This is a genomic window from Collimonas sp. (genome assembly GCF_035566375.1).
In the GTDB taxonomy this organism is placed as follows: domain Bacteria; phylum Pseudomonadota; class Gammaproteobacteria; order Burkholderiales; family Burkholderiaceae_D; genus Collimonas.
Window position 1 is genome coordinate 1 of the sequence record NZ_DATMRK010000066.1, and the last position, 44,065, is coordinate 44,065.

Below are 44,065 nucleotides of genomic sequence, written 5' to 3' on the forward strand. Positions count from 1 at the left end.
GCTGACCATCTGGGAAGCCCAGTTCGGCGATTTCGCCAACGGCGCGCAAGTCGTGATCGACCAGTTCATCAGCTCCGGCGAAGTGAAGTGGGGCCGTGCTTCCGGCCTGGTCATGATGCTGCCGCACGGTTACGAAGGCCAAGGCCCGGAACACTCGTCGGCACGCCTGGAACGTTATCTGCAACTGTGCGCAGACAACAATATGCAAGTGGTGCAACCGACTACCGCAGCGCAGATTTTCCATCTGCTGCGGCGCCAGATGATCCGCTTGTTCCGTAAGCCGCTGGTCATCATGACGCCGAAATCGCTGTTGCGTAACAAGGATGCCGGTTCGCCATTGTCCGATTTCACCAAGGGCAGCTTCCAGACCGTGATCGGCGAAGTCGATGACAAGATCGATCCGAAGAAGGTCAAGCGTATCGTCGCTTGCTCGGGCAAGGTCTACTACGATCTGGTTAACGCACGTAAAGAACGCGGTCAGACTGACGTCGCAATTATCCGTCTGGAACAACTGTATCCATTCCCGCACAAGGCGTTTGCTGCTGAGTTGAAGCAGTTCCCGAACTTCAATGAGCTGGTATGGACGCAGGACGAGCCGCAGAATCAAGGCGCATGGCTGCAGATTCAGCACAATATTTTTGAGAACCTGGAAGATGGCCAGAAGCTTGCGTATGCAGGCCGTCCAGCCAGCGCATCGCCAGCAGTCGGTTACTACGACAAGCACTATGCGCAGCAAAAAGCATTGCTGGAGACAGCATTTTCCAAGCTCAAAGGCTTTGTTCTTACAAAATAATTGACGCCAGGGCAGGTCGCCACGACCTGCCCGACGCACACCCAATACGGAATACGGAGAAATAAATGGCACTTCTAGAAGTAAAAGTTCCGCAACTGTCGGAATCGGTCGCTGAAGCGACTTTGTTGACATGGCATAAAAAAGTCGGCGACGCTGTGAAGCGCGACGAAAACCTGATCGATATCGAGACAGATAAAGTTGTACTTGAGTTGCCGGCGCCAGCCGACGGCGTGATCGTCCAGCTGATCAAGGGCGACGGCAGCACCGTGGTTGCCGATGAAATCATCGCTGTGATCGATACCGATGCTTCGGCCAAGGTCAGCCCGATGGAAGTGGCTGCCGTGCCAGTGCCGCAAAGCGGCAATGCTCCGACGCCAATCGCAGCACCTGAATTGCAATCCAAATCGGCCGCTGGCATCGCCATGCCTGCCGCAGCGAAACTGCTGGCGGAAAATAAGCTGTCGGCTGAGCAAGTCGACGGCAGCGGCAAAGATGGCCGCGTTACCAAGGGCGACGTTCTGGGCGCACTGGCTAACAAGCCTGCCACGCCTGCACCTGCACCTTTGGCCGCAGTTGCAGCCAAGCCGGCATTGCAGCAAGTTGCAGCGCCAACCAAGGCCAATCTGGATGACCGTCCGGAAGAGCGCGTGCCTATGAGCCGTCTGCGCGCTCGTATCGCCGAGCGTCTGGTGCAATCGCAATCGACTAACGCCATCTTGACGACATTCAATGAAGTCAACATGCAGCCGGTGATGGACCTGCGTACCAAGTACAAAGACAAGTTCGAAAAAGAGCATGGCGTCAAGCTCGGTTTCATGTCGTTCTTCGTCAAGGCTGCGGTTGCCGCCTTGAAAAAATATCCGATCGTCAACGCTTCGGTTGACGGTAACGACATCGTGTATCACGGTTATTTCGATATCGGTATCGCAGTTGGTTCGCCGCGCGGCCTGGTAGTGCCGGTATTGCGCGACGCTGATCAGATGTCAATTGCCGACATCGAAAAGAAAATCGGCGAATTCGGCGCCAAGGCCAAAGACGGTAAGCTGACTCTGGACGACCTGACCGGCGGTACTTTCTCGATCTCGAACGGCGGCACCTTCGGTTCCATGTTGTCGACACCGATCATCAACCCGCCGCAATCGGCGATCCTGGGCGTGCACGCGACCAAGGACCGTGCAGTTGTCGAAAACGGCCAGATCGTGATTCGCCCGATGAACTATCTGGCAATGTCTTACGATCACCGTATCATCGACGGCCGTGAAGCCGTGCTGGCTCTGGTTGCAATGAAAGAAGCGCTGGAAGACCCGGCCCGTCTGTTGCTGGATCTGTAAGCTTTAAATCTCGCTAAGCGAGAGCGCCCTGACTCTTATTTTTCATGCAAGGAAAAATGGAGCAGGGCGCATCGTTTAGGTGGCTAAGTAAATGATGAGCGCCTTGTCGCCGCTACTTTCACCATTACTTGCCTGGAATGCTGCTTAGACCGCAGAAGATGCAGGCCGTTTAAGGTGGCAGAGCAGGGTACAGGGTAGGTTAAGGATTGTGAGTTGGCAGGGCAATAACTCGAAGGATAGAAATGAGCAAACAATTTGATGTAGTCGTGATCGGTGGCGGTCCCGGCGGTTATATTGCAGCAATTCGCGCCGCGCAACTGGGTTTCAATACTGCCTGTATTGATGAATGGAAAAACGCCAAGAACGGCCCGGCGCCGGGCGGTACTTGCACCAACGTTGGTTGCATTCCATCGAAAGCGTTATTGCAATCGTCCGAGCACTACGAACACGCCGGCCACTCGTTCGCCGAGCACGGCATCGACGTCAAGGGCCTGGAGCTGAACCTGGGGCAGATGCTGGCGCGCAAGGATAGTGTCGTCAAGCAAAACAACGAAGGCATCTTGTACCTGTTCAAAAAGAACAAAGTTACCTTTTTCCATGGCCGCGGCTCTTTCGTCAAAGGTGACGCCAGCGCTTACGAAATCAAGGTGACCGGTACTGCCGAAGAAACCATTACTGCCAAGCACATCATCCTGGCGACCGGTTCCAACCCGCGTCCCTTGCCAGGTACACCGTTTGACGAAAAACTGATTCTGTCGAATACCGGCGCACTGGCAATTGACGCGGTTCCGGCTAAACTGGGGGTAATCGGTGCTGGCGTGATCGGCCTCGAAATGGGCAGCGTCTGGCGCCGCCTGGGGTCAGATGTCAGCGTATTGGAAGCATTGCCGACTTTCCTCGGTGCAGTGGACGAACAGATCGCCAAGGAAGCCAGCAAGCTGTTCACCAAGCAAGGTTTGAAGGTTAGCCTGGGTGTCACGATTGGCGCCATTACGGCTGGCAAGAATGATGTTACGGTCGAATATGTGGATGCCGCCGGCGCCGCGCAAAAAGCCGTGTACGACAAACTGATCGTCTCGATCGGCCGGATTCCGAACACTATCGGCCTCAACGCCGAAGGCGTCGGCTTGCAGCTGGACGAGCGCGGTTTCATCGCCGTCGACGGCGATTGCAAGACCAATTTGCCGAACGTCTGGGCGGTGGGCGACGTGGTGCGCGGCCCGATGCTGGCGCACAAGGCAGAAGAAGAAGGCGTGGCGGTTGCCGAGCGTATTGCCGGACAGCATGGTCACGTTAACTTCAATACGATTCCTTGGGTGATCTATACCTCGCCGGAAATCGCATGGGTCGGCAAGACAGAACAACAACTGAAAGCAGATGGAGTAGCATACAAAGCGGGTACTTTCCCGTTCCTGGCCAACGGCCGGGCGCGCGCTTTGGGTGATACCTCAGGCATGGTCAAATTCCTGGCGGATGCCAAGACCGACGAAATCCTGGGCGTTCACATAGTTGGGCCAATGGCATCAGAATTGATTTCAGAAGCCGTGGTGGCGATGGAATTCCGTGCATCAGCGGAAGATATCGCCCGCATCTGCCACGCTCACCCATCCTTGTCGGAAGCGACCAAGGAAGCGGCGTTGGCAGTCGACAAACGGTCCCTGAATTTCTAAGGGAGAAGCAGCATGCGCAATCCGGCTACGTGGTTGATCTTGTCCTTGGGCGTGGTACTGTCCGGCTGCGCCACCACCGCGTCGGATAACGGCCACGTGCTGATCGAGGCTACCTCCGACAGCCAGCAGCTGGAGGGCGCACGCTGCGTAGTGAAAACCGATAGCAGCCGCTGGAATGTAGTCACCCCGGGCGATGTCTTGATTGTTGCTGCCGACGGCGACTTGCATGTGGTTTGCGACAAGCCCGGCTACCGCACTTCTGAAGTGGTGTACCGGGCGCCGCCCGGATTGAATTCGCCCAGCGTTGGCATCGGTGCTACCGGTGGCAGCGGCGGCATAGGAGCGGTCGGCCTCGGTTTGGGGGCCAACCTGCCGCTCAGTTTCGGCGCCAAGGAGAAGGCTTATCCTAGCCGGGTACTGGTAGAGATGGGGCGGTCATAGTTGTTTGGGTGGTTGCCGGATTGATGTGGGTGAGCGAAAGCTCGCCCATTTTTATTTTTAGCGGCTTATTTAGTGGCTTGTTTTAGTGACTTACTTAGCGGCTTACTTCATCAGCATGGTTGATTTTTTGTTAATCTATGCGGCGGGCAAACGGATTTTAGCTTTTCGTCAAGAATTGAAAACACAATGAATGTCTTAGAGTTTTACGAACAGGCACTGACACAACGGGGTTTCCAGGCAGATGACGCGCAACGGCGTGCGGTAGATCGTCTGCAGCAAGCTTATGATGAATGGGTCGAGTACAAGGCGCAGCGTTCCAATTCCTTCAAACGCCTGATCAACCGGCCCGACGTGCCGCGCGGCGTGTATATGTGGGGCGGGGTCGGACGCGGGAAATCGTTTTTGATGGACAGTTTTTATTCGGTGGTGCCGGTGGTGCGTAAAACGCGCCTGCATTTCCACGAATTCATGCGCGCGGTACATCGGCAACTGGATGAGCTCAAGGGCGTTGCCGATCCCTTGGATGAGGTGGCGAAGCGGGTCGCCAGGAAATATCGGCTGATCTGCTTTGATGAATTCCATGTGTCCGACATCGCCGACGCCATGATTCTCTACAATCTGCTGAAAGCCTTGTTCGATAATGGCGTGTCGTTTGTCATGACCTCGAATTACGAGCCGAGCACGCTTTATCCGGACGGCTTGCACCGGGATCGCATGCTGCCGACCATCAAGCTATTGCAAGACAACCTGGATGTGATGAATATCGACGCCGGCATCGATTACCGCAAACGCGCCCTGGAGCAGGTCGAGACTTACCACTCGCCGCTGAACGCCGACACCGACCGCGCCTTGCGGCATGCGTTTGCAGGGGTAGCTGACACCGCCGATGAAGATCCAATCGTTGATATCGAAGCGCGTAAAATCAAAGCTTTGCGCCGAGCCGGCGGCGTGATCTGGTTCGATTTCAATACCTTGTGCGGCGGCCCGCGTTCGCAAAACGATTATCTCGAAATTGCCAGCCGCTTCCATACGGTGATATTGTCCGGTATTCCGCAAATGTCGGCGGCGATGTCGTCCGAAGCACGCCGGTTTACCTGGCTGATCGATGTGTTCTATGATCACAAGATCAAATTGATCATGTCAGCTGCCGTGGCGCCGGACGAGCTGTACACCCAGGGCATGCTGGCCAACGAGTTTCACCGCACGGTGTCGCGTATCATGGAAATGCAATCGCGCGAATATATGGATAGCGAGCGGCGTTCCGAGGCCGACTCTATTGTGTGAGCTTGCGTCGTGACGGTGGTTTGAAAACGGTGTTTGAAATTAACGTATAGAAATGGATAGGTTTACGTGGAATTTGCCTCTTTGATTTTGGCTCCTTTGTCACCATCGCCGATGTGCGCATCACGCCAGCGCCCGACCTTGGTCGCGCTGGGTATTGCGGCGTTGCTGCTGACGCTGGCCGTCAATGTGCAAGCAGCAGACGCCCAGCTGAAGCCGGTAGCCGAACCGGCCGCCGAGCTGACGGCGCGCTACCCGCTTGAAACGCTCAATTCTGTGGAAACCGCGAATCGCGCTCTGGCCGATGTAGCCGACGCCAAGGCCGAAGTTGAAGCACGCGATCTGGAACAGCGGCGCGCCTGCTATCAGAAGTTCTTCGTCAACAATTGCCTGGACGCCGCCAAGGAGCAGCGGCGGCAGGCGATGAAAACGATTCGGCCGGTAGACATCACCGCCAACGCTTTCTTACGTAAAGACCGTGCCGACGAGCGTGACAAGGCGCTAGAGGTACACGCAGCCGAACAGCCGGCCGAAGCCGCGCAGAAAGCCCAGGATCAAAAAGCAAAAGAGCTGAGCAACGCCGACAAGGTGAAGCAGGGCGAGGCAAAAGAAAAGGAAGTTGCAGCCAATACCCGCAAGCATCTGGGCGAGGAAGACAAGCGCGTGGCGGAGCATAATGCCCGCCTGAAAAAGGCGCAGCAAGATGCGGCTGCGAAAGCCTCGCAGCGCGCAGCCAATGTAGCTGCTTTTGAGAAAAAAGCTCAGGATTCAGCAGCGCGTCAGCGTGAGGTAGCCGCAAACAAGGCCGCCAAAGCCAAGGATCTGGCAAACAAGAAAGCGGCTGAAGCGGGAGTGCCGGCAGCACCTGCAACACCTGTAGCGGTGCCGCCTGCCGCCAAAACACCGGCGTCAGCGCCGTAAAGCGAGCTGGCGCCGATCAAGCAAGAAACTACACCGCCCGGCGCATCTTCTTGACGGTGTAGTTCTGAGTTTCCTTGGGCAACGCCACCAGTTTGACGATCGCAAAAGTGCAATTATCCGCGGAGTGGCCCTCGGCCCGCTTGCGGGTTTTGTTGATCAGCATTTCAGCAGCGTCGCGCGGTTTGTTCATGGCGATGCACGCGCCCAATTCATCTTCGGTAAAGTAGTGCCACAGCCCGTCCGAGCACAGCAGGAAAGCGTCGCCAGCCTTGAGGCCGGTATGACGATTGATGCTCACCGTGGGTATGTCAGTGCTGGAGCCGAGCGCATTCAACAAGATGTTGGACAGGTTATGTGATTTCGCCTCGCTGCGCGACAGCTTGCCTTCGCTCACCAGTTTCTCGACATAGGAATGATCGATGGTGTGCTCGGCAAAATTGGGGCCGTCGAAGCGGTACAGGCGCGAATCGCCGACATGGCCCCAGGTTGCCGTGCCATCCGGCGACAACACCAGTACCACCATGGTGGTATGCGGATCCTTGTCGTTGGAAAAGCCGCTCAGCTTGATGACGGTGTGCGTCTCCAGCGCAATGTTGCGCACCATCGCCTCGACATTGTCGATCAAGGGTGAGAAGCTTTCGAAGATTTGTTTTGCGGTGCAAATCACTTGCTCGGCGGCCAGTGCGCCGCCGCTGCGGCCGCCCATGCCGTCGGCGAGTACTGCCATCATGTAGCCCGGTGCTTTTGGGGCGGTAAATAATGCGGCGCGGTCTTGTTGCTCCTGGCGGTCGCCGATGTGTTGGCCGGTGCCGGCTTCGATCTTGTATTGGCTCATTCGTCTGGGTAGATTAAACTGCATCTTGTTCTAGGTAATTCTGGATAGGCCGGATTTCGATCCGGCGCTGAATCCTTACTCATCGCCACTCACAGTAATACAGTAAGCAGTTGATGGGAAATATTATACGCAGGAATAATTTTTAAAGTGTTTCCGTATGTTAACATTTTCCAACGCAAGAATATGACCATGATCGATCGAGAAGAAATCCTGCGCCGCATCATAGAGCTTGAAGTAGAACATCGCGATCTGGATGCGGCGATTGATACCATGACGAATCAGGTCCTGCACGAAGAGTTACAATTGCGCCGCCTGAAAAAGCGGAAATTGCAGCTGAAAGACCAGATCACGCTATTAAGAATGCAATTAATTCCAGATATCCCTGCCTGATAATCCTACGCCAGGCTGATACGATATACCTGACTCAGCCATTTTAGAAGTTACCTTGACCGAAGATACATCCCCCCTCGCTGCCGAAGGCGCTTTTGCTGTTGTGGCTCCCGGCGCCCACGATGCCGACATTGATCGTCTGTTCGCCAGTTCCGGCCCGCTGGGACAGGCGGTTGGCGGCTTTCGTCCGCGCCAGGCGCAAACCGAAATGGCGAAAGCCATTGCTGACGCCATCGCTCAGCAAAGAACACTGATTGCCGAAGCCGGCACCGGCACCGGCAAGACCTTTGCCTATCTGGTGCCGGCCCTGCTATGGGGCGGCAAGGTGATCGTCTCGACCGGCACCAAGAATCTGCAAGACCAGCTGTTTTTGCGCGACATCCCGACCGTGCGCAAAGCGCTCAGCGCGCCGGTCTCGGTGGCGCTGCTGAAAGGGCGGGCCAACTACGTTTGCCATTTTCATCTGGAGCGTACGCTGCAGAACGGCCGCATGACTTCGCGCGAGGATGTCGGCTACCTGCGCGAAATTTCCCGTTTCATGAAAACCACTTCATCCGGCGACAAGGCCGAGTTGTCGAAGGTGCCCGAAACCGCACCGATCTGGAATCTGGTGACCTCGACCCGCGATACCTGCATGGGCGCCGAATGCCAGTACTACCAGGATTGCTTCGTGATGAAGGCGCGCAAGGAAGCGCAGCAGGCCGATGTGGTGGTAGTCAATCACCATCTGTTCTTTGCCGATGTGGCTTTGAAGGATACCGGCGTCGCCGAATTACTGCCGTCGGCCAACACCATCATCTTCGATGAAGCGCACCAGTTGCCCGAGGTCGCCACTTTGTTCTTTGGCAATACCGTCTCCACCTCGCAAATCCTGGAGTTGTGCCGGGATGTGCTGGCAGAGGGCTTGTCGCATGCCCGTGACGGCGCCGACTGGGCGCAAGTGGTGCTGCCGGTTGAAAAAGCAGCGCGTGATCTGCGGCTGGCGTTTCCGCAGGATGTGGTGCGGCTGGCGGTCAACCAGATAGCGGCATCGAGCGTATTCTTTCCGGCGCTGGACACCCTGCGCGCGCAGTTGCACGGCATGATCGCGGTGCTTGAAAAGCAGGCCGAACGGGCGGAAACCATCGAGCAGTGCCGCACCCGTGCGGTCGAGCTGGGTTACAAGCTGGACGGCTGGAATAGCGCGCCTGTGGCGGCAACCGGCAAGAGTCCCAAGAAGACCAATGCGGCCAATGCAGCCAAGGCTGAGGACGAAGAGGGCAGCGTGCTGTGGGTGGAAGCGTTTTCGTCCTCCTTGCAGTTGCACCAGACGCCGCTATCGATCGCGCCGATTTTCAACAAGCAACGCGAAGGCGTGGCGCGTTCCTGGATTTTTACCTCGGCGACGCTGGCGGTGAAGAACGATTTTCAGCATTACGCTTCGCAAATGGGCTTGTGGGACGAGCCGGCCCAATCCTGGCCTAGCCCCTTCGACTATGGCGAGCAAGGCCTGCTCTACGTGCCGCAGAACCTGCCGCAACCGAATTCGCCGGACTATACCGACGCCGTCATCGACGCTGCGCTGCCGGTGATCGAAGCCTCGGGCGGCCGTGCTTTCCTGCTATGCACGACAATCCGCGCCGTCAATCGCGCTGCCGAGCGGCTGCGCGCCGAATTCGAAGCGCGCAATCTGAATTTTCCTCTGATGGTACAAGGCGAGGCCGGGCGCACCGAGTTGCTGGATCGTTTTCGGGCTGCGGGCAATGCGGTGCTGATCGGCAGCCAGAGTTTCTGGGAAGGCGTCGATGTGCGCGGCGAAGCATTGTCATTGGTGATTATCGACAAGCTGCCGTTTTCGCCGCCGGACGATCCGGTGTTGGCGGCGCGCATTGATGCCCTGGAATCCAAGGGCATGAACGGTTTCATGCATCATCAATTGCCGGCGGCCATCATTAATCTGAAGCAGGGCGCCGGCCGCCTGATCCGCGACGAAACCGATCGCGGGGTCTTGATGATCTGCGATCCGCGCCTGATTTCCAAAGGCTACGGCCGTCGCATCTGGCAGAGTTTGCCGCCCTTCAAGCGGACTCGGGAACTGGATGCCGTGAAAGCGTTTTGGCACGGCGATCCGATTGATCGCGATTGAACATGAGATAGCGCTATCACTCTTGTAGGCGGCTGGGCGGTGCTGTACATTGATGCTGATGCGAGCAGTTGCAACTGGCTAAACTGGCGTCGATCATCTCTTCTTGAATTGTCATCAACTTGTAATAATCTGCCTCTATCGTCACTGCTTGCATGTTGAGTGGCGATAGCCGGTTTTTGTCGAACGTTCGTTTGGATAAAGGTAAGCAATGTTTGCAGCAGTGGATTTGGGGTCGAACAGTTTCCGATTGCATATCGGCAAATACAATGGTGATGCGATTCGCGTCATCAAGAGTGCGCGCGACCCGATCCGACTGGCTGCCGGCCTCGACAGCAAAGGTTATCTGACCGAGCAGGCGATGCAGGTTGCGCTGGATTCCCTGTCGCGCTTCCGCAATATCCTGGCCGACTATCAACTGGAAGCGGTGCGGGTGGTGGCCACCAACACCTTGCGGGTTGCCAAGAACGCGGCTGAATTCCTGCCGATCGCCGAACAGGTTATCGGCTACCCGATCGAAATCATCTCGGGCGAAGAAGAAGGCCGGCTGATCTATATGGGCGTCTCCAGCATGCTGCGCCTGCCGAACGAAAAGCGGCTGGTGCTGGATATCGGCGGCGGCTCCACTGAATTGATCCTGGGGCGCGGCCAGCAGATCGAACGGGTTGAATCGTTCGGCATCGGCACCGTCAATCAGAGCCTGGCTTTTTTCGCCGATGGCCAGATCACGGCGGCGGCCTACGATGCCGCGGTGCTTTCCGCCCGCAGTCATTTCGAAGACGCCGCGCCGCCGTATCGGCCGCAAAACTGGAGCCATGCCTACGGCTCTTCCGGCACGATCAGGGCGATTGCCGAGACTATCGAAAGAAACAGCCTGGGCGACCATCGCCTGTCATACACCAGCCTGGAAGCCCTACGCGCGCGCTTCATCGAGTTTGGCCATGTCAGCCGCATCGATCTGCTGGGCATGAAACCCGAGCGCGCTGCGGTCATGGTCGGCGGTCTGGCGGTATTGATCGGGCTGATGCAGGAACTCGGGATTGAGGTGCTGCAGCCGATCGAAGCCGGTTTGCGCATGGGCGTGATGTGGGACCTGCAGTTGCGTGGCACACGCCTGGATCGGCGTGACCAGTCGGTGCACGATTTCTCCCAGCGTTTTCACGTCGATCAATTGCGCGCCAGCCGGGTTGCCGAAACCGCGACCTCGCTGTTCGAGATGCTCAAGCCCAGCAGCGACGGCCTCAGCCAGTATCTGCACTGGAGCGCCTTACTGCATGAAGTCGGGCTGGTGGTGTCGCAAAGCGGTTATCACAAGCATGCCGCCTACCTGATCGAGAATGCCGATCTGTCCGGTTTTACCACCCGTGAGCAACGGGCGATGAGCATGTTGATCCTTGGGCAAAAAGGCAATCTGCGGAAAATCAGCGATGCGCTGCTCGACCCGGATTTTTCCAAGGCGGTGCTGGCTTTGCGCCTGGCGGTGATGTTCCTGCATTCGCGGATTGAAGTCGATCTGGATGAATTGCGCTTGAAGATGAAGAGCAAGATCGAACTCGATATCAAGCGCGACTGGATTGAAGATCATCCGACGGCGACTTACTGGATGACCAAGGAACAGGATTGGTGGCGTGAGATTGGCGTCGATTTTGCCATTCGCCGGACCTGACATCCCTCTCTTTTCCTCTAAGCTTTCCTCAATACATGCATGGCGCCGGTTTCGATGGAACCGGCGCCATGTCTCTTTCTGCTCTCCAGTCCATATGGAGGACTCAGTAGGTTAGCCCGCTAGCCTTGTTGAACAGCGCCATATCGACATAGTTGGAAAGGTGATTGCTGTTGACGACATCGCCCACCATATAACCGCCGATATCAAAGCCGCCGCCGGGGATGACATATTCCGCCTGGCCCGCAGCCCGTTTTCCGGCTGGCAGCAGGCGTAGCCATGATTTGGCTGCAGTGAAACCTTCCAGCGTCAATGCCGAGACCGGCTCATCGCGGTATTTACGCATCATGTTCAAATGTTCGAGCTGTATCGGAGAACTGCCAAGGCTAGGGTTGGGCACTACTTGCGAAAATACGGTCCACTCCACGGCTTTGCCGCCGGCCAGTTGCCGCAGCGTGGTCAGGTTGGTGAGGGATGAGCCGGCGACAAATGTTTGCGGCGCAAGTTGGCGAAACTCCTTCAGGAACACACCGGCGCTCACCGTGTCCGCAATCATGATCACAAAACCTGGTTTGGCGCTTGCCAGTTGTGCCGTTTCGCTGCGCATTTTGGCCTGATCGTTATTCAGGTGAACCGTGCCGCTGAGCTTGATGCCGCTTTCCCGCATCTGATCGGTGAGGCGGCGATAGGCGTCGGTATTGGCGGCCGACTCTTGATACACGATGCCGACATCTTTAACCCCAAGTTTGTCGAAATGGGAAAAGATATGCCGGATTTCCTGCTGATAGCTGGGGCGCCAGAACAGGACTTTGGCGTCTTTTTGATAGTCGGCGCCGGCCAGCGGCGCGTATAAAGTCAAGCCGCTACGCTTGAACTCGGCCGAATCCAGCACCGCGCGAGTGACATCGTCGCCGACGCCGCCAAATAAATATGAGACGTGAGCCTGGCTGATTAATTCCGTTACCGCCTTCACGGCCAGCTCGGCCTGGCCGCGATCGTCGCGCACCAGGTATTGGATGCGGTGGCCGTTGATTCCGCCTTTTGCGTTGAGGACGTCGAAATAAGTCTTGATGCCGGCGACATAGTCGCGCCCCAGATCGGCGTTCGGGCCGGACAGATCGATGGCCTGGCCGACCACGATAGTATCGGCAGCCGCATTTGCCGGCAATGGCAAAGACAGGAACAGGACTGCAGAGAGAGGGGCGCCGGTCAGATACTTGCGCAAAAAGCGTTTCAAGTTTAAGTTCATCGGAAAAGTTGAAATATGGCGATGGAGGAGTCGCGATTCTGGTCGTAAATTATTACGGCTTGATGAATTTATTATGTTTTTGAAGCTGTTCTTGCCGATGATGGAATAATTGTATATATTATTTATACGATTAATTTTTGGAGAGTTGAATGGTTACCAGTAAAATTGCAAGACCAAGTGTCAAACGTGTCGTCAAGAAGCCGGCTGCAGCGATCAAGAGTGTTGCTAAAGCCAAGCCTGCGGCGCGTCCTGCGGCCAAACCAGGTCCCAAGGCGGCAGTGAAGCCTGCCGCTAAGCCAACAGCTAAATCAGCTGTAAAGCCAGTCGCCAAGCCCGCTCCCAAGCCATTGCTCGTCACCAAGCCGATTGCCGTTAAATCGACACTGCTGCCCAGCAAATCGGCGCCGAATATCAAATCGCTGCCAGATGGAAAGGCCAAAGTAAAAAAAGCCAAGCTGGTGCGCGATAGCTTCACCATGCCTGCCGATGAGTATCAGGTCCTGGGCGATGTTAAGAAAACTTTCTTGAAAGCGGGCCTGGAAGTGAAGAAGAGCGAGCTATTGCGGGTCGGCGTTGCCTTGATCCGTGAGCTGGATCTGGCCGGCCTGAAACTGGCTGTGGCTAGCCTGCCGCCAGTGAAAGCCGGGCGCCCGAAGAAAGAGAAATAAGATCGGTCTGCGGCATTCTTCGGTGGGGGAAATAGGGTTCGAATTTGCACGGCGACGAAACTTGTCGTGCAAATCCGGACCCTTTTTATTTACTGCCGATTTATTGAAAGTCGCATAATTTTAAAGGTGAAGTTGCAATTTTGATACTGTTGTCATGTCACAGAACCGAAATAAACCTGTCATTTTCTTGAAGTAATCGGTGGTTAGGCTTGTCATCGTCACAATCAGAAAGGACGATGAATGCAACTGCTAACGAATCCTGGCGAAGCAAGTACTAGTGTTTCCAAGTTGACGGTTAGTCTTGCCAGTACGCCGGAAGAGGTGCGTGAAGTGCAGCGCCTGCGTTACAAGGTTTTTATAGAGACGATGGGCTTGTCGGCGCTGGCCAACGCAGATGGCCTGGACAGCGATGAATTCGATTCCTATTGCGATCACCTGATCGTACGCGACACCAACACCCTGCGCGTGGTTGGCACCTATCGGGTCATGAGTCCGCATGCGGCAAGACGCATGGGCCGCTATTATTCGGAGCAGGAATTCGATCTTGGCCGGCTCGACAATCTGCGCAGCAGCATTGCTGAAGCCGGGCGCGCCTGCATCGATCCTGAATACCGCAGCGGCAGCGTCATCATGCTGTTGTGGGCTGGCCTGGCGGCCTTCATGCGGCGTGAACGCTGCGATTACCTGATGGGCTGCGCCAGCGTCAGCCTGGCCGATGGCGGGCATAACGCCGCGGCTTTGTATCACGGCCTGGATCAAAGCAATTTTTCTCCGGCCGAATACCGCGTCACGCCGCATGTGCCGTTCCCGGTATATGAGCGCGAAGCCGGTCATGTGGCGCAAATGCCGCCGCTGTTAAAAGGCTATCTGCGCAGCGGCGCCTGGGTCTGCGGCGACCCGGCCTGGGATCCGGATTTTCACTCTGCCGATTTTTTTCTGCTGCTGCCTTTATCCAAGCTGGATCAGCGCTACGCCCGTCACTATCTTAAAGAAACGAGGGCGGCATGAAACCGGGCGAGCAGTTCCTGGATGCTGCGTTTTTTGGCGCTGCCAGCGGCGCCGGCGCCTCGTCAAAGCGCGATCCGATCCGCTTCCGCACTATCTGGATTTCCGACGTTCATCTGGGAACCACAGGCTGCCAGGCTGCTCGCCTGTTGGAATTTTTACGTGCGACCGAGTCGGATACCTTGTATCTGGTCGGCGATATCATCGACGGCTGGCAATTGAAGCGTCGCTGGTATTGGGATCAGGTCCACAACAACGTGGTGCAAACGGTGTTGAAAAAAGCGCGCAAGGGAACCGAGGTTATTTTTGTCCCCGGCAATCACGACGAGGCTGTGCGCCAATTCATCGATCTGGACTTCGGCGGCATCCGGATTCGCGATGAATTGGTGCATACCACCGCGCAAGGCAAACGCATGCTGGTGCTGCATGGCGATCGCTTCGATGGCGTGATCGCCTGTGCCAAGTGGCTGGCGTATGTGGGCGACGGTTTGTATACCGTGATCCTGAAATTCAACCAATGGTTCAACGGCTGGCGCGCGCGCGCCGGTTTGCCCTACTGGTCGCTATCGCAATATCTGAAACTCAAGGTGAAAAACGCGGTGAATTATATTTCTTCTTTCGAAGATGCATTGGCGGCGGAAGCGCAAAAGAAGGGCTTGGACGGTGTCATTTGCGGCCACATCCATAAGCCGGAAATCCGCGACATCAACGGCATCACTTATTGTAACGATGGCGACTGGGTGGAGAGTTTGTCGGCGCTGGTGGAAGACGCCAGCGGCGAATTGCGCCTGGTCACCTGGCAGGAAATCATGCAGCAGAAGAATAGCGTATCCGGCAAGCAGGCTCGTGAATTATGCGAATTGCCATCGTAACTGACGCCGGGCAATCGCAAATTAACGGGGTAGTCAACACTTTACGCGCCACCAGCGCTTGCTTGCGTCATAACGGCCATGAAGTATTGCTGCTCAGTCCTGACGACTTTCCAACCTTTGCCTGTCCCACTTACCCGGAAATTCGTCTGGCTCACAAACCTTACGCCAGGATCGCCGCCAGCCTGAAGACGTTTGCGCCGGACTGCATCCATATCTCGACCGAAGGGCCGATGGGTTTGGCCGCCCGCCGTTTCTGCCTGCGCCAGGGGATAGGTTTCACGACCGCCTACCATACCCGTTTTCCCGAGTATCTGAGCGCGCGTTCGATCCTGCCTAAGGCGCTGACTTACCGCTGGCTACGCTGGTTCCACGGCCCGTCGAAAGCCGTGATGGTGCCGACTCCGCATGTGCTAAAGGAGCTGGAGCAGCGTGGTTTTCGCCACCTGGTGCTGTGGGGCAGAGGGGTCGATACCGAGCGCTTCAAGCCGGTCGATGAGGACCATGCTTGCATAGAACGCCCTTTGTATTTGTATGTCGGCAGGGTCGCGGTGGAAAAGAATATCGAATCTTTCCTGCAGGTCGATCTGCCTGGCAGTAAATGGGTGATCGGCGACGGCCCGTTGCGGGAAGAGTTGCAGCTGCGCTACCCAACGGTGCAGTTTTTGGGCGCCAAGCCGCATCATGAACTCACTTCGTATTACAACTGCGCGGATGTGATGGTGTTTCCCAGTCATACCGACACCTTCGGCCTGGTCATGGTCGAGGCCATGGCGTGCGGAGTGCCGGTCGCCGCTTATCCGGTAGCCGGCCCGCTCGACGTCGTCGCGCACGGACGTTCCGGAATACTGGATGCGGACCTGACCTCGGCTTGCCTGCGGGCGCTTGCGCTGGATCGGCGCGAGGTACGGCAACATGCGCTGGAATATTCCTGGGAGCTGGCAACCCAGCAGTTTCAACAGCATTTGTTTCAGATCCATGATTTGAAAGCGCGCCCCAAGAATCTGCTGACGGGCAGATCTCGGCCAGCATCTGGTTTGTAATCGTGGAAAAGACGTAAAAAAGCCTCGCAGTGCGAGGCTTTTTGTTCATCCGGGATGCTTGTTTTCAGCTTATTTCCAAAATTTCCACCAAGGCGATTTCGCTACCTTGCCGCCATCGGTGCCGGTGCCGCCGACATACTTGCTGTTCGGGTAGGTCTTCTTCAGTACGCGCTCGGTGTCGTCGCGCAATTGCTGGAGACCCAAGGCGTCATAAGATTGCACCATGATATGCAGGGCATCTTCAACCGCAGGCGCATCGCGATATTCCTGGATCGCGCTTTGTGCGCGATTGGCTGCAGCAACATATGCACCGCGGCGGTAGTAATAGCTGGCAACGTGGACGTCATACTGCGCCAGCGCATTTACCAGGTATTTCATGCGCGCCAAAGAATCGGGGGCGTAGGTGCTGTTCGGGAAACGGACTACCACTTGCTTGAAGGCGTCGAATGCATCGCGTGCGGCTTTCGGGTCGCGCTCGGTGGCGTCTTCGCTGGACAGGAAGTCGAAAATACTGATCTTGTCATTAAAGTTGACCAGGCCACGCAGGTAGTACATATAGTCTACGTTGGGGTGATTTGGATGCAGCTTGATGAAGCGGTCGATCGCCGCCAGCGCCTCAGGTTGCTCGCCTTGCCGGTAATGCGCATAGGCGATATCCATTTGCGCCTGTTGCGCGTAAGTGCCGAACGGATAACGCGATTCCAGCTTTTCAAAGTACTTAATTGCCTTATCATAGCCGCCGCTGTTCATCTCATCCTTGGCCTCCGAGTATAATCGTTGGGCGGACCAGTTTGCGGTTTCATCGACTTTGTCTGGCAATAAGCCACACGCAGATAAGGATAGAGCGAATGCGACAGCGGCTAGTTTTAAGAGTCTTTTTTGCATAGTGGTTTGCAAGATTGCGCGTATTTACGTGTGTTAACAACGATTGATTATAGCTGATGGGACTTCAAGTGATGTCATTTACCAAGCCAAATTTGGCTGAAAGTCTGCCTGACGCTGATTTTGAGGCCAATATCGACGATATTGATGACGGCGTCGATGATGGCGTCGAGGACGGCGATGCGGCTACTGCCAGCGCGCCGATAGTACTGCAATTGACTCCAGATGTGTGCGGTACGCGTCTGGATAAAGTGGTTTCGAGTCTGGTGCCGCAATATTCGCGTAGCCGCATCCAGCAGTGGATCGAAGCCGGCCATGTCACCGTGGACGGCAAACCCGGCACCACGAAAATGACAACCTACGGCGATGAAACCGTGATTGTGCTGCCGCAACCGGCGCCCGACGAACAGGCATTCAAGGCAGAAGACATGCCGCTGGACGTGGTGTATGAAGATGCCGCCATCATCGTCATCAACAAGCCGGCCGGGCTGGTAGTGCATCCTGCCGCCGGCAACTGGTCGGGTACCCTGCTCAACGGTTTGTTGTTTCGCTGGCCGGCATTGGTCGGGGTGCCGCGCGCCGGCATTGTGCACCGCCTGGACAAAGATACCAGCGGCCTGATGGTGGTCGCTAAAACGCTGGAAGCGCAGACCGATCTGGTGCGCCAGCTGCAAGCCCGTACCGTCAAGCGTCAATACCTGGCGCTGGTGTGGGGTTCGCCGCAACTCAACGGAACGGTGGACAGCCCAATGGCGCGCCATCCGCGCGATCGCATCAAGATGGCGGTGTCGGAAAGCCTGATTGCCAAGCCGGCCGTCACTCATTACCAGCGGCTGGCGACCGGCTTGCTGGATCGCCGTCCGGTGAGCCTGATGGGTTGCCGATTGGAAACCGGGCGTACCCATCAGATCCGGGTGCACATGCAGTCGCTCGGCTTTTCACTGGTGGGCGACGCCTTGTATGGCAAGCAACATCTGATGCCGGCTTTTCCGCGCCAAGCCTTGCAGGCCTCGCGTCTGGGCCTGATTCATCCGACTACTGGCAAGGCTTGTGAATGGTTTGCGCCGCTGCCGGACGATTTCGCTGCATTGCTGGAGCGCGCCGGCATCAGCGCTCCAGAATGATGAAGTCTTGTTTTGTGAGTTATTTTGTGAGTTAAACGGAAGCTTAAGCGCATGCAATTAATTGTCCCGGACTGGCCTGGGTTGCCGCCCGATATTGGCGCTTTTGCCACTTTGCGTGGCGGCGGTGTCAGTCAAGGTCCGTATGATGACGGCAACGGCGGCGGCGGCCTGAATCTCGGGAGCCACGTTGGCGATCTGCTGCAAGTCGTCGAACGTAATCGTGCGCGCCTCGATATTTTGCTGCCAGCGTCGCCGCTCTGGATGACGCAAGTGCATGGCCATCATGTGATTGACGCTGACGGCGCCGCGGTCGGGATCGAAGCAGACGCTGCCATCGCGACCCGGGCTGGCGTGGTTTGTGCAATCCAGACCGCCGATTGTCTACCGGTCTTGTTTGCCGATTTGAATGGCGGCGTGGTCGGCGCGGCGCATGCCGGCTGGCGCGGCCTGGTGGGCGGAGTTTTGCAAAACACGGTGGCGCGCATGAGGGCCGCCGGCGCCGGGCCGATTACCACCTGGCTTGGCGCGGCCATTGGTCCTGACCGATTCGAGGTCGGCGCCGACGTTCTTGCGGCATTTGCCAAGGCTGCTGAGGCGGGCCAGGCGCTGCAGCAAACCCAGGCTTGCTTTACACCCATCGCGCAACGGCCGGGCAAATATCTGGCAGACATTTATCAACTGGCACGGATTGCATTACGTCAGGTAAATGTGCAAGATGTTCATGGCGGCGGTTTATGCACGGTCAGCGATAGGAATTTTTATTCCTACCGCAGAGATCATGTGACTGGCCGCATGGCCTCGTTGATCTGGCTGAAATGAGCTGGCTGAAATGATCGGCGCTGCTACTCATCCGTTTTTTTTGGCGAGGCGGGTGTCGGAACGGCTGTGGGGGCGGCAGAGGCAGCTTTTTGTTGTGCCGCCAACCTGGCAGAATTTTCAGCGCGCTGTCGATTTCTCTTGCGTTTCGGCGTGCCCATCAGGTATAAAACAATTGTCAAAGGAAAAACTCCATACAGCAAAAACGTCATCACGCCGGCAACTGCATTAGCTTCTGTAATTGCCATCATGAAGACGACATAAATCCATGCGATGGCGACGATGTACATGTTGGTTCCTGCTTTTAGAGTCAATCCGATAAAAGATACACGAAAATATGCCAAAACAACGGTCACAGCATGAATACGCCTAATTTTTCCGTCTTCGATCCAGCCGCATTGTCGCAACTCTCGCAACAATTCAGTCAAGCGTTCAATCCGCAATTCCTCCAGCAACTTAGCCATATAGCCGATCCCAACGTATTTCTGGGTTTGCTCAATCCGTCTGGGCAAAACCTGAACGGTGCGGCCGGAGCCGGTAACTTCGGCGATCTTGGCATTTCGCTGGACCCGGCAGCACTGAAAAAGCTGCAGGCGGAATACTCGCAGCAGATGTCGGCCTTATGGCAGGACATGTTGGCGGCGCGGATCCCGGCCATCGCTGACCGCCGTTTCAGTGGCACGGCGTGGCATGGCAATCCGGTGTATGCGTTCAATGCGGCGGCGTATTTATTGAACGCCCAATTCCTGAACGCAATGGTTGAGGCGTTGGACGCGCCGCCGAAGATCAAGCGCAAAATCGGTTTTACGGTGCAGCAGATGATAGACGCCATGGCGCCTTCCAATTTCCTGGCGACCAATCCGGTAGCCCAGCAGAAAATTGTCGAAACCAATGGTGAAAGCCTGACCAAGGGCATCGTCCAGATGCTTGCAGACATGCACAAGGGCAGGGTGTCGCAGACCGACGAGTCAGCGTTCGAGGTCGGCAAGGATGTCGCGACCACCGAAGGTGCAGTGGTGTTTGAAAACGCCTTGTTCCAGCTGATCCAATACAAACCCCTCACCGCCAAGGTGTACCAGCGGCCGCTGCTGATCGTGCCGCCCTGCATTAACAAATTTTACATTCTCGATTTGCAGCCGCAGAATTCGCTGGTGCGCTATGCGGTGGAGCAAGGGCATAGCGTGTTCCTGGTTTCCTGGCGCAATGCTGACGAATCATTGGCACATGCGACCTGGGACCAATACATTGTCGACGGCGTAATCCGGGCGATCCAAACGGTGCAGGATATCTCCGGCCAGGACAAGATCAATGCACTCGGTTTCTGCGTCGGCGGCACGATCTTGTCGACCGCCCTGGCGAAAATGGCGGCGGATAAAGTCAATCCGATCGCCAGCCTGACCTTGCTGACAGCCTTCCTGGATTTCAGCGATACCGGCATTCTGGATGTCTATATCGACGACATGCAGATACGCATGCGGGAGCAGGCCATCGGGCAAGGCGGCCTGATGCCCGGGCGCGAATTCGGCTCTGCGTTTTCCAGCTTGCGTCCTAACGATTTGCTATGGAATTATGTCGAATCGAACTACCTCAAGGGCGAGCAGCCGACGGCTTTTGATTTGTTGTACTGGAACGCCGACAGCACCAACTTGCCAGGCCCGATGTTTTGTTACTACCTGCGTCACATGTATCTGGATAACTCGCTGAAAGACGCCGGCAAACTGACGGTGGATGGGCAAGCGATTGACCTGGGCAAGATCGATGCGCCGACCTTTATTTATGCATCGCGCGAAGATCACATCGTGCCCTGGACCTCGGCCTATGCCTCGGTTTCTTTGCTGAATCCCAAAAAGCCGAAACAGAATCGTTTTGTGCTTGGCGCCTCCGGCCACATCGCCGGTGTGATTAATCCGCCGGCAAAAAAGAAACGCAGTTATTGGACTAACAACGGGACTAGTAACGGGACTAGTAACGGGACCAGCAAGCAAACCGCTGTAGATGCCGAAACCTGGCTGGCGGCAGCGGTTGAGCATCCGGGCAGCTGGTGGACCGAATGGACGGAATTTTTATCCGAGCATGCAGGAAAACAAGTGGCCGCGCCGCGCAAATTGGGAAATACTAAGCACGACATCATCGAACCGGCGCCGGGAAGGTATGTCAAAGTCAGGGCGGAATAAAATACGGATCGGGAAGAAGCGGGGCGAGCAGCAATAAGACTGCAAGAAGACGGTAGGCAAGCAGCACATCGATTTTTTGAATTGTTTTTTTGAAGGAGACTAAAGATGGCAAAGCGAATCGTTTATGTGACCGGGGGAATGGGCGGCATCGGTACCCCAATTTGTACTCGTCTTTGCACAGATGGTTTTACCGTCGTAGCAGGTTGCGGACCGAATTCGGCGCGCAAGGATAAATGGCTGGCCGATATGCGGGCCAAGGGTTTCGATATTCATGCTTCAGAAGGCAATGTCTCCAACTGGGAATCGACCAAGGCGGCATTTGACAAAGTCAAGGCGGAAGTCGGTGAAGTCGATATCCTGATCAATAACGCCGGCATTACGCGCGACGGCCAGTTCCGCAAGATGTCCAAGGCCGACTGGGACGCCGTCATCGACACCAATCTGAATTCACTATTCAACGTCACCAAGCAGGTCATCGACGGCATGGCGGATCGCGGCTGGGGGCGGATTGTCAATATTTCGTCGGTGAACGGCCAGAAAGGCCAGTTCGGCCAGACCAACTATTCGACTGCTAAAGCCGGGATTCACGGCTTTACCATGGCGTTGGCGCAGGAGGTTGCTACCAAGGGCGTTACCGTCAATACGGTATCTCCCGGTTATGTCGGTACCGATATGGTGCGTTCGATCCGGCCGGATGTCCTGGAAAAGATCGTTGCAGGGATTCCGGTAAAGCGCCTGGGTGAGCCGGAAGAAATCGCTTCCATCATCTCCTGGATCGTGTCAGAAGAGGGCGGTTACGCGACCGGTTCTGACTTCTCTCTGAACGGCGGCCTGCACATGGGCTAGCGTCCAATACCACTTCCCGCGTGGATTGTCTGCAATACGTTTAGCAGTTCGCGCGGGTTGTCGGTAATCCTTGTTTGTATTGCAATGCAATAAACTCCCTGCACAGCTTGTTGCACATGCATATAATAAGGATGTACTACTTCAGGCATGGCTTGCCAAAGTAGCAAATATAAAATGCCTTATGGGCGTAGTAACCTGGGACAGAAATGACTACTACAAAAAAAATGTCTGAACGTTTGATCAAGAAGTATCCGAATCGTCGCCTGTACGATACCCAAACCAGTTCATACATTACCCTGACCGATGTCAAGCAACTGGTCTTGGACAACGAGGAATTCGTTGTGCTGGACGCCAAGACCGACGACGATCTGACGCGCAGCATCTTGTTGCAGATTATTCTGGAGGAAGAGTCAAACGGCACTCCTATGTTTTCCAGCGCGGCACTGTCGCAAATCATTCGCTACTACGGCCATGCCATGCAGGGAATGATGGGGTCTTATCTGGAAAAAAATATCCAGGCTTTCATCGATATCCAGAATAAGCTGACTGAAAATTCCAAGGGTTTTTACGAAGGCAAACCGTTCAGTCCGGAAATGTGGGCGCAGTTCATGAATGTCCAGGGGCCGATGATGCAGGGCATGATGAGCAACTACATCGAGCAGAGCAAAGGCCTGTTCATCCAGATGCAGGAACAGATGCAAAACCAGACCAAGAATATGTTCGGCACCTTCCCGTTTGCACCGCCACCGCCGGACAAGACAAAGAAATAAGCATTCAAGGCTACTCTGCAACGGGTTTTTAGAAGCACCGCAGGGTAACCATCGTAGTGGAAGGGGTACAATAGCGACTTTGCTTTGACCCCATCTCCCGTCATGTCCAACGTCATTCCTGCTGCACCAGCCACCGCCGCATTTTCTGCGCCTAAAGTCGGTTTCGTCTCCCTTGGTTGTCCCAAGGCACTGGTCGATTCCGAACAAATCCTGACCCAGTTGCGTGCAGAGGGTTATGAAACTGCTAAGTCGTATGAAGGCGCCGATCTGGTGATCGTCAATACTTGCGGCTTTATCGACGCCGCAGTGCAAGAGTCGCTAGACGCCATCGGCGAAGCGCTGAGCGAAAACGGCAAAGTCATTGTGACTGGCTGCTTGGGCGCCAAAAAGGATGCTGACGGCGACGACATCATCCAGAAGATCCATCCAAAGGTATTGGAAGTCACCGGTCCGCACGCGGTCGGCGAAGTCATGTTTGCGGTGCACAAGCATCTGCCCAAGCCGCATGCGCCGTTTCTTGATCTGCTGCCGCCGCAGGGCATCAAGCTGACACCCAAGCATTTCGCCTATTTGAAAATCTCGGAAGGTTGCAACCATCGTTGCAGTTTTTGCATTATTCCATCGATGCGTGGCGACCTGGTGTCGCGTCCGATTGCGGATATCATGCTGGAAGCCGAGAACCTGTTCAAGGCTGGCGTTAAAGAATTATTGGTGATTTCGCAAGACACCAGCGCCTATGGCGTAGACGTCAAGTTCCGCATGGGTTTCTGGAACGGCAAGCCGGTCAAGACCCACATGACGCAACTGGTCACCGCGCTGGGCGAGCTGGCGGCCCAATACGGCGCCTGGGTCCGTCTGCATTATGTTTATCCTTACCCGCACGTCGACCAGATTATTCCGCTGATGGCGGAAGGCAAGGTGTTGCCATACCTGGATGTGCCGCTGCAACACGCCCACCCCGATGTATTGAAGCGCATGAAGCGTCCGGCCAGCGGCGAAAAAAATATCGAACGGATTCAAGCCTGGCGCGCGATGTGCCCGGATCTCACCATCCGCTCGACCTTTATCGCCGGCTTTCCAGGCGAAACCGACGCCGAGTTCGAATACCTGCTTGATTTCCTGAAAGAGGCGGAAATCGATCGCCTCGGTTGTTTCGCCTATTCTCCGGTAGAGGGCGCAACCGCCAACGCGCTGGATAATCCAGTGCCCGAAGAACTGCGTGAAGAACGCCGCGGCCGCGTGATGCAGTTGCAGGAAGAGATTTCCAAGAAGCGCCTGCAAGCCAAGGTCGGCAAGACCATGCGCGTGCTGATCGACGAAGTTGACCGCAATGGCGGTATCGGCCGTTCCAGCGCCGATGCGCCGGAAATCGATGGCGTGGTCTATGTCAAGCCACCGTATGAGCCACACAAGAAGCTGGTGGTTGGCGAATTTGTCGATGTCACCATCACGGCCTCGGATGCCCATGATTTGTGGGCTGCCGCATGATGGCAGGGAAGTTTGCTGTGACGCTGTCGTTAGTGTTCGGTTTTGCTTCCACCCCGGTATTTGCGGACAACGATAATGTTGCCGCTGCTCCGGCATCTGCGGCCACAGCGCAAAACTTGTTTGCCAAGCCGCTGACCCTGCGCGGCACGCTGGGCAATGCGCAGATCGAGATGCATTTGCAACTGAAAGCGGATCCGACCGAAGGCATCCAGGGCCATTACGTGATTGCCGGTCAATCCGCCAAAATCCTGCTGGCAGGTGAATCGGAAAATACCGATGTCATCATGGAAGAGTCCATCAATGGCAAGGATGTTTCCGGCGAATGGGCTGGCAAACTGGTCGGCAATATCTTCAGCGGCACCTGGTCGACCACAGACGATGCGGTGACTAAACCTTTTGCCTTGACCGTTCAGACTGCCAAGCCCGTTAAATAAATCGTAGCAGCTCATCGCCACCCATAGCCACCATTGAACATGCCCAAAAAAAAGAATTCTCAAACCGCATTGATGCACAGCGCATATACCGCGCCGGCAGGTTTTGACGCCTTTCCGGTAGCGATTCACCACGCTTCCACGGTGTTGTTCAAGAATGTCGCAGCGATGCGTGCCCGTGACTGGCAGGAAAAGAGCGGCTATACCTACGGCCTGCACGGCACGCCCACCTCGTTCACGCTGGAGGCGCGCCTGGCTGAAATCGAGGGCGGCCAGCACTGCCTGCTGGCGCCTAGCGGCCTGGCCGCGATCACGATGATCGACCTGGCCTTGCTGAAGAGCGGCGACGATGTGCTGCTGCCGGACAATGTGTATAGCCCGAATCGCGAGCTAGGTAATTGGCTGTCCAGGGATTTCGGGATTACAGCGCGTTATTACGATCCCTTGATCGGCGCCGGCATTGCTGAATTGATTCAGCCGAACACTCGCCTGATCTGGACAGAAGCACCAGGTTCGGTGTCGATGGAAGTGCCGGATCTTCCCGCTATTTGTGCCGCCGCACATGCCAAGGGCGTGCTGGTGGCGATAGACAATACCTGGTCCGCCGGCCTGGCGCTACGTGCTTTCGATCTCGGCGTCGATATCGTGATGCAGGCGTTGACCAAATATCAGTCTGGCGGATCGGATATATTGATGGGCGCCGTGATCACCAGAGATACCGCCTTGAACCAAAAGCTGCAGACCGCGCATATGCGCCTGGGTTTTGGCGTCGGCATGGACGACGCCTATCTTGTGCTGCGCAGCCTGCCAACCATGAAATTGCGCTTTGAGGCGCATGATGCAGCGGCGCGTACCGTCGCCGCCTGGTTGAAACAGCGGTCAGAGATCAGCCGGGTACTGCATCCGGCTTTTACTGACTGCCCGGGGCATGAAATCTGGCAGCGCGACTTCACCGGAGCAGGCGGCTTGTTCTCAGTGTTGTTCGATGCGCGTTATAGCGAAGAGCAGACCGACCGCTTTGTCGATAGCTTGAAATTATTCAAGATCGGCTATAGCTGGGGCGGCGCAAACAGCCTTTGCGTTCCTTACCGCATCCAGGGCATGCGTAAAAACTGGCAGGATCAGGGCATATTGGTGCGCTTCAACATCGGCCTGGAAGATCCGCAGGATCTGATTGCTGATATCGAACAAGCATTCGCTGCTATGTAACCCAAGCTACGACGATTTGAACGAAAAAACCGATCCGCGCAGATCGGTTTTTTTGCCTGTCGTTTAAGACAATTGCTGGCACATATAGACCGCAACTGCCTGATTTTCTGACACTTGATAACTGGCCAGATTTTCTTTGGCGGGAGAGTGCAGCACTTCTGCCGATGTATAGCCCAGCGTATTCCAGAATGCCTGCGACTGTTGCACCGATACCAGTGCGCTCCAATGCAAACCGTCTGCACGCGCCTGTTCCAGCGCCACCGCCACCAAAGCATTAGCCGCTTGCCGGCCGCGTGCGGCGGGCGCAACCGCCAGGTCATGCAGGTACAAGCAATCCGGCGCGGCTGCAATCTTGAACGGTTGATCCAGCGCCGTGACAATATCTTTGTTTGACGGATAGCTGAACAGATAGGCCGCCGGATGTTGTCCATGCAGCGACCATACCCAGCACGTGGCCGGCGTCAAGGCAAGGCGGTCACGGAATACAGCTTCCGATTCCTGCATGAGCGGCGGATAACATTCCGCCTGGATCTGCATGACAGCAGGAATGTCTCTGCCGGACATGATCCTGACGGCGCTGCGGTTTGCTGCAGGCCGTTTCTCAATAACAGAAGTCAAGCCGGCATTGCCTTATTGTCATTCAGGTCTACCAAGCCTTTGATCAGGCGGTAACCCTTCCATAGCCAGGCAATGCCCCATACAGCAAAAGCCAGCGGAATCCCGATCACCGTCAGGAACAGGGCGCCGCCGACGAACATCCATAACAGATACCACCAGAATGAGCGAATTTGCCAATTGTGGTGGCTATACACAAATGTATCTGCCGAATCCTGGCGTTTGACATAATTGATGATCAAGGGGATCCATGAAAAAGCCCCGAGGGAAAATACCAGGCTGGCGCCGTGAAAAAGATAGAGCCACCATGCAAGATTTTTTTCGGAGTGCAGCTTGCTATCGAAAACCAGTTCTTGTGCCATGACTTTCCTTTTTATTAAAGGGGAGGCGCTGATTTCAACAGAAATTACGCCAATATGGGCAAGATGCCATCCAACCCGACAAAATTCAAGGCCACGCTGGCTTGCGCGCGCACTACCGGCTTGGCGCGGAAAGCGACCGACAGGCCGGCAATCTTCATCATGTTGAGGTCGTTGGCGCCATCGCCCATGACAATTGCCTGGCTTGGCGCGATATTCAGCTCGGCGCAAACACGTTCGACAGTCAGTTTCTTTTCCTCCGCGTTGACAATACCGCCCAGCACCTTGCCGGTCAGTTTGCCGTCGACGATTTCAAGCAGGTTGGAATGGGCGTAATCGAGTCCCAGCGTGGCTTTCATGCGGTCGGTAAAGAACGTAAAGCCGCCGGATACCAGCAGGGTTTTGAGGCCGGCAGCCTTGACCGCGGCCAGCATGTTTTCCGCGCCAGGGGACAATTGCAGGCGTTCGTCGAACACCCGTTGCAGCGCCGACCCATCCAGCCCCTTGAGCAAGGCCACGCGCCGGGTCAGGCTTTCGTTAAACTCCAGCTCGCCACGCATGGCCGCTTCGGTAATCGCCGAGACTTGTGGCTTGAGGCCTTGCATGTCAGCGATTTCATCGATGCATTCGATGGTGATCAAGGTCGAGTCCATATCCATGGCCAGCAGTTTAAAGTCGCCCAGTTGCGGCGCTGACGGCAGCCAGGCGCAGTCGATCTGAGCGCCGTAGCAGGCGGCATCGATCAGTGTCTTCAGGCTTTCAGAATAGGCGACGTCGGCGCAACGCCATGCGTGGCGGCCGCCGCTGCTGATGTCGACAGCGGCAACGCCCGCCAGGCTGGCGATACGGTCAATGGCGTTGCGTTCTGCGCTCAGGCTTTGCAAGATCAGATTCATGGGTCGATGTGGCTTTACTAAAATTTAAATAAGGAAAATAAGGCATAACCAGAGCAGATCATCCCGCTAAGGCTTTGATGGTTGCCTTGACCTGCGTCAGGCGCGCCGCCAGGTCGGGCATGTCAGCAGTGATGCGCAATTTGTCCTGGCCATTCAGTTTGATATGGCGGTTTTTCTGGATCAGCTCGATGATGCGCATGGCGTCGATCGGCGGATTAGGTACGAATTGCAGCAAGGCGGCGTCGGTATGCGCATCGATCTTGACGATGCCTATCGATTTGGCAGCAATCCGCAGGCGATGGGTTTCGATCAAGGCTTTGGCGGGATCCGGCAGCTTGCCGAAGCGATCGATCAATTCTTCCTGCAGGTCGTCGATCTTGTCTTGCGCGTTGCAATTGGCCAGGCGCTTATAGATCGATAGCCGTTCGTGGACATCGCCGCAATAATCGTTAGGCAGCAAGGCCGGTACGTGCAAATTGATTTCGGTGGTGGTCGAGAGCGGCGCCGCCAGATCAGGCTCCTTGCCATTCTTCAATGAGCGCACGGCTTCGTTGAGCATGTCGGAATACAGCTGGAAGCCGATCTCATGCATTTCTCCCGATTGATTGTCGCCCAGCACCTCGCCGGCGCCGCGGATTTCCAGGTCGTGCATGGCCAGGTAAAAACCGCTGCCGAGTTCTTCCATTTGCTGGATCGCATCCAGCCGCCGTTGCGCCAGCTTGGTCAGGCCCTGGACGTCATGCACCAGCAGGTAAGCGTAAGCCTGGTGGTGCGAGCGGCCGACCCGGCCACGCAACTGATGCAATTGCGCCAGGCCGAATTTGTCGGCGCGATGCATGATGATGGTGTTGGCGGTCGGCACATCGATGCCGGTTTCGATAATCGTGGTGCACAGCAGGATATTGAAGCGCTGGGCAACGAAATCGCGCATCACTTTTTCCAGGTCGCGTTCATGCATCTGACCGTGGGCGATGGCGATGCGCGCTTCCGGCAACAGTACCTCCAGCATCGCCTTGCGGTTCTGGATGGTCTCCACTTCGTTATGCAGGAAATAGACCTGGCCGCCGCGTTTCAGTTCGCGCAAGCAGGCTTCTCGGATGGTCGATTCACCTTCGCTGCGCACGAATGTCTTGATGGCCAGGCGTTTTTGCGGTGCGGTGGCAATGATGGAAAATTCACGCAGGCCTTCCAACGCCATCCCCAGCGTGCGCGGGATTGGCGTTGCGGTCAGGGTCAACACATCGACCTCAGCGCGCAAGGCCTTGAGCGCTTCTTTCTGGCGCACGCCGAATCGATGTTCTTCATCGATGATCACCAGCCCCAGGCGCGAAAATTTAATATCATCGGACAATAATTTATGGGTGCCGATCACGATATCCAAGGTGCCGTCGGCCATACCCTTGATGGCTTGCGTGACTTCCTTGCCGGAGCGGAAACGCGACAATTCAGCAATTTTTACCGGCCAATCGGCAAAGCGGTCGGCGAAAGTTTGCGCGTGCTGTTCCGCCAGCAAGGTGGTCGGCGCCAGGATCGCGACTTGTTTGCCGCCGAGGACGGCGACAAAGGCGGCGCGTAGCGCGACCTCGGTCTTGCCGAAGCCGACGTCGCCGCAGATCAAGCGGTCCATCGGTTTGCCGCTGGTCATGTCTTTGATCACGGCATTGATCGCCGCGGCTTGATCGACGGTTTCTTCAAAGCCGAAGCTTTCAGAGAATGCCTCGTAATCGTGGGCGGAATATTCGAAAGCATGGCCCTGGCGCAAGGCGCGCCGCGCATACAAATTCAATAATTCTGCCGCGGTATCGCGTACCTGTTGCGCCGCCTTGCGTTTGGCTTTTTCCCACTGGCCGGAACCGAGCGCATGCAGCGGCGCGTCTTCCGGCGAGGCGCCGGAATAACGCGAAATCACGTGCAGTTGCGAGACCGGCACGTAGAGCTTGGTGTCCTTGGCATACTCCAGATGCAGGAATTCAGTTTCGCCTTCGCCCAGATCCATGCTGAGCAAGCCCATATAGCGGCCGATGCCATGGTTGATATGCACCACCGGATCGCCGATCTTGAGCTCGGACAGATCGCGCACCATGGATTCGACCTGGGTTGCGCCTTCCTGTTTCTTCTTGCCGATGCGGCGGCCGGAACCGGCGTACAGTTCGGTTTCCGTAATGAATATGTATTGCGGCAGCTCGAAGCCGGCGTGCAAGGGTGCTACGCCCAGCATCAGTTTTTTGTTTGCGGTGGTGAAGTCGGCGTAACCGTCGCACAGCGCCAGCGGTAAATCGTATTCGTTGAAATACTGTTGCAAGGTTTCGCGACGGCCATTCGATTCGGCGCAGATCATCACGCGCCTGTCGTTTTGCAGCAGATAGGCGCGCAGATTGGTCAGCGGGTCGTCAATGCGGCGGTTGACGGCAATATTGGGAATCGGCGCCGACAACTCCGATGCGGCGTCGCTATGCTGAATCACCCAGCGGCCGTATGGCTTGGCCAGACTGAAAAAATTCTCGCCGGTCAAGAACAGGGCTTCAGGCGCCAGCAAAGGGCGCTCGCGATCCGCCTTGAGAAATTTGTAGCGTGACTGGGTGTCGCTCCAGAAGCGCTGGATGGCGCCGTCGATATCGCCGACCAAGGCAAATGTCGCGGTCGCAGGCAGGTATTCGAACAAGGTCGCGGTTGCTTCAAAAAACAGCGGCAGGTAATACTCGATGCCGGCCGAGGCGATGCCGTTGCCGATGTCCTTGTAAACCGCCGAGCGCGACGGGTCGCCTTCGAATACTTCCCGCCAGCGGCTGCGGAAAGCAGAACGCGCTGCTTCGTCCATCGGAAACTCCCGTCCCGGCAACAGACGTACTTCCTTGACCGGATAGAGCGAGCGCTGAGTGTCGGCGTCGAAGGTGCGTATGGTTTCGATGGCGTCGCCAAACAAATCCAGCCGATACGGCAGCACCGAGCCCATCGGGAAAATATCGATCAAGCCGCCGCGCACCGAATACTCACCCGGCGACATGACCTGGTTGACGTGGCTGTAGCCAGCCAGCGTCAGCTGCGATTTCAGGCGCGCTTCATCCAGCGTCTCGCCTTGCTTGAAAAAGAAGGTATAACCGGCCAGGAAGGATGGCGGCGCCATTTTGACCAGGGCGGTAGTAGCCGGCACCAGCAACACGTCGCATTGGCCACTCTGCACCTCGTACAGGGTTGCCAGCCGTTCCGATACCAGATCCTGGTGCGGCGAGAAGGCATCGTATGGCAGGGTTTCCCAGTCTGGCAGCAAATGGCAGCGCAAGCCGTTGGGTTGCTCGCTGCTTGCCTGAAACCAGGGGATTTCCGTGCGCAGCCGTTGCCCGTCGGTGGCGTCCGCCACCACCACTACCAGCATCCGTTGTTGCGACTTCAGCGCCAGTGCGGCTTGCGCCAAGGCAAACGCATCGGCTGAGCCGTGCAGGGCCGGCAGCACAAAACGGGCGCCCGGTTTGGGCAGCAATTTTTCTAGATCAAAGGACATTAGGGCCTGTTAGCAAGATGCAACCGATGATGCAACCGATGATGCAAGCGTGTGAGCATATCGCCGGTGCGGTCAAAAAAAGCCGCATTACGCCTGATTTGACAGTTAAAATTCAGAGCCGCATTATAAACCACGGGCATAAATGCTGATTTTCGCAATTCGGCCCTGAGTTTGCCTGGTATCTGCCGGCGGCCAGCATTCTATTGTCTCAGGTACACAGCTGTTTTTTCGCAGTCATTTTTCAGTCTTTTTTGTTACGTGCCATGACATTTCCCCAGAATCTCGAGCGAGTCCATTGCGCATGAATTCCTCACGCTATTTTGCGCTGATTCCCGCCGCCGGTATCGGCACGCGTTTGGGCGCGGATGTTCCCAAGCAATATATGCCATTGGCTGGGCAGCCGATGTTGGCGCACGTCTTGACCACCTTTGCAGCGGCAAGCGTGATCAGTCATGTTTTCGTCGTGGTCAGCCCTGACGACGGTTATATAAGCGAGCTGATGGCAGCCGCGCCGCATTTGCAGGGACGGGTCAGTTTGCTGTTTGATGGCGGTGCCAGCCGTCAGGAATCGGTGTTGAATGGCTTGCAGGCGATTCGCTCCCTGGTTGGCGATGACGACTGGATGCTGGTGCATGACGCCGCCCGGCCGGGTTTGACCGGCGGCTTGATCGAGCATTTGATTGAGACATTGCAGGATGACCCGGTGGGTGGATTGCTGGCATTGCCGGTGGTTGATACCCTGAAGCGCGGCGATCAGCAAGCGCGCGTCGCGGAGACTGTGCCTCGCAACGCACTGTGGGCAGCTCAGACACCGCAAATGTTTCGCTACAAGCTGCTGTTGCGCGCGCTGGCGCAGGCCGAGACGGTCACCGACGAAGCCGGCGCGGTTGAATTGCTAGGCTTGCAGCCGCGCCTGGTGGAGGGCAGTCCGCGCAATTTCAAGGTTACTCTGCCGCACGATGTGACATTGGCAGAGATGTTTTTAAAGGAAGAATTTTGAAGTTATCCGCACTCTATTCAAAGGAGCTCGTATGAGTCAGCCCCTTAGCCAACCCCTTAGCCACCCTCCCAGGTTTCGTATCGGCCAAGGTTACGATTGCCACGCCTTGCAGGCTGGCCGACCATTGATTATCGGCGGCGTGACTATCCCGCACAAAACCGGTTTGCTGGGGCATTCCGATGCCGATGTCCTGCTGCATGCAATTATCGACGCCTTGTTTGGCGCGGCGGCTCTGGGCGACATCGGTCGCCATTTCTCTGATACCGATGCCCGGTTTGCCGGCGCCGATTCACGCAAACTGCTGCGCGAAGCGGTGCGGCTGATAGGTGCTGCCGGCTACGCTGTTGGCAATATCGATTCGACCATCATCGCGCAAGCGCCGAAAATGGCGCCGCATATTCCGCAGATGGTGGCGCGGATCGCCGCCGATTGCGGGATTGCCGTCAATCAGGTCAATGTGAAAGCTAAAACCAATGAAAAGTTGGGTTATCTCGGGCGGGAGGAAGGGATCGCAGCGGAGGCCGTGGCTTTGCTGTTTGCTCTGTGAATAAGAGGTGCTAGCTTCTTAATTGCATTTCGATTTGAGCTGCCAGGCCGCCGCCCTCGCGGTTGCTGACACGCAGTTTTCCGCCGTGCTGTTTGATAATCCGGCTTACGATAGCCAGGCCTAGGCCCGAACCGTTGGCTTGTCCGCGCGCCACATCGAGCCGGGTGAACGGCCGCAGCAGGCGATCTATCTCGCTGTCTGGCACCCCGGGGCCGTGATCGACAATGTTCACCACCACCTTGTCCTGGCGGACATGGCAGCTGATGTCGACCTGAGCGCACTCGTCACCTTCTTTTTTTCCGTAGCGGCGAGAGTTTTCTATCAGATTATTCAGCACGCGCCTGAGCTCGGTTTCGTTGCCGGAAACATGGAGGTCTGGCGTGATGCTGGTGTGAATCCGGATATCGGTCTGGCGCAAGGCGGCTTGCACCACATTGTCGATCAGCTCGCTCAGGTTGATTATCTCGAAGCTGCTGGTATCCGTCGGTTTTGCGTAGTGCAGGAACTGGCCGATGATGCCGTCCATCTGCGCCAGATCGGATTGCATGCCGTTACGCGCATCATCGGATAAATTGGCCATCTCGACTTCGAGCAACATGCGCGCCAGCGGAGTGCGCAAATCGTGCGAAATACCGGCCAGGATAATTGCCCGATCGGATTCGATGCGCTGCAAATCGTTCACCATCTGGTTGAAGCTGCGATTGGCTTCCTCGATTTCGGTGGGCCCCGTTTCTGGCAACGGTTCGGGTTGCAGGCCTTTAGCTACCGCACGGGTGGCTGCGGTGAGGCGTGATAGCGGCTGGTTGATCAGGGTCGAAATAAACATGGCTCCCAACAGCGACAACACCAGCGCCACGCTGGCCCACTGCAGCCATTGAATGCCGGAGGTGCGCTCGACCCGCTCACTATCTAACATCAACCAGTATTCGTCGCTATCGATCTTGAAGCTGATCCAGAAGCCGTCGATATCGTTGACCTTGGATGAAAATCTGGTTTGATTGCCGAGGCGGGCCCGGACTTCTCTTTCCAGATCGGGCATCAAGGAGTTGTCGGGCGGCGGGTCGATCTTGTCGCTGTCTTCCAGCGGGTAAATCCGGATGCCTTCATTACTGGCCAGGTCGAACAATAGCTCGCTGCGCAAATCCGGCGCCGAATGGGTGAGGGCGGCCCGGGTGATGGTGACAATGGAGATGATTTGCGCTGCGATCTGTTGCGCGCGCGGGCCGCGCTCGACGATCCTGAAGCTGGCGACCCAAGTCACCATGCTGACGGTAATCAGAAAGGCGAGCATGAAAAAGGTCCGCCACAGCAGACCGCTTTTCAGCCAGGCCAGCCGGTTAGCAGTTGCCATGTGGCCGTATGCTGCAAGGGTTGTCGACTGGCAATGCTGCGCAAACCAGCATCAACGCGGCTGGCCTTCAGGAATGAATACGTAGCCAAGTCCCCATACAGTTTGTATGTAGAGCGGGCTGGCCGGATCCGGTTCGATCAACTTGCGCAGGCGCGAAATCTGAACGTCCAGGCTGCGGTCGAATACTTCATACTCGCGGCCACGCGCCAGCTCCATCAGTTTTTCACGGGACAGCGGTTGCCGCGCGTGCCGTGCAAACACCTTGAGCACTGAAAATTCGCCGGTGGTAAGCGGAATCGATTCGCCGTTTTTTTTCAGTGTGCGAGTGCCGAGGTCGAGTATGAACTCACCGAACTCGAAGGACTGCGGCGTCTCCGATGGAGCGCCCGGCAATTCGTCCGGTCCTTTGCGACGCAGCACCGCGCCGATGCGCGCTACCAGTTCGCGTGGGTTGAATGGTTTTGGCAGATAATCGTCGGCGCCCATTTCGAGTCCGACGATGCGATCCACATCCTCGCCTTTTGCTGTCAGCATGATGATCGGCGTCTGGTCGCCGGCGCCGCGCAAGCGGCGGCAGATCGCCAAGCCGTCTTCGCCCGGCAGCATCAGATCAAGCACCAGCAGGTCGTAGCGCTCGCGTATCCACAACTTGTTCATCGCCTGAGCGTTCTCCGCCGTGACCACCTGGAAGCCTTGCTCCGTCAGATATCGTCGCAGCAGATCGCGCAATCGAATGTCGTCGTCGACCACCAGGATTTTATGTTGGTGGGGATTGCTTGTTTGGTTTTGGGTGTTGATCGTATTCATGGTCATATGGTAACTTCAGAGTGCGCTTCAAAAATACAGTAAAGGCCCATGGATTACAAAGTGTTACACACTTTACCAAAAACATCTTATGCCCATTTAGAGGGGAGCTTACACTGAATTTGTGACGATTCAATCTTAACCGTTATCCAGTATCCACAGAAGAAGTCCATATGATCATGATGTTTCGGAAAATCAGTGTTTGTTTATTGTTGCTATCCGCAATGATGAGCGCCTCTGCACGTTCCGACCGGATGCCGGATGAGCGCGCCGAGCGTCGCGCGCCACCGCCATCGCAGTATGAGCCACGGCGCGACCAGGCGCCAGATGAGCAATGGCAAAATCGCGGACGTGGCGCTGAGCCTGGCGATGCTGGGCGGGGGCGGATGTCGCCGGATGAGCGGCGCGCTTTGCGACAAGAGATCGATAGAGCCGGCCGAGATATTTATCCGCGACGCCGTTGAGATTGAGGATCAGGAAATGCCAGCTTGTGTGGCACAACGAACCGGTGATGAAGATCGCCGGTTTTTTATTGCGCGCTAGTTTTAGAGAGGGCGGATCGGAGCAGCAGTTTTCAGCGCGGTCGCCAAGGCATTCATCTGGCTTTGAGCGGCGAATAAAAATGAGGGATGTAAACCAGAAAAGGGTTGCAAGATTTCTCTTGCAACCCTTCGAATTACTGGTGCGGCTGGCAGGAATCGAACCCACGACCCCTTGGTTCGTAGCCAAGTACTCTATCCAGCTGAGCTACAGCCGCGAAAAACAAAATTATATATTAGCTTTGTTGTTTTTGGAAGAGGGAAATATTTAAAAACTTAATATTTCTTATCGCTTACAGAGCTAAATCTCTTTTTCTGCTTGCTCTCAACCAAGTCCGCTACTATGCCACAGACATTGCAGCTTGGGAAGCTTTATTTGCATTTTAGCCTTAGTTGTTTTGATCCTCTTACTTGGTGAGTCCGGGTCGCGGTGCAATTCATCGGATGATATAATTAAACAATAATCATTATCATTTATAGATTAAGAAAGGCTGATGACATGAATGTGAAATTGCTTACGGCGGCTGCGCTTGTTTCGTTTGGTTTTGCCGGCGCCGGCGCCGTTGCAGCAGCCGAATACCCGATCGGCAAGCCGCAAATCATGAATGGTTTGGAGATCTCTGCTGTTTACCTGCAGCCGATCAAAATGGAACCGGAAGGCATGATGCGCAAGGCGGAACTATCGGACATCCATGTCGAGGCCGATATTCGTGCTGTGAAAAACAATCCAAACGGTTTTGCCGAGGGCGATTGGATGCCGAATCTGGTTATCTCTTACGAATTCACCAAAGCCGGTTCGACTCAGGTAATCAAGGGCGACATGATGCCGATGGTGGCCAGCGATGGTCCGCACTACGGCGATAACGTCAAGCTGGCAGGGCCGGGAAAATATACATTGAAAATGAAAATCTCCCCGCCGTCGGCCAATGCGGGCGCACATTTTGGCCGCCATGTAGATAAGGAAACCGGTGTCGGCCCCTGGTTCAAGCCATTTGAGGTAGTCAATGAATTCACCTTCGCTGGCGTTGGTAAAAAGGGCGGGTATTAATTCAGCAGAAAGCGCCCCATGAAATTTTTATCGGAGAGCATGGTCATGGTGTCAGGCAAAGTGCGTGGCGTGTTTGGTATCGGTCTATTGCTGGCGGCAGCAGTTTCGACGGCCGCTGATTTGCCGACCTTCAAGCTGGAAATGAAGGATGGCGTTCTGAATCCGGCGCGGATAGCGGTTCCTGCCGGCCAGAAAATAAAAATCGAGATTCAAAATAGCGGCCAATCGGCGGTTGAATTTGAAAGCGTTCAGCTGCGTAAAGAAAAAGTGTTGGCGCCGGGTGCGCAATCTTTTGTCGTGATTGCGCCGCTGCAACCGGGTGAATACAAGTTTTTCGATGATTTTCATACCCAGGCGCAGGGTGTGATTGTTGCCAAGTAAAAGCTTCTATGGGCGCGCAGTATTTTGAGGATAGTCTTTTGTTGCTGGGCAGAGTTGATGAGTCGCATGGTGCGACGCATGGCTCCGTCTGCAACTGACTGGAGATAAGTGATGGGTCAGGTATTGTTCATCGTCTGGCGCGAGAGCGTTGAGGCCTTGCTGGTGGTTGGTATTTTGCATGCGTGGTTAAAGAATGGCGGCGAGGCTGCGCGCCGCGGTCTGCCTTACCTGTGGAGCGGCGTCGGTGTCGGCGTCCTGGCGGCGATCGGCCTGGGCGCGGCACTGTTGGGTTTTAGCGAGCTGCTTGCTGGTGACGCTCAGGATTATTTTCAGATCGTCATGGTGATATTGGCGGCCATATTAATAGTGCAGATGGTGTTTTGGATGCGCAAGCATGGCCGCACACTGAAGCGCGAAATGGAAACTTCGCTCAGCGCAAATCTGCAAAGCGCGAACTGGTGGGGCGTGTTTGCGCTGGCGGCATTGGCGATTGCGCGCGAAGGCAGCGAGACCGTGATCTTTCTTTACGGACTGGGTCTGGCGCAACAGGGAGAAACTGCCGGGCCGATGGTATTGGCGGCGTTGCTTGGTTTTGCGCTGGCGTTCCTGACCTTCTATCTATTGCAGCTCGGTGGTAAAATTTTCTCTTGGCGCCGCTTCTTCCAAGTCACTGAAATCATCTTGTTGTTCCTGGCCGCAGGTTTGCTGCTGACCGGTATCGAACGGTTGATGTCGCTGGATATTATTCCGACACTGGTCGATCCGATATGGGATAGTTCACGCCTGCTCGACGACACGACTTCGTTTGGCAACCTGGTTTCCACATTGACCGGCTATCGTGCGCACCCTGCACTGATGAGCCTGCTGGTGTATGTGGCATATTGGGTAGGCGTTTTGTTATTCCTTAAACGAGCTCGTACAGTGCCGCAGGCAATCCCAGCGAAATGATCCACGAAATAATCCAATGACTACTTGTGCAATTCCTCAAACGCGACTTTCCCGTACTGCGGACTGGATGCGCGACCATGCGAGACTGATTCGCTGGGTGCAATGGGGGATTGTGCTTGTATACGGCTTCCTGATCCTGGTGCCGATCTTTTTGCCGCTGCCGGACGAGACTGCACACATCTGGTCGAATCTGACGCTGATCGCCCAATTCGCATTCTGGGGCATCTGGTGGCCGTTTGTGCTGATCAGCATGGTGTTGATGGGGCGTGTCTGGTGCGGTGTACTGTGTCCGGAAGGCGCATTGACCGAATTCGCCAGCCGCCATGGGCGCGGCAAGGCCATCCCGCACTGGATGCGCTGGGGCGGCTGGCCGTTTGTGGCGTTCGCGCTGACCACTATCTATGGCCAGATGGTGAGCGTCTATCAATATCCAAAAGCTGTGCTGCTGGTGCTGGGCGGCTCTACCGCCGGCGCCATCGTCGTCGGTTACCTGTACGGGCGCGACAAGCGCGTCTGGTGCAAATACCTGTGCCCGGTGAATGGCGTGTTCGGCCTGCTGGCCAAGCTGGCGCCGTTCCATTACAAAGTCAATGAAACCGCCTGGCGCGCTTCATACGGCACCAAGAGCCACACGCAAGGGCGCACGACGATTCCCGTCAATTGCGCGCCGCTGGTGCCGTTGCGCGCCATGAAGGGCGCTGCCGATTGCCATATGTGCGGCCGTTGCAGCGGTCATCGCGACGCCATTGAGCTGACCTGGCGTGCGCCGACCGAGGAAATCGTCAAGCACGGCGAGCAGCACAACAGTTTGTGGGAAAGCGCCTTGGCCCTGTATGGCCTGATGGGGATTGCGATTGGCGCCTTCCACTGGTCGGCCAGTCCCTGGTTTGTACAGATCAAGCAAGCCATCGCGACCTGGCTGATCGACCGTGACATCATGTGGCCCTTCGATACGCACGCACCGTGGTGGGTGTTTACCAATTATCCGGCGCAGAATGACGTATTCAGCTGGCTCGATGGCGGGCTGGTGATCGCCTATATCCTCACCACCGGCCTGGTGCTGGGTACGGCGCTGAGCTTGTTGTTTGCGCTCGGCAGCCGCTTGCTTGGCGACTGGGATCGCAAACGTTTCAATCATCTGGTGCAAGCCACGATCCCGCTGGCCGGCTGCGGCGTGTTCGTCGGATTGTCGGCAACCACCGTCAGCTTGTTGCGTGGCGAGCATTTGCCGGTATTCTGGGCCAACGATTTGCGCGCCATCCTTTTGATTGCGACAAGCTTATGGAGCGTCTGGCTGGCCTGGCGGGTCACCGGCCGCTATACGATATCGCCGGCACGCCGTTTATTGAGCATGACGCCGGTGATTGCCGGCCTGGCCCTGGTCAATTTTGCCTGGCTGTTGATGTTCTGGCTGTGGTGAATTCCCATCGGTTCCTAGGTTTGACGCAACATTTCTTCGAGGCCTGCGTTGTTAGTGCGTAGAATGAAGCTTGCTATCCCGCCCATATGTAGTCTGTCTTGTTGCTCCCCTGATTGCCAGGAGCGGCGGTCGGGAAACCTTCTTCAACTTTAGCGCACGTTTCCTCTATCATGGTTCGCCCACGCTTTTTACCTGATAACTTCACGTTGTTGTTGGTTACCACGGTTCTTGTCGCCAGTCTGTTACCTGCCAAAGGCCAGGTTGCGGTAGCTTTCAACCTGATCACCACGCTGGCTATCGGCTTGCTGTTTTTCCTGCATGGCGCCAAGTTGTCGCGTGAGGCGGTAGTGCAAGGGGCGTTGCACTGGCGCTTGCATTTGACAGTGCTGCTCGCCACTTTCGCCTTGTTTCCGTTGCTAGGGTTGGTGTTCAAGCCGTTGCTGCTGCCGCTGGTGACGCCGGATCTGTATCTCGGCATCTTGTTCCTGTGCACCTTGCCATCCACCGTGCAATCGTCGATTGCCTTTACCTCGGTCGCCCGCGGTAATGTGCCTGCCGCAGTATGCAGCGCATCCGCTTCCAATCTGCTCGGCATCTTCCTGACTCCGATTCTGGTCGGCCTGGTAGTCGTGGCGCACGGTCAAAACAGGGGTTCCTTCGATTCCATCATGAATATCGTGATGCAGTTGCTGCTGCCTTTTATCGCCGGCCAGATTGCCCGCCGCTGGATCAGTGCCTGGCTGGATAAACATAAAATAATCTTGAAGATGGTTGATCAGGGCTCGATCCTGCTGGTGGTCTACACCGCGTTCAGCGAAGCTGTGGTGCAGGGCTTGTGGCAGCAGTTGCCGCCGCTTTCCTTGCTCGGCTTGACGGTGGTGGTAGCGCTGTTGCTGTTCGTGATGCTGACTGTTGTTACCTTTGCCAGCCGTCGCCTGGGCTTCAATAAGGAAGACGAGATCACGATTGTGTTTTGCGGATCGAAGAAAAGCCTGGCGAGCGGCGTGCCGATGGCGAAAGTCTTGTTTGCCGGGCATACCGTCGGCATGATCGTGCTGCCCTTGATGCTGTTCCATCAAATCCAATTGATGGTCTGCGCGGTGCTGGCCAAGCGCTACGCCAGCCGCCCGGTCGAGATAGCAAGCGGCGCCGCACCGCCGGTCTGGTCTGATGTAAGCCCGGAGGATTGAGGCGCCGGCCGCTATCTTTCTACCTGCTGTCTTTCTACCTGTTATGGAGCTGGGTTGGGCTGGCGCAAATGAATAGCGTCAATCTCGCGCAAGATCTCTTCATCGAGTGTGATGTCGATGCTGTCGAGATTGCTTTGCAATTGTTGTAGCGTGGTGGCGCCAACGATAGTGCTGGTCAAAAAGCCGCGGCTATTCACGAAAGCCAATGCCATTTGCGCTGGATCCAAGCCATGTTTCTGCGCCAGCGCCACATAGTCGCCGATGACCCGGTCGACTTGCGGATTGGTGTAGCGGCTGAAGCGTTCAAACAAGGTCAGGCGGCCGTCCGCTGGTCGTGCCCCGTTCAGATACTTTCCCGAAAGTACGCCGAAGGCCAGCGGCGAATACGCCAGCAGCCCGACCTGTTCACGGAAAGCAAACTCCGCATGGCCGATTTCAAAAGTACGGTTCAGCAGGCTATAAGGATTCTGGATGCTGATCACGCGTGGCAAATCGAATTTTTCTGAAGCCCGCAGAAACTGCGCGATACCCCACGGCGTTTCGTTCGAAATCCCGATATGGCGTACTTTGCCGGCCTTGATGAAATCCGCCAGGATAGTCAGGGTTTCTTCAATCGGCACCGTATCTTCGTCGGCAATATGGCTGTAATTCTGCACGCCAAAGCAGTTGACGCTACGGTCTGGCCAGTGCAATTGATAGAGATCGACGTAATCCGTCTGCAGGCGCTCCAGGCTACCGTGCAAAGCCTCAGTCAGTCCTTTGCGATCGAAGTTATTGATGCCGCCGCGCACATGGCGCGGATTGTGAGGCTTGCGCGCCGGCCCGGTGGCCTTGGTGGCGATCATCACCTCGCCGCGCTTGCCGGATTTTTTCAGCCAGCTGCCGACATAACGCTCGGTTGAGCCCTGAGTTTCCGGGCGTGGCGGCACCGGATACATTTCCGCGGTATCGATCAGATTGACGCCATGCGCCAGCGCCAGGTCGATTTGCGCATGCGCATCTGCTTCAGTATTTTGTTCGCCCCAGGTCATGGTGCCGAGCGTAATCAGGCTGACCTTGAGATTGCTGTGTCCGAGTTCACGATATTGCATTGTCGCTTCCTTTGCGGCGGGCTCTAAAAACTAGAAATGATGAATTGACGACCTGGACCGCCGACGTGCGGCAGTAGGTAATCGACACCTGAATGTCAGGTGCTTGCCACCAGCTGCCAAGGGCTAAGAGTATAGCGGCAACCCCGTTTTTCTGCAGGCTGTGGCCGGCTGCCTTTAAGTAGTAGTGGGAGTTGCTGGCGAAGGCGGGCGGGCCGGCGATCAACAAAGAAAGCCGCTATCTTCAGCGGCTTTTTGTGACGGGTATTTTATTCAGGATGGAACTGATGAGCGAAAGTAAATTCATCGGTACGCGGCGTGTACTTCAGGCCTTTGCGCAGCGCCCAGGTCGCATACTGATGATACAGCGGGATCAGCGCGTAATCGTTGAGTGCGACCACTGCGCCCTGGCGGGCAAAATCCTCACGTTGTTTCTGGTCGACCGAGGCCAATGACGATTGCACCAGCTGATCCAGTTTCGGATTGGTGTATTTGCCCCAGTTCCATGAACCCCAGCCGGTATCCGGATTGGTGGTGCCGAGCAGGGTGCGTAAACCGAAATCGCCGGCCAGCGTGCCCCAGCCCAGCAGGGCGGCGCTGTATTCGCCGGCTCGCGCCTTGCCGAAGTAAACCGCCAGTGGCAGCGTCTCGACCTTGGCCTGAATCCCGACCCGGTTCAGGAACTGGGCGACGGTCTGCACCACGCGTTCATCGTTGATGTAGCGGTTGTTGGGGCCATGCAGCGTAATCCCGAAACCGTTGGGATAACCGGCTGCCGCCAGCAGTTTCTTGGCGCCTTCCGGATCGTATTTTTCTATCTTTAGCGCATCGGCGTATCCCAGGATGCCAGGGGCAACGATATTCGATGCCGGCACTGCCAGTCCTTCCAGGGTGCGCTCGACCAAGGCCTGGCGATTGATGGCTTTGGAAATCGCCTGACGCACGCGGACGTCTTTCAAAGGGTTTTTGTCTAGCGGTTTGCCAGCCTTGTCAGTGATGTCCGGCGATTTGTCGCGCGACTGATCCAGAGTCCAGAAAATAGTGCGCCAGGAAATTTTTTGCGCCAGCTTGAATTGTGCGTTGGTTTTCAACTTGGCGAGATCGGCCGGCGGCACGTTTTCGATGGCGTCCACTTCGCCCGCCAGCAAGGCGGCCAGACGGGCGCCGTCTGAAGTAAGGATGCGGAATGTGACTTTGTCCCAGGCCGGTTTTTCTCCCCAGTAGGCATCGTTGCGGACCAGTTCGATACGGTCGCCGCGCTTGAAGCTGGCAAATTTGAAGGGGCCGGTGCCGACCAACGCTTTGCCGCTGTTGAAGTCTTCTGTGGTGGCGTTCTGTGCGGCTTTCTTAGAAACGATGAAGATGGTGCTGACATCCAGCGCCAGCGGTCCGTAAGGTGTCGCGGTTTTTAGACGCACAGTATAGGGATCAACGATTTGCTTGCCGATGATTTGTTTGGTGTAGCTGGTAAATGGGCCGGGACTATTAGTCAGCGTGGCGGGGCGGTCCAGTGAAAATACAACATCTTCTGCGGTCAGCTCGGTGCCGTCGCTGAATTTAACCCCGCGTCGCAACTTGAATTCCCAGGTGAGTGGATCAACTGCCGCCCAGGAAGTTGCCAGGCCGGGAATCAGGCGGCCATTCGGATCGACATTGACCAAGGCGTCGAACAGATGCGACGACAGCGAGATATTCGGCGCGATATTGTTGAAGTGCGGGTCGAGGGTCGAAACATCTGCATATAATCCGATTTTCAGGTCAGCGGCGGAGCTGGTCGAGGCGCTGAGCGCCAGGGATGTCAATGCACTCAAGCCGACAAAAGCCAGGTTCAGTATTTTCTTTCTGGAAAGCTGGAACATGCGATCTCCCAATCGTAGTGAATAAGGCAAAAGCCGATTCTATGGCCGCTCATATAATTATCAAAACACAATAATTGCTTTTTGTTATTTGTTTTGGTTATATAAGGTAAGTAAGGGTAAGTAAGGTAAGATGCGGGGGATGAAACCGCCGACCGGGGTGTTAGATTGAACAGTCAAAAATGCAATTCTTTCTCTCGGCATAACTTTTATTTATGTACCCGGTGCTTTAAATAAATTTATCGGTTATAATGCGACATCGTTTAAGATTCGAGCTAGTAGTGCAGTATTAGTCTGTCATTTCTTTCTTGCTTCAAACGATCTAACGGGCGACAGCCCAACTTAACTGAAATAGGAAATGTAATGGCAACTGGTATCGTAAAGTGGTTCAATGATTCGAAGGGTTTTGGTTTTATTACTCCTGACGAAGGTGGTGAAGATCTGTTCGCGCACTTCTCCGCAATCAATTCTTCCGGCTTCAAGTCGCTGCAAGAGAACCAACG

The 44,065-nt window shown here is 56.0% G+C and carries 41 protein-coding genes, 1 tRNA gene and 1 pseudogene; 29 read left to right on the plus strand and 14 right to left on the minus strand.

Annotation, left to right across the window (positions count from 1 at the left end):
- The 6 genes and pseudogenes from sucA to VNZ60_RS20505 all read left to right on the plus strand — a co-directional run.
- Positions 1 to 793, plus strand: a pseudogene (sucA, locus tag VNZ60_RS20480) (2-oxoglutarate dehydrogenase E1 component); the annotation flags it as partial.
- Between the two features lie 65 nt (positions 794 to 858).
- Positions 859 to 2,124, plus strand: coding sequence for a 2-oxoglutarate dehydrogenase complex dihydrolipoyllysine-residue succinyltransferase (odhB, locus tag VNZ60_RS20485; protein WP_325662456.1), 1,266 nt, complete (start codon positions 859 to 861; stop codon positions 2,122 to 2,124).
- A gap of 242 nt (positions 2,125 to 2,366) precedes the next feature.
- Entirely contained in the window at positions 2,367 to 3,794 is a 1,428-nt protein-coding gene (gene lpdA, locus VNZ60_RS20490; protein WP_325662457.1) for a dihydrolipoyl dehydrogenase, read from the plus strand.
- Between the two features lie 12 nt (positions 3,795 to 3,806).
- Complete coding sequence (locus VNZ60_RS20495; protein WP_325662459.1) at positions 3,807 to 4,235, plus strand: hypothetical protein; 429 nt, start codon at positions 3,807 to 3,809, stop codon at positions 4,233 to 4,235.
- Positions 4,236 to 4,421: 186 nt separating this feature from the next.
- Complete coding sequence (gene zapE, locus VNZ60_RS20500) at positions 4,422 to 5,519, plus strand: cell division protein ZapE (protein ID WP_325662461.1); 1,098 nt, start codon at positions 4,422 to 4,424, stop codon at positions 5,517 to 5,519.
- A gap of 66 nt (positions 5,520 to 5,585) precedes the next feature.
- Positions 5,586 to 6,437 carry a hypothetical protein gene (locus tag VNZ60_RS20505; protein ID WP_325662463.1) on the plus strand — a complete coding sequence of 284 codons (852 nt, stop codon included), beginning with the start codon at positions 5,586 to 5,588 and terminating at the stop codon, positions 6,435 to 6,437.
- A 28-nt stretch (positions 6,438 to 6,465) separates the two neighbouring features.
- Here VNZ60_RS20505 and VNZ60_RS20510 read toward each other — a convergent pair whose 3' ends face one another.
- Positions 6,466 to 7,272 carry a PP2C family protein-serine/threonine phosphatase gene (locus tag VNZ60_RS20510; RefSeq protein ID WP_325662465.1) on the minus strand — a complete coding sequence of 269 codons (807 nt, stop codon included), beginning with the start codon at positions 7,270 to 7,272 and terminating at the stop codon, positions 6,466 to 6,468.
- Between the two features lie 183 nt (positions 7,273 to 7,455).
- Between VNZ60_RS20510 and VNZ60_RS20515 the strand changes: the two genes are divergently transcribed.
- From VNZ60_RS20515 to VNZ60_RS20525, 3 genes are all read left to right on the plus strand, one after another.
- Positions 7,456 to 7,662 carry a YdcH family protein gene (locus tag VNZ60_RS20515; RefSeq protein ID WP_325662467.1) on the plus strand — a complete coding sequence of 69 codons (207 nt, stop codon included), beginning with the start codon at positions 7,456 to 7,458 and terminating at the stop codon, positions 7,660 to 7,662.
- 55 nt (positions 7,663 to 7,717) lie between these two features.
- The gene (locus VNZ60_RS20520) at positions 7,718 to 9,787 is read left to right on the plus strand and encodes a DNA repair helicase YoaA (protein ID WP_325662469.1); all 2,070 of its coding nucleotides are present in this window, start codon (positions 7,718 to 7,720) and stop codon (positions 9,785 to 9,787) included.
- 208 nt (positions 9,788 to 9,995) lie between these two features.
- Positions 9,996 to 11,450, plus strand: coding sequence for a Ppx/GppA phosphatase family protein (locus VNZ60_RS20525; protein ID WP_325662470.1), 1,455 nt, complete (start codon positions 9,996 to 9,998; stop codon positions 11,448 to 11,450).
- A gap of 103 nt (positions 11,451 to 11,553) precedes the next feature.
- Here the strand turns inward: VNZ60_RS20525 and VNZ60_RS20530 are convergent, their stop codons facing one another.
- Positions 11,554 to 12,684 (minus strand): ABC transporter substrate-binding protein, encoded by a 1,131-nt coding sequence (locus tag VNZ60_RS20530; RefSeq protein ID WP_325662472.1) that lies wholly within the window; start codon positions 12,682 to 12,684, stop codon positions 11,554 to 11,556.
- Between the two features lie 161 nt (positions 12,685 to 12,845).
- Between VNZ60_RS20530 and VNZ60_RS20535 the strand changes: the two genes are divergently transcribed.
- The 4 genes from VNZ60_RS20535 to VNZ60_RS20550 all read left to right on the plus strand — a co-directional run bounded on the left by VNZ60_RS20535 (position 12,846) and on the right by VNZ60_RS20550 (position 16,281).
- Positions 12,846 to 13,364 carry a hypothetical protein gene (locus VNZ60_RS20535; protein WP_325662474.1) on the plus strand — a complete coding sequence of 173 codons (519 nt, stop codon included), beginning with the start codon at positions 12,846 to 12,848 and terminating at the stop codon, positions 13,362 to 13,364.
- A 240-nt stretch (positions 13,365 to 13,604) separates the two neighbouring features.
- Complete coding sequence (locus tag VNZ60_RS20540; protein ID WP_325662476.1) at positions 13,605 to 14,372, plus strand: GNAT family N-acetyltransferase; 768 nt, start codon at positions 13,605 to 13,607, stop codon at positions 14,370 to 14,372.
- Positions 14,369 to 15,241 carry a UDP-2,3-diacylglucosamine diphosphatase gene (locus VNZ60_RS20545; protein ID WP_325662478.1) on the plus strand — a complete coding sequence of 291 codons (873 nt, stop codon included), beginning with the start codon at positions 14,369 to 14,371 and terminating at the stop codon, positions 15,239 to 15,241. The genes VNZ60_RS20540 and VNZ60_RS20545 overlap by 4 nt, the downstream gene beginning before the upstream one ends.
- The gene (locus VNZ60_RS20550; RefSeq protein WP_325662480.1) at positions 15,223 to 16,281 is read left to right on the plus strand and encodes a glycosyltransferase family 4 protein; all 1,059 of its coding nucleotides are present in this window, start codon (positions 15,223 to 15,225) and stop codon (positions 16,279 to 16,281) included. Before VNZ60_RS20545 ends, VNZ60_RS20550 begins: the two co-directional genes overlap by 19 nt.
- A gap of 69 nt (positions 16,282 to 16,350) precedes the next feature.
- On the opposite strand, the gene VNZ60_RS20555 is transcribed toward VNZ60_RS20550, so the two are convergent.
- Positions 16,351 to 17,166, minus strand: coding sequence for an outer membrane protein assembly factor BamD (locus VNZ60_RS20555; protein WP_325662482.1), 816 nt, complete (start codon positions 17,164 to 17,166; stop codon positions 16,351 to 16,353).
- A 56-nt stretch (positions 17,167 to 17,222) separates the two neighbouring features.
- Here VNZ60_RS20555 and VNZ60_RS20560 point away from each other — a divergent pair, with 56 nt between their 5' ends.
- Entirely contained in the window at positions 17,223 to 18,287 is a 1,065-nt protein-coding gene (locus tag VNZ60_RS20560) for an RluA family pseudouridine synthase (protein WP_414648929.1), read from the plus strand.
- A gap of 51 nt (positions 18,288 to 18,338) precedes the next feature.
- Positions 18,339 to 19,106: a peptidoglycan editing factor PgeF gene (gene pgeF, locus VNZ60_RS20565; RefSeq protein WP_325662486.1), complete on the plus strand. Its 768-nt coding sequence runs from the start codon at positions 18,339 to 18,341 to the stop codon at positions 19,104 to 19,106.
- Positions 19,107 to 19,129: 23 nt separating this feature from the next.
- On the opposite strand, the gene VNZ60_RS20570 is transcribed toward pgeF, so the two are convergent.
- Positions 19,130 to 19,393: a hypothetical protein gene (locus VNZ60_RS20570; RefSeq protein WP_325662488.1), complete on the minus strand. Its 264-nt coding sequence runs from the start codon at positions 19,391 to 19,393 to the stop codon at positions 19,130 to 19,132.
- A 69-nt stretch (positions 19,394 to 19,462) separates the two neighbouring features.
- Between VNZ60_RS20570 and phaC the strand changes: the two genes are divergently transcribed.
- The 6 genes from phaC to VNZ60_RS20600 all read left to right on the plus strand — a co-directional run bounded on the left by phaC (position 19,463) and on the right by VNZ60_RS20600 (position 26,021).
- On the plus strand, positions 19,463 to 21,277 hold the full coding sequence (phaC, locus tag VNZ60_RS20575; protein ID WP_325662490.1) for a class I poly(R)-hydroxyalkanoic acid synthase: 1,815 nt from the start codon (positions 19,463 to 19,465) through the stop codon (positions 21,275 to 21,277).
- A 105-nt stretch (positions 21,278 to 21,382) separates the two neighbouring features.
- Positions 21,383 to 22,123, plus strand: a complete 741-nt coding sequence (locus tag VNZ60_RS20580; RefSeq protein WP_325662492.1) for a 3-ketoacyl-ACP reductase — start codon at positions 21,383 to 21,385, stop codon at positions 22,121 to 22,123.
- Between the two features lie 206 nt (positions 22,124 to 22,329).
- On the plus strand, positions 22,330 to 22,893 hold the full coding sequence (phaR, locus tag VNZ60_RS20585) for a polyhydroxyalkanoate synthesis repressor PhaR (RefSeq protein ID WP_325662494.1): 564 nt from the start codon (positions 22,330 to 22,332) through the stop codon (positions 22,891 to 22,893).
- Positions 22,894 to 22,995: 102 nt separating this feature from the next.
- Positions 22,996 to 24,381, plus strand: a complete 1,386-nt coding sequence (gene rimO / locus VNZ60_RS20590) for a 30S ribosomal protein S12 methylthiotransferase RimO (protein ID WP_325662532.1) — start codon at positions 22,996 to 22,998, stop codon at positions 24,379 to 24,381.
- Between the two features lie 17 nt (positions 24,382 to 24,398).
- Complete coding sequence (locus tag VNZ60_RS20595; RefSeq protein ID WP_325662496.1) at positions 24,399 to 24,815, plus strand: hypothetical protein; 417 nt, start codon at positions 24,399 to 24,401, stop codon at positions 24,813 to 24,815.
- 39 nt (positions 24,816 to 24,854) lie between these two features.
- Positions 24,855 to 26,021 (plus strand): cystathionine beta-lyase, encoded by a 1,167-nt coding sequence (locus tag VNZ60_RS20600; RefSeq protein ID WP_325662498.1) that lies wholly within the window; start codon positions 24,855 to 24,857, stop codon positions 26,019 to 26,021.
- 63 nt (positions 26,022 to 26,084) lie between these two features.
- Here VNZ60_RS20600 and VNZ60_RS20605 read toward each other — a convergent pair whose 3' ends face one another.
- From VNZ60_RS20605 to mfd, 4 genes are read right to left on the minus strand one after another with little or no spacing between them, the layout of a single operon-like run.
- Positions 26,085 to 26,585: a GNAT family N-acetyltransferase gene (locus VNZ60_RS20605; RefSeq protein ID WP_325662500.1), complete on the minus strand. Its 501-nt coding sequence runs from the start codon at positions 26,583 to 26,585 to the stop codon at positions 26,085 to 26,087.
- A 50-nt stretch (positions 26,586 to 26,635) separates the two neighbouring features.
- The gene (locus VNZ60_RS20610) at positions 26,636 to 26,998 is read right to left on the minus strand and encodes a DUF4870 family protein (RefSeq protein WP_325662502.1); all 363 of its coding nucleotides are present in this window, start codon (positions 26,996 to 26,998) and stop codon (positions 26,636 to 26,638) included.
- A 44-nt stretch (positions 26,999 to 27,042) separates the two neighbouring features.
- Positions 27,043 to 27,891: a phosphoserine phosphatase SerB gene (serB, locus tag VNZ60_RS20615; RefSeq protein WP_325662504.1), complete on the minus strand. Its 849-nt coding sequence runs from the start codon at positions 27,889 to 27,891 to the stop codon at positions 27,043 to 27,045.
- A gap of 58 nt (positions 27,892 to 27,949) precedes the next feature.
- Entirely contained in the window at positions 27,950 to 31,390 is a 3,441-nt protein-coding gene (gene mfd, locus VNZ60_RS20620) for a transcription-repair coupling factor (RefSeq protein WP_325662506.1), read from the minus strand.
- Positions 31,391 to 31,691: 301 nt separating this feature from the next.
- On the opposite strand from mfd, the gene ispD reads away from it, so the two are divergent.
- Both ispD and ispF read left to right on the plus strand, forming a co-directional pair.
- Positions 31,692 to 32,390 (plus strand): 2-C-methyl-D-erythritol 4-phosphate cytidylyltransferase, encoded by a 699-nt coding sequence (gene ispD / locus VNZ60_RS20625; protein WP_325662508.1) that lies wholly within the window; start codon positions 31,692 to 31,694, stop codon positions 32,388 to 32,390.
- Positions 32,391 to 32,421: 31 nt separating this feature from the next.
- Positions 32,422 to 32,937, plus strand: a complete 516-nt coding sequence (gene ispF / locus VNZ60_RS20630; RefSeq protein WP_325662510.1) for a 2-C-methyl-D-erythritol 2,4-cyclodiphosphate synthase — start codon at positions 32,422 to 32,424, stop codon at positions 32,935 to 32,937.
- Between the two features lie 10 nt (positions 32,938 to 32,947).
- On the opposite strand, the gene VNZ60_RS20635 is transcribed toward ispF, so the two are convergent.
- The 4 genes from VNZ60_RS20635 to VNZ60_RS20650 all read right to left on the minus strand — a co-directional run bounded on the left by VNZ60_RS20635 (position 32,948) and on the right by VNZ60_RS20650 (position 35,849).
- Positions 32,948 to 34,288, minus strand: a complete 1,341-nt coding sequence (locus tag VNZ60_RS20635; RefSeq protein WP_325662512.1) for a sensor histidine kinase — start codon at positions 34,286 to 34,288, stop codon at positions 32,948 to 32,950.
- A 51-nt stretch (positions 34,289 to 34,339) separates the two neighbouring features.
- On the minus strand, positions 34,340 to 35,101 hold the full coding sequence (gene ompR / locus VNZ60_RS20640; RefSeq protein WP_325662514.1) for an osmolarity response regulator transcription factor OmpR: 762 nt from the start codon (positions 35,099 to 35,101) through the stop codon (positions 34,340 to 34,342).
- 186 nt (positions 35,102 to 35,287) lie between these two features.
- A complete protein-coding gene (locus tag VNZ60_RS20645) occupies positions 35,288 to 35,800 on the minus strand; it encodes a hypothetical protein (protein WP_325662516.1) in 513 nt (170 codons plus the stop codon).
- Positions 35,773 to 35,849 (minus strand) — tRNA-Arg (locus VNZ60_RS20650). Before VNZ60_RS20650 ends, VNZ60_RS20645 begins: the two co-directional genes overlap by 28 nt.
- Before the next feature lie 281 nt (positions 35,850 to 36,130).
- Between VNZ60_RS20650 and VNZ60_RS20655 the strand changes: the two genes are divergently transcribed.
- The 5 genes from VNZ60_RS20655 to VNZ60_RS20675 all read left to right on the plus strand — a co-directional run bounded on the left by VNZ60_RS20655 (position 36,131) and on the right by VNZ60_RS20675 (position 40,618).
- Entirely contained in the window at positions 36,131 to 36,679 is a 549-nt protein-coding gene (locus tag VNZ60_RS20655; protein ID WP_325662517.1) for an iron transporter, read from the plus strand.
- Positions 36,680 to 36,724: 45 nt separating this feature from the next.
- A complete protein-coding gene (locus tag VNZ60_RS20660; RefSeq protein ID WP_325662534.1) occupies positions 36,725 to 37,060 on the plus strand; it encodes a cupredoxin domain-containing protein in 336 nt (111 codons plus the stop codon).
- Between the two features lie 111 nt (positions 37,061 to 37,171).
- Positions 37,172 to 38,008, plus strand: a complete 837-nt coding sequence (locus VNZ60_RS20665; protein ID WP_325662519.1) for an FTR1 family iron permease — start codon at positions 37,172 to 37,174, stop codon at positions 38,006 to 38,008.
- A gap of 16 nt (positions 38,009 to 38,024) precedes the next feature.
- On the plus strand, positions 38,025 to 39,428 hold the full coding sequence (locus VNZ60_RS20670; RefSeq protein WP_325662521.1) for a 4Fe-4S binding protein: 1,404 nt from the start codon (positions 38,025 to 38,027) through the stop codon (positions 39,426 to 39,428).
- A gap of 170 nt (positions 39,429 to 39,598) precedes the next feature.
- Complete coding sequence (locus VNZ60_RS20675; RefSeq protein ID WP_325662523.1) at positions 39,599 to 40,618, plus strand: bile acid:sodium symporter family protein; 1,020 nt, start codon at positions 39,599 to 39,601, stop codon at positions 40,616 to 40,618.
- A 41-nt stretch (positions 40,619 to 40,659) separates the two neighbouring features.
- On the opposite strand, the gene VNZ60_RS20680 is transcribed toward VNZ60_RS20675, so the two are convergent.
- Positions 40,660 to 41,709 (minus strand): NADP(H)-dependent aldo-keto reductase, encoded by a 1,050-nt coding sequence (locus tag VNZ60_RS20680; protein WP_325662525.1) that lies wholly within the window; start codon positions 41,707 to 41,709, stop codon positions 40,660 to 40,662.
- Between the two features lie 266 nt (positions 41,710 to 41,975).
- On the minus strand, positions 41,976 to 43,565 hold the full coding sequence (locus VNZ60_RS20685; protein ID WP_325662530.1) for an ABC transporter substrate-binding protein: 1,590 nt from the start codon (positions 43,563 to 43,565) through the stop codon (positions 41,976 to 41,978).
- Between the two features lie 360 nt (positions 43,566 to 43,925).
- Between VNZ60_RS20685 and VNZ60_RS20690 the strand changes: the two genes are divergently transcribed.
- Positions 43,926 to 44,065: cold-shock protein (locus tag VNZ60_RS20690; protein ID WP_325662536.1), on the plus strand; the 140-nt coding region annotated here is incomplete at its 3' end.

What these genes read in the sequence shown, in the direction of transcription:
- VNZ60_RS20600 (WP_325662498.1), top strand. Translation starts at nt 24,855, where the DNA reads ATGCCCAAAAAAAAGAATTCTCAAACCGCATTGATGCACAGCGCATAT.
- lpdA (WP_325662457.1), top strand. Translation starts at nt 2,367, where the DNA reads ATGAGCAAACAATTTGATGTAGTCGTGATCGGTGGCGGTCCCGGCGGT.
- phaC (WP_325662490.1), top strand. Translation starts at nt 19,463, where the DNA reads ATGAATACGCCTAATTTTTCCGTCTTCGATCCAGCCGCATTGTCGCAA.
- VNZ60_RS20560 (WP_414648929.1), top strand. Translation starts at nt 17,223, where the DNA reads ATGGGACTTCAAGTGATGTCATTTACCAAGCCAAATTTGGCTGAAAGT.
- VNZ60_RS20510 (WP_325662465.1), bottom strand. Translation starts at nt 7,272, where the DNA reads ATGAGCCAATACAAGATCGAAGCCGGCACCGGCCAACACATCGGCGAC.
- VNZ60_RS20635 (WP_325662512.1), bottom strand. Translation starts at nt 34,288, where the DNA reads ATGGCAACTGCTAACCGGCTGGCCTGGCTGAAAAGCGGTCTGCTGTGG.
- VNZ60_RS20660 (WP_325662534.1), top strand. Translation starts at nt 36,725, where the DNA reads ATGGTGTCAGGCAAAGTGCGTGGCGTGTTTGGTATCGGTCTATTGCTG.
- VNZ60_RS20665 (WP_325662519.1), top strand. Translation starts at nt 37,172, where the DNA reads ATGGGTCAGGTATTGTTCATCGTCTGGCGCGAGAGCGTTGAGGCCTTG.
- rimO (WP_325662532.1), top strand. Translation starts at nt 22,996, where the DNA reads ATGTCCAACGTCATTCCTGCTGCACCAGCCACCGCCGCATTTTCTGCG.
- VNZ60_RS20550 (WP_325662480.1), top strand. Translation starts at nt 15,223, where the DNA reads ATGCGAATTGCCATCGTAACTGACGCCGGGCAATCGCAAATTAACGGG.
- VNZ60_RS20655 (WP_325662517.1), top strand. Translation starts at nt 36,131, where the DNA reads ATGAATGTGAAATTGCTTACGGCGGCTGCGCTTGTTTCGTTTGGTTTT.
- serB (WP_325662504.1), bottom strand. Translation starts at nt 27,891, where the DNA reads ATGAATCTGATCTTGCAAAGCCTGAGCGCAGAACGCAACGCCATTGAC.
- VNZ60_RS20570 (WP_325662488.1), bottom strand. Translation starts at nt 19,393, where the DNA reads ATGTACATCGTCGCCATCGCATGGATTTATGTCGTCTTCATGATGGCA.
- VNZ60_RS20525 (WP_325662470.1), top strand. Translation starts at nt 9,996, where the DNA reads ATGTTTGCAGCAGTGGATTTGGGGTCGAACAGTTTCCGATTGCATATC.
- ispD (WP_325662508.1), top strand. Translation starts at nt 31,692, where the DNA reads ATGAATTCCTCACGCTATTTTGCGCTGATTCCCGCCGCCGGTATCGGC.
- ispF (WP_325662510.1), top strand. Translation starts at nt 32,422, where the DNA reads ATGAGTCAGCCCCTTAGCCAACCCCTTAGCCACCCTCCCAGGTTTCGT.
- VNZ60_RS20545 (WP_325662478.1), top strand. Translation starts at nt 14,369, where the DNA reads ATGAAACCGGGCGAGCAGTTCCTGGATGCTGCGTTTTTTGGCGCTGCC.
- VNZ60_RS20535 (WP_325662474.1), top strand. Translation starts at nt 12,846, where the DNA reads ATGGTTACCAGTAAAATTGCAAGACCAAGTGTCAAACGTGTCGTCAAG.
- VNZ60_RS20610 (WP_325662502.1), bottom strand. Translation starts at nt 26,998, where the DNA reads ATGGCACAAGAACTGGTTTTCGATAGCAAGCTGCACTCCGAAAAAAAT.
- VNZ60_RS20675 (WP_325662523.1), top strand. Translation starts at nt 39,599, where the DNA reads ATGGTTCGCCCACGCTTTTTACCTGATAACTTCACGTTGTTGTTGGTT.
- phaR (WP_325662494.1), top strand. Translation starts at nt 22,330, where the DNA reads ATGACTACTACAAAAAAAATGTCTGAACGTTTGATCAAGAAGTATCCG.
- VNZ60_RS20680 (WP_325662525.1), bottom strand. Translation starts at nt 41,709, where the DNA reads ATGCAATATCGTGAACTCGGACACAGCAATCTCAAGGTCAGCCTGATT.
- mfd (WP_325662506.1), bottom strand. Translation starts at nt 31,390, where the DNA reads ATGTCCTTTGATCTAGAAAAATTGCTGCCCAAACCGGGCGCCCGTTTT.
- VNZ60_RS20685 (WP_325662530.1), bottom strand. Translation starts at nt 43,565, where the DNA reads ATGTTCCAGCTTTCCAGAAAGAAAATACTGAACCTGGCTTTTGTCGGC.
- VNZ60_RS20495 (WP_325662459.1), top strand. Translation starts at nt 3,807, where the DNA reads ATGCGCAATCCGGCTACGTGGTTGATCTTGTCCTTGGGCGTGGTACTG.
- VNZ60_RS20540 (WP_325662476.1), top strand. Translation starts at nt 13,605, where the DNA reads ATGCAACTGCTAACGAATCCTGGCGAAGCAAGTACTAGTGTTTCCAAG.
- pgeF (WP_325662486.1), top strand. Translation starts at nt 18,339, where the DNA reads ATGCAATTAATTGTCCCGGACTGGCCTGGGTTGCCGCCCGATATTGGC.
- VNZ60_RS20605 (WP_325662500.1), bottom strand. Translation starts at nt 26,585, where the DNA reads ATGTCCGGCAGAGACATTCCTGCTGTCATGCAGATCCAGGCGGAATGT.
- VNZ60_RS20555 (WP_325662482.1), bottom strand. Translation starts at nt 17,166, where the DNA reads ATGCAAAAAAGACTCTTAAAACTAGCCGCTGTCGCATTCGCTCTATCC.
- zapE (WP_325662461.1), top strand. Translation starts at nt 4,422, where the DNA reads ATGAATGTCTTAGAGTTTTACGAACAGGCACTGACACAACGGGGTTTC.
- odhB (WP_325662456.1), top strand. Translation starts at nt 859, where the DNA reads ATGGCACTTCTAGAAGTAAAAGTTCCGCAACTGTCGGAATCGGTCGCT.
- VNZ60_RS20670 (WP_325662521.1), top strand. Translation starts at nt 38,025, where the DNA reads ATGACTACTTGTGCAATTCCTCAAACGCGACTTTCCCGTACTGCGGAC.
- ompR (WP_325662514.1), bottom strand. Translation starts at nt 35,101, where the DNA reads ATGACCATGAATACGATCAACACCCAAAACCAAACAAGCAATCCCCAC.
- VNZ60_RS20580 (WP_325662492.1), top strand. Translation starts at nt 21,383, where the DNA reads ATGGCAAAGCGAATCGTTTATGTGACCGGGGGAATGGGCGGCATCGGT.
- VNZ60_RS20515 (WP_325662467.1), top strand. Translation starts at nt 7,456, where the DNA reads ATGACCATGATCGATCGAGAAGAAATCCTGCGCCGCATCATAGAGCTT.